The sequence below is a fragment of the Acinetobacter sp. BIGb0102 genome, assembly GCF_003815055.1.
Taxonomy (GTDB): Bacteria; Pseudomonadota; Gammaproteobacteria; order Pseudomonadales; family Moraxellaceae; genus Acinetobacter; species Acinetobacter vivianii.
On sequence record NZ_RKQE01000010.1, the window covers coordinates 519,044 to 576,714 of the forward strand.

54 protein-coding genes, 1 pseudogene and 1 riboswitch (2 of these 56 running past the window's edge) are annotated in these 57,671 nt (G+C 40.7%); of the genes and pseudogenes, 21 read left to right on the forward strand and 34 right to left on the reverse strand.

Annotation, left to right across the window (positions count from 1 at the left end):
- The 5 genes from EC846_RS05140 to rimO all read right to left on the reverse strand — a co-directional run.
- Window positions 1-334 carry the beginning of a phosphatidate cytidylyltransferase gene (locus EC846_RS05140; RefSeq protein WP_123774433.1) on the reverse strand. Its footprint begins 491 nt before the window's first position, so only the first 334 of its 825 coding nucleotides appear in the window; it begins with the start codon at window positions 332-334; the stop codon falls past the left edge of the window.
- 2 nt (window positions 335-336) lie between these two features.
- The gene (gene uppS / locus EC846_RS05145) at window positions 337-1,086 is read right to left on the reverse strand and encodes a polyprenyl diphosphate synthase (RefSeq protein WP_005257328.1); all 750 of its coding nucleotides are present in this window, start codon (window positions 1,084-1,086) and stop codon (window positions 337-339) included.
- A gap of 5 nt (window positions 1,087-1,091) precedes the next feature.
- On the reverse strand, window positions 1,092-1,646 hold the full coding sequence (frr, locus tag EC846_RS05150) for a ribosome recycling factor (RefSeq protein ID WP_004653307.1): 555 nt from the start codon (window positions 1,644-1,646) through the stop codon (window positions 1,092-1,094).
- Window positions 1,647-1,723: 77 nt separating this feature from the next.
- Complete coding sequence (pyrH, locus tag EC846_RS05155) at window positions 1,724-2,452, reverse strand: UMP kinase (protein ID WP_004772000.1); 729 nt, start codon at window positions 2,450-2,452, stop codon at window positions 1,724-1,726.
- A 52-nt stretch (window positions 2,453-2,504) separates the two neighbouring features.
- A complete protein-coding gene (gene rimO, locus EC846_RS05160; RefSeq protein ID WP_005230215.1) occupies window positions 2,505-3,848 on the reverse strand; it encodes a 30S ribosomal protein S12 methylthiotransferase RimO in 1,344 nt (447 codons plus the stop codon).
- A 328-nt stretch (window positions 3,849-4,176) separates the two neighbouring features.
- Here rimO and glnL point away from each other — a divergent pair, with 328 nt between their 5' ends.
- From glnL to EC846_RS05185, 5 genes are all read left to right on the forward strand, one after another.
- Complete coding sequence (gene glnL, locus EC846_RS05165; RefSeq protein ID WP_123774434.1) at window positions 4,177-5,286, forward strand: nitrogen regulation protein NR(II); 1,110 nt, start codon at window positions 4,177-4,179, stop codon at window positions 5,284-5,286.
- A complete protein-coding gene (glnG, locus tag EC846_RS05170; protein WP_004771997.1) occupies window positions 5,273-6,766 on the forward strand; it encodes a nitrogen regulation protein NR(I) in 1,494 nt (497 codons plus the stop codon). The genes glnL and glnG overlap by 14 nt, the downstream gene beginning before the upstream one ends.
- A 138-nt stretch (window positions 6,767-6,904) precedes the next feature.
- Window positions 6,905-7,564 (forward strand): TetR/AcrR family transcriptional regulator, encoded by a 660-nt coding sequence (locus EC846_RS05175; protein WP_123774435.1) that lies wholly within the window; start codon window positions 6,905-6,907, stop codon window positions 7,562-7,564.
- 376 nt (window positions 7,565-7,940) lie between these two features.
- A complete protein-coding gene (argF, locus tag EC846_RS05180) occupies window positions 7,941-8,861 on the forward strand; it encodes an ornithine carbamoyltransferase (protein ID WP_004771995.1) in 921 nt (306 codons plus the stop codon).
- 145 nt (window positions 8,862-9,006) lie between these two features.
- On the forward strand, window positions 9,007-9,531 hold the full coding sequence (locus EC846_RS05185; protein WP_123774436.1) for a protein tyrosine phosphatase family protein: 525 nt from the start codon (window positions 9,007-9,009) through the stop codon (window positions 9,529-9,531).
- Window positions 9,532-9,590: 59 nt separating this feature from the next.
- Here the strand turns inward: EC846_RS05185 and EC846_RS05190 are convergent, their stop codons facing one another.
- Entirely contained in the window at window positions 9,591-10,019 is a 429-nt protein-coding gene (locus tag EC846_RS05190; protein WP_123774437.1) for a hypothetical protein, read from the reverse strand.
- A 93-nt stretch (window positions 10,020-10,112) separates the two neighbouring features.
- Window positions 10,113-10,604 (reverse strand): 2-C-methyl-D-erythritol 2,4-cyclodiphosphate synthase, encoded by a 492-nt coding sequence (gene ispF / locus EC846_RS05195; RefSeq protein WP_004771991.1) that lies wholly within the window; start codon window positions 10,602-10,604, stop codon window positions 10,113-10,115.
- A 98-nt stretch (window positions 10,605-10,702) separates the two neighbouring features.
- Between ispF and EC846_RS05200 the strand changes: the two genes are divergently transcribed.
- The gene (locus tag EC846_RS05200) at window positions 10,703-11,350 is read left to right on the forward strand and encodes a hypothetical protein (protein WP_123774438.1); all 648 of its coding nucleotides are present in this window, start codon (window positions 10,703-10,705) and stop codon (window positions 11,348-11,350) included.
- A gap of 47 nt (window positions 11,351-11,397) precedes the next feature.
- On the opposite strand, the gene EC846_RS05205 is transcribed toward EC846_RS05200, so the two are convergent.
- The 4 genes from EC846_RS05205 to EC846_RS05220 all read right to left on the reverse strand — a co-directional run bounded on the left by EC846_RS05205 (window position 11,398) and on the right by EC846_RS05220 (window position 16,178).
- Window positions 11,398-12,642, reverse strand: a complete 1,245-nt coding sequence (locus EC846_RS05205) for a D-amino acid dehydrogenase (RefSeq protein WP_004771988.1) — start codon at window positions 12,640-12,642, stop codon at window positions 11,398-11,400.
- A gap of 179 nt (window positions 12,643-12,821) precedes the next feature.
- A riboswitch (glycine riboswitch) is annotated at window positions 12,822-12,911 on the reverse strand.
- A 137-nt stretch (window positions 12,912-13,048) separates the two neighbouring features.
- Window positions 13,049-13,540 carry a hypothetical protein gene (locus EC846_RS05210; protein WP_004771986.1) on the reverse strand — a complete coding sequence of 164 codons (492 nt, stop codon included), beginning with the start codon at window positions 13,538-13,540 and terminating at the stop codon, window positions 13,049-13,051.
- Window positions 13,541-13,660: 120 nt separating this feature from the next.
- The gene (fumC, locus tag EC846_RS05215) at window positions 13,661-15,055 is read right to left on the reverse strand and encodes a class II fumarate hydratase (RefSeq protein WP_123774439.1); all 1,395 of its coding nucleotides are present in this window, start codon (window positions 15,053-15,055) and stop codon (window positions 13,661-13,663) included.
- A 115-nt stretch (window positions 15,056-15,170) separates the two neighbouring features.
- A complete protein-coding gene (locus EC846_RS05220; RefSeq protein ID WP_123774440.1) occupies window positions 15,171-16,178 on the reverse strand; it encodes an NAD-dependent epimerase/dehydratase family protein in 1,008 nt (335 codons plus the stop codon).
- 67 nt (window positions 16,179-16,245) lie between these two features.
- On the opposite strand from EC846_RS05220, the gene tusD reads away from it, so the two are divergent.
- Genes tusD through EC846_RS05240 form a run of 4 tightly spaced genes read left to right on the forward strand, consistent with a single transcriptional unit; the run spans window position 16,246 to window position 17,656 of the window.
- Window positions 16,246-16,614: a sulfurtransferase complex subunit TusD gene (tusD, locus tag EC846_RS05225; protein WP_004771981.1), complete on the forward strand. Its 369-nt coding sequence runs from the start codon at window positions 16,246-16,248 to the stop codon at window positions 16,612-16,614.
- Between the two features lie 43 nt (window positions 16,615-16,657).
- Complete coding sequence (locus EC846_RS05230) at window positions 16,658-17,008, forward strand: hypothetical protein (RefSeq protein WP_123774441.1); 351 nt, start codon at window positions 16,658-16,660, stop codon at window positions 17,006-17,008.
- 11 nt (window positions 17,009-17,019) lie between these two features.
- Window positions 17,020-17,304, forward strand: coding sequence for a hypothetical protein (locus tag EC846_RS05235; protein WP_123774442.1), 285 nt, complete (start codon window positions 17,020-17,022; stop codon window positions 17,302-17,304).
- 40 nt (window positions 17,305-17,344) lie between these two features.
- Window positions 17,345-17,656 (forward strand): TusE/DsrC/DsvC family sulfur relay protein, encoded by a 312-nt coding sequence (locus EC846_RS05240; RefSeq protein WP_004771978.1) that lies wholly within the window; start codon window positions 17,345-17,347, stop codon window positions 17,654-17,656.
- A gap of 4 nt (window positions 17,657-17,660) precedes the next feature.
- On the opposite strand, the gene EC846_RS05245 is transcribed toward EC846_RS05240, so the two are convergent.
- Window positions 17,661-18,524 (reverse strand): DMT family transporter, encoded by an 864-nt coding sequence (locus tag EC846_RS05245; RefSeq protein WP_005257313.1) that lies wholly within the window; start codon window positions 18,522-18,524, stop codon window positions 17,661-17,663.
- 122 nt (window positions 18,525-18,646) lie between these two features.
- Here EC846_RS05245 and EC846_RS05250 point away from each other — a divergent pair, with 122 nt between their 5' ends.
- Window positions 18,647-20,044, forward strand: coding sequence for a PLP-dependent aminotransferase family protein (locus tag EC846_RS05250; RefSeq protein WP_123774443.1), 1,398 nt, complete (start codon window positions 18,647-18,649; stop codon window positions 20,042-20,044).
- A 78-nt stretch (window positions 20,045-20,122) separates the two neighbouring features.
- Here the strand turns inward: EC846_RS05250 and EC846_RS05255 are convergent, their stop codons facing one another.
- The 9 genes from EC846_RS05255 to EC846_RS05295 all read right to left on the reverse strand — a co-directional run bounded on the left by EC846_RS05255 (window position 20,123) and on the right by EC846_RS05295 (window position 28,926).
- Complete coding sequence (locus EC846_RS05255) at window positions 20,123-20,605, reverse strand: winged helix-turn-helix transcriptional regulator (RefSeq protein WP_004771974.1); 483 nt, start codon at window positions 20,603-20,605, stop codon at window positions 20,123-20,125.
- 180 nt (window positions 20,606-20,785) lie between these two features.
- Window positions 20,786-22,015 (reverse strand): molybdopterin molybdotransferase MoeA, encoded by a 1,230-nt coding sequence (locus EC846_RS05260; protein ID WP_123774444.1) that lies wholly within the window; start codon window positions 22,013-22,015, stop codon window positions 20,786-20,788.
- Entirely contained in the window at window positions 22,015-22,938 is a 924-nt protein-coding gene (gene moaCB, locus EC846_RS05265) for a bifunctional molybdenum cofactor biosynthesis protein MoaC/MoaB (protein WP_005257310.1), read from the reverse strand. The genes EC846_RS05260 and moaCB overlap by 1 nt, the downstream gene beginning before the upstream one ends.
- A gap of 17 nt (window positions 22,939-22,955) precedes the next feature.
- Window positions 22,956-23,471 (reverse strand): molybdenum cofactor biosynthesis protein MoaE, encoded by a 516-nt coding sequence (locus EC846_RS05270; RefSeq protein ID WP_123774445.1) that lies wholly within the window; start codon window positions 23,469-23,471, stop codon window positions 22,956-22,958.
- A gap of 2 nt (window positions 23,472-23,473) precedes the next feature.
- Window positions 23,474-23,725: a MoaD/ThiS family protein gene (locus EC846_RS05275; RefSeq protein ID WP_004771968.1), complete on the reverse strand. Its 252-nt coding sequence runs from the start codon at window positions 23,723-23,725 to the stop codon at window positions 23,474-23,476.
- Window positions 23,726-23,748: 23 nt separating this feature from the next.
- Entirely contained in the window at window positions 23,749-24,780 is a 1,032-nt protein-coding gene (gene moaA, locus EC846_RS05280; RefSeq protein ID WP_171409977.1) for a GTP 3',8-cyclase MoaA, read from the reverse strand.
- Window positions 24,781-25,067: 287 nt separating this feature from the next.
- Window positions 25,068-27,347 (reverse strand): molybdopterin-dependent oxidoreductase, encoded by a 2,280-nt coding sequence (locus tag EC846_RS05285; protein ID WP_123774446.1) that lies wholly within the window; start codon window positions 27,345-27,347, stop codon window positions 25,068-25,070.
- Window positions 27,348-27,365: 18 nt separating this feature from the next.
- Window positions 27,366-28,232, reverse strand: coding sequence for a MaoC/PaaZ C-terminal domain-containing protein (locus EC846_RS05290; RefSeq protein ID WP_123774447.1), 867 nt, complete (start codon window positions 28,230-28,232; stop codon window positions 27,366-27,368).
- Window positions 28,233-28,737: 505 nt separating this feature from the next.
- Window positions 28,738-28,926, reverse strand: a complete 189-nt coding sequence (locus tag EC846_RS05295) for a hypothetical protein (RefSeq protein WP_004771964.1) — start codon at window positions 28,924-28,926, stop codon at window positions 28,738-28,740.
- A 253-nt stretch (window positions 28,927-29,179) separates the two neighbouring features.
- Here EC846_RS05295 and otsB point away from each other — a divergent pair, with 253 nt between their 5' ends.
- A complete protein-coding gene (gene otsB / locus EC846_RS05300; protein WP_123774448.1) occupies window positions 29,180-30,031 on the forward strand; it encodes a trehalose-phosphatase in 852 nt (283 codons plus the stop codon).
- On the forward strand, window positions 30,019-31,455 hold the full coding sequence (locus EC846_RS05305; protein ID WP_123774449.1) for a trehalose-6-phosphate synthase: 1,437 nt from the start codon (window positions 30,019-30,021) through the stop codon (window positions 31,453-31,455). Before otsB ends, EC846_RS05305 begins: the two co-directional genes overlap by 13 nt.
- A gap of 61 nt (window positions 31,456-31,516) precedes the next feature.
- Here EC846_RS05305 and EC846_RS05310 read toward each other — a convergent pair whose 3' ends face one another.
- The 4 genes from EC846_RS05310 to EC846_RS05325 form a co-directional block, all read right to left on the reverse strand.
- Window positions 31,517-32,707, reverse strand: coding sequence for an MFS transporter (locus tag EC846_RS05310; protein WP_123774450.1), 1,191 nt, complete (start codon window positions 32,705-32,707; stop codon window positions 31,517-31,519).
- Window positions 32,708-33,151: 444 nt separating this feature from the next.
- The gene (locus EC846_RS05315; RefSeq protein ID WP_062847895.1) at window positions 33,152-34,606 is read right to left on the reverse strand and encodes a SulP family inorganic anion transporter; all 1,455 of its coding nucleotides are present in this window, start codon (window positions 34,604-34,606) and stop codon (window positions 33,152-33,154) included.
- A gap of 339 nt (window positions 34,607-34,945) precedes the next feature.
- The gene (locus EC846_RS05320) at window positions 34,946-35,395 is read right to left on the reverse strand and encodes a hypothetical protein (protein ID WP_004771957.1); all 450 of its coding nucleotides are present in this window, start codon (window positions 35,393-35,395) and stop codon (window positions 34,946-34,948) included.
- 168 nt (window positions 35,396-35,563) lie between these two features.
- Window positions 35,564-35,779: a hypothetical protein gene (locus EC846_RS05325; RefSeq protein WP_123774451.1), complete on the reverse strand. Its 216-nt coding sequence runs from the start codon at window positions 35,777-35,779 to the stop codon at window positions 35,564-35,566.
- Window positions 35,780-36,378: 599 nt separating this feature from the next.
- On the opposite strand from EC846_RS05325, the gene EC846_RS05330 reads away from it, so the two are divergent.
- Complete coding sequence (locus tag EC846_RS05330; RefSeq protein WP_004771956.1) at window positions 36,379-36,828, forward strand: hypothetical protein; 450 nt, start codon at window positions 36,379-36,381, stop codon at window positions 36,826-36,828.
- A gap of 127 nt (window positions 36,829-36,955) precedes the next feature.
- Here the strand turns inward: EC846_RS05330 and EC846_RS05335 are convergent.
- Window positions 36,956-37,854: pseudogene (locus EC846_RS05335) on the reverse strand (LysR family transcriptional regulator).
- A gap of 247 nt (window positions 37,855-38,101) precedes the next feature.
- Here EC846_RS05335 and EC846_RS05340 point away from each other — a divergent pair.
- Complete coding sequence (locus tag EC846_RS05340; protein ID WP_123774452.1) at window positions 38,102-39,259, forward strand: YbfB/YjiJ family MFS transporter; 1,158 nt, start codon at window positions 38,102-38,104, stop codon at window positions 39,257-39,259.
- 24 nt (window positions 39,260-39,283) lie between these two features.
- On the opposite strand, the gene mobA is transcribed toward EC846_RS05340, so the two are convergent.
- From mobA to EC846_RS05365, 5 genes are all read right to left on the reverse strand, one after another.
- A complete protein-coding gene (gene mobA / locus EC846_RS05345) occupies window positions 39,284-39,892 on the reverse strand; it encodes a molybdenum cofactor guanylyltransferase (RefSeq protein ID WP_123774453.1) in 609 nt (202 codons plus the stop codon).
- Window positions 39,889-42,669: a nitrate reductase gene (locus EC846_RS05350; protein WP_123774454.1), complete on the reverse strand. Its 2,781-nt coding sequence runs from the start codon at window positions 42,667-42,669 to the stop codon at window positions 39,889-39,891. Before EC846_RS05350 ends, mobA begins: the two co-directional genes overlap by 4 nt.
- A gap of 270 nt (window positions 42,670-42,939) precedes the next feature.
- On the reverse strand, window positions 42,940-44,574 hold the full coding sequence (nirD, locus tag EC846_RS05355) for a nitrite reductase small subunit NirD (protein WP_123774455.1): 1,635 nt from the start codon (window positions 44,572-44,574) through the stop codon (window positions 42,940-42,942).
- A gap of 11 nt (window positions 44,575-44,585) precedes the next feature.
- Window positions 44,586-47,132, reverse strand: a complete 2,547-nt coding sequence (gene nirB, locus EC846_RS05360; protein ID WP_123774456.1) for a nitrite reductase large subunit NirB — start codon at window positions 47,130-47,132, stop codon at window positions 44,586-44,588.
- 28 nt (window positions 47,133-47,160) lie between these two features.
- Window positions 47,161-48,513, reverse strand: coding sequence for an MFS transporter (locus EC846_RS05365; RefSeq protein ID WP_047427067.1), 1,353 nt, complete (start codon window positions 48,511-48,513; stop codon window positions 47,161-47,163).
- A 534-nt stretch (window positions 48,514-49,047) separates the two neighbouring features.
- Between EC846_RS05365 and EC846_RS05370 the strand changes: the two genes are divergently transcribed.
- The 5 genes from EC846_RS05370 to accC all read left to right on the forward strand — a co-directional run bounded on the left by EC846_RS05370 (window position 49,048) and on the right by accC (window position 53,668).
- Window positions 49,048-49,638, forward strand: a complete 591-nt coding sequence (locus EC846_RS05370; protein WP_004771946.1) for an ANTAR domain-containing response regulator — start codon at window positions 49,048-49,050, stop codon at window positions 49,636-49,638.
- Window positions 49,639-50,661, forward strand: coding sequence for an ABC transporter substrate-binding protein (locus EC846_RS05375; protein WP_123774457.1), 1,023 nt, complete (start codon window positions 49,639-49,641; stop codon window positions 50,659-50,661).
- Window positions 50,662-51,386: 725 nt separating this feature from the next.
- Complete coding sequence (gene aroQ, locus EC846_RS05385) at window positions 51,387-51,836, forward strand: type II 3-dehydroquinate dehydratase (protein WP_004771942.1); 450 nt, start codon at window positions 51,387-51,389, stop codon at window positions 51,834-51,836.
- Window positions 51,837-51,863: 27 nt separating this feature from the next.
- Window positions 51,864-52,286 (forward strand): acetyl-CoA carboxylase biotin carboxyl carrier protein, encoded by a 423-nt coding sequence (gene accB, locus EC846_RS05390; protein WP_004771941.1) that lies wholly within the window; start codon window positions 51,864-51,866, stop codon window positions 52,284-52,286.
- A gap of 17 nt (window positions 52,287-52,303) precedes the next feature.
- Window positions 52,304-53,668, forward strand: coding sequence for an acetyl-CoA carboxylase biotin carboxylase subunit (accC, locus tag EC846_RS05395; RefSeq protein ID WP_004771939.1), 1,365 nt, complete (start codon window positions 52,304-52,306; stop codon window positions 53,666-53,668).
- A 48-nt stretch (window positions 53,669-53,716) separates the two neighbouring features.
- On the opposite strand, the gene EC846_RS05400 is transcribed toward accC, so the two are convergent.
- Window positions 53,717-54,196, reverse strand: a complete 480-nt coding sequence (locus EC846_RS05400; protein ID WP_032864027.1) for a hypothetical protein — start codon at window positions 54,194-54,196, stop codon at window positions 53,717-53,719.
- 203 nt (window positions 54,197-54,399) lie between these two features.
- Between EC846_RS05400 and EC846_RS05405 the strand changes: the two genes are divergently transcribed.
- Window positions 54,400-55,890, forward strand: a complete 1,491-nt coding sequence (locus EC846_RS05405) for an amidase (protein WP_123774459.1) — start codon at window positions 54,400-54,402, stop codon at window positions 55,888-55,890.
- Between the two features lies 1 nt (window position 55,891).
- On the opposite strand, the gene EC846_RS05410 is transcribed toward EC846_RS05405, so the two are convergent.
- Complete coding sequence (locus EC846_RS05410) at window positions 55,892-57,061, reverse strand: MFS transporter (RefSeq protein ID WP_171409978.1); 1,170 nt, start codon at window positions 57,059-57,061, stop codon at window positions 55,892-55,894.
- A gap of 311 nt (window positions 57,062-57,372) precedes the next feature.
- On the reverse strand, window positions 57,373-57,671 hold the 3' portion of the coding sequence (locus tag EC846_RS05415) for a nucleotide triphosphate diphosphatase NUDT15 (RefSeq protein ID WP_123774460.1). The gene runs 175 nt beyond the window's last position; the window shows 299 of its 474 coding nt (coding positions 176-474); its start codon lies off the right edge, out of view; it ends in the stop codon at window positions 57,373-57,375.

Consider the following 57,671-nt stretch of genomic DNA (forward strand, 5'->3'; position numbering starts at 1 on the left):
GGGATGGATTGTACCAATTGTCCGATTCAGGATAATTCTTGACCCAATAGATGCTGCCCAACCATGTGAGAATTGATGCTGCCCAAAGTAAAAGAGCAACATCATCAAAAAATAATGCAAGTGTTGATACTGCTGCAACACAGCCACCATATACCCAAGCCTTCGGCTTTGAAACAGCGGTTACACTACGTGGCATAAGCTTAAACCATTCGTAGCCTGCAACCCCCGCAGCTAAAATCATAAGCATAAACATTGGATAATGTGATTGCGTTGCAAACATGCAACTTAAAACAACAGCAACTAACACCAATGCGGTAATAATCCGCTCTAACATTATTAATTCTCTATTTTCGCTTGTTGAATCTGTTCTGATGTCTTGCCAAAGCGTCGTTCACGTCCTGAAAAAACACGAAAGGCATGATCTAGCTCTTCTATGGTAAATTCTGGCCATAAAGTATCGGTAAAATACAATTCTGCATAGGCAGCTTGCCAGAGTAAGAAGTTAGACAAACGATAATCCCCACCTGTACGGATCAATAAATCAACAGCTGGAAGATCATTTAGACTGACATATTTATCAAATAAATCAACATTTATCTGATCTGCTTGAAGCTTTCCTGCAAGCGCATCCTGAGCAATCATTTTCGCAGCTTGGGCCATATCCCACATTCCACCATAACTAATCGCAATGGTCAGTGTCATAGAGCTGTAGGCTGCTGTTTTTTGCTCGGCATATTGCATCAAATCACGCAATTCATTAGACAACCGAGAACGGTCACCAATAAAACGTAGTGCAATATTGAACTTTTCCATACGCGGCAGTTGCTCATGAATTGTTTCTTCCAACAATTTCATTAACAAATCAACTTCGTATTGGGGACGGTTCCAGTTTTCGCTTGAAAATGCAAAAACGGTTAAAGCGCGAATGCCAACTTTCTTGCAATGCTCGACAATCGGATCCAAGACATTTTTGCCTTCACGATGCCCATCACCTTTTTGCATTTGATTTTTTTTGGCAAAACGATTGTTGCCATCCATAATGATGGCAACATGTTGAGGAAGAAGCTGTTCTTCTTGCGAGGTCATAAAAATCAGACCTTCATCAATTCTGCTTCTTTTGCTGCAAGACGTTTATCAACCTCTGCAACATATTTATCAGTGATTTTCTGAATATCATCTGATGCACGACGATCATCATCTTCAGAAATTTCTTTTTCTTTCAATAATGCTTTGAGATCACCTAATACATCACGACGAATGTTACGAATCGCAACTTTGGCATTTTCAGCTTCAGCACGCGCAACTTTTTGCATATCACGACGAGTTTCTTCTGTTAACGCAGCCATTGGTACACGGATTGCATCAGCAGTAATAGGGTTCAAGCCCAAACCTGCTTCACGAATCGCTTTATCGATCGCAGCAACCATTGAACGTTCAAATGGTTGAACCAACAGCGTACGTGAATCTTCAAGCCCGATATTTGCGACTTGATTCAACGGAACATCAGAGCCGTAGTAAGAAACCATCACACCATTTAAAATAGATGGGTGCGCACGACCTGTACGAACTTTGGCAAAGCCCAACTCTAAAGAGTCAAGCGACTTCTGCATGCGCTGTTCGCTATCTTGTTTGAGATCGTTAATCATATGATCTTCCTTACTTATTCATTAGGTATTACAGAATATTTAAACATTAGTATAAAGAGCTTTATGGCTCACGTACATTAATTCGTAACGTGAGTACCCTCTTTTTCGCCCATTACCACAGAAAGTAATGCACCAGATTTGTTCATATCAAAAACTTGTAATGGCACATTGTGATCACGACATAAACAAATTGCCGTAAGATCCATCACGCCAAGCTTTTCATCAAGTACTTGATCGAAAGTTAAATTGTCATATTTAACCGCATCATCGTATTTGCTTGGATCTTTGTTATAAACGCCATCAACTTTGGTCGCTTTCAAGATCAGGTTCGCTTCGATCTCGATACCACGCAAGCAAGCTGCGGTATCTGTAGTAAAGAATGGGTTGCCTGTACCAGCAACAAAGACACACACTTCACCTTGGCTTAAATGACGGATCGCATCGCGGCTTGAGTATGGTTCAACAACCGTACCAATCGACAATGCTGACATTAAACGTGTTTTGATATTACGGCGCACCAATGCATCACGCATTGCCAAACCGTTCATCACAGTCGCCAACATGCCCATCTGGTCGCCTGTTACACGTCCAACCAGACCGTCTTTTTGTAGCTGGCTACCGCGGTATAAGTTACCACCACCAACAACGATACCCACTTGCACACCCAAACCTACCAAGTGAGCAATTGAAAGTGACATTTGATCTAATACTTGGGCATCGATACCCATATCTTTATTACCTGCTAAAGCTTCACCAGAAAGCTTTAGCAAAATTCGTGCATAACGTGGATTTTTAGAAGCTGACATACTTTTACTCCAAACCGACCAATCTCAAAATTTTCTTAAATTTAATTCAACATCAAGCAGATTTAATCTGGATTAACTTTGCAAATAAATCGTATTCATCTGCATCGGTAATTTCGACTTCAAGCAAATCACCTGCTTTAATCACGCTCTTATCGATATCTTCCACAAAAACGTTGCCATCAATTTCTGGCGCATCTGCATAAGAACGGGCAACAGCAACTGGGAATTCATCTTCCAGACTATCAACCAGCACCGTCATTTTCTGACCAATACGCTTTTGTAGTTTTGCTGCTGAAATGGCTTGTTGCACTTCCATGAAGCGTTCATAACGCTCTTGTTTGATCTCTTCTGGCACATGATCAGGAAGATCGTTTGCAGTTGCACCTTCAACTGGTGAATAGGTAAAGCAGCCGACACGATCTAACTGCGCTTCTTTTAACCATTCCAGCAAAATTTGGAAATCTTCTTCAGTTTCACCAGGGAAACCTACCACGAATGTTGAACGAATCACCAATTCAGGGCATTTTTCACGCCACAATTTAAGGCGCTCTAAGGTATTTTCACTATGAGCTGGTCGCTTCATCAATTTTAAGATGCGCGGACTGGCATGCTGAAAAGGAATATCTAAATATGGCAGGATTTTGCCCTGCGCCATCAAATCAATCGCAGCATCAACGTGTGGATATGGATAAACGTAATGTAAACGCACCCAGATGCCTAACTGACCGAGGGCTTCACACATGTCATAGAATTTGGTTTTAACAGGCTGACCATTCCAGAAATCCAGCTTATATTTGGTATCTACACCATAAGCAGAGGTATCCTGAGAAATAACCAGAATTTCTTTTACACCGGCACGTTTTAATGCAGCAGCTTCATCCAGCACTTTTCCGACTGGACGAGACACAAGGTCGCCACGCATACTTGGGATAATGCAGAATGTACAACGGTGATTACAGCCTTCCGAGATTTTTAAATAAGCATAATGCTTCGGTGTTAAACGAACACCTTGCTCAGGGACTAAATCAATAAATGGGTTGTGTTTTGGCGGTGCTGGTACATATTCATGTACTGCTTCCATTACATCTTGATAGGCTGCTGCACCTGTAACTTTAAGAACATTTGGGTGCATCTGGCGAATTTTGTCTTCGTCTTTACCTAAACAGCCTGTAACGATGACTCGGCCATTTTCGCTCATGGCTTCGCCAATCGCGTCTAAAGACTCTTGTACTGCAGATTCAATAAAACCACAGGTATTTACAACGACCAGATCCGCACCATCATAATCTGATGCAACTTGATAACCTTCAGTCTTTAACTGAGTTAAAATTCGTTCAGAATCTACCAATGCCTTAGGACAACCTAAAGATACAAAACCGACTTTGGGGGTCTTCATGAATCTGCGCTCCACTTGAATCGGCGTATTGTATGACTTTTCTTGGCTTACGCATAGCTGCAAAGCCATCTCTTTGTGTAATGCACCAAAATACGACCAAAATTTTAAATAAAATCCAAAAGCGCACTATTTTGGAACATAATAATTTATTGAAATCACTGCATGTATGTGAAAAATACTGCATAAATTCCTTTTTTTAGAATTAAGTTGTTGAAATTTCATTAATACAAAGTTGGCTTGTATTTTGCATAAAGTACATTTTAGAAGTTAATGGCTATTCATTAAAATTTATATTTATTGCGCCATTTTAAAACAGGATGATTCACAAATGGATCAACAGAACATTATCGACTATCGGCTCTTAGTAGATAATTTGAGCACTGCCATTTTACTGGTCGATAGTCAGCTTAATATTTTTTATTTAAATTCTGCTTGTGAAGCATTATTTGATATCAGTTTGCTGCGTGCATCGGGTCAGCCTGTTCTTAACTTGTTACATGCACACGACGACACATTCAACACACATGAAGCTTTATTAAACACTTTGGAAAGTGGACAACACTACACCCGTCGCGAAGCGGTCATCAATGTTAACTTTAAAGCGATTCATGTTGACTATACCGCTTCTCAACTGAATGCGGGCAAAAGCTATCACCCTCTTTTATTGATTGAACTCAACCCGATTGACCGTATGTTGAAAATTTCAAAAGAAGAGAATCTGGTGCAACAGCACCAAGTGGCTCGTCAGTTGGTGCGTGGTGTTGCACATGAAATTAAAAACCCGTTAGCTGGTATCCGTGGTGCGACTCAATTACTGGCACGTAGTTTAAATGATGATCGTTATGGTGAATTTACCGACATTATTATTAGTGAAGTCGATCGTTTGACCAATCTGGCGGATACGATGCTCGGCTCACGTCAATTACCGAGCTATGAACATGTCAATGTACATGAACCACTGGAACGTGTTCGCTCGTTAATTGCCAACCAGACAAAAAAGAAAATCAAGATTACCCGCGATTATGACCTTTCATTACCCGATGTCATGGCAGATCGCGATCAACTGATTCAGGTCATGCTCAATATTAGCGTCAATGCCGTACAAGCCATGACCGAAAATAAAGACTTTTTTACCGACTCAGAACCAGAGCTCATGTTGAGAACCCGCATCCAGCGTCTAGTCACGATTAATGGTGTGTTGAATCGATCAACCGTGCGTATTGATATTGAAGACAATGGCCCTGGAGTTCCTGAAAGTATTCTGGAATCAGTTTTCTATCCTTTAGTCACAGGACGCGCCAAAGGTACAGGACTGGGACTCAGTATTGCTCAAAATATTATGCATCAACATAACGGAATGATTGAATGTCAATCAGTTCCAGGAAAAACCGTATTTAGCTTATATCTACCTTGGGAGTTAAACCATGTCACGAAATAAAATTTGGGTAATAGATGACGATCGTGCCATGCGTTGGGTACTGGAAAAGACCTTTAAAGAAGAAGGTTTCGATGTCACCAACTTTGAAGAAGCCCAAACTGCGCTTGAACGCTTACATGAGGATGCACCAGATGTCATTCTGACGGACATTCGTATGCCCGGGATTGATGGCTTAACTTTCCTTTCTAAAGTGAAGAATACTCATCCTGACTTACCTGTCATTATTATGACCGCACACTCAGATTTAGAGTCTGCTGTCTCAAGTTATCAAACAGGTGCATTTGAATATTTACCGAAGCCTTTTGATATTGATGAAGCATTAGCGCTGGTTAATCGTGCAATTTTGCATATTAATAAGTTACAGCAACAAGAAGCCACCAAAGCAGCTTCTCCATTACAGTCGACTGAAATCATCGGTGAATCGCCTGCCATGCAGGAAGTTTTCCGTGCCATCGGTCGCTTGTCACAATCGCATATTACCGTATTGATTAATGGTGAATCGGGTACAGGTAAAGAGTTAGTCGCTCATGCCTTACATAAGCATTCACCTCGACGCGCCAAACCGTTTATTGCGCTGAATATGGCGGCGATTCCAAAAGACTTGATCGAAACTGAACTATTTGGTCATGAAAAAGGTGCATTTACAGGTGCGAATACGCAACATCAGGGGCGTTTTGAACAAGCCAATGGCGGTACTTTATTCCTTGATGAAATCGGTGATATGCCCTTTGAAACCCAAACACGTTTACTTCGTGTTCTGGCAGATGGTGAATTCTATCGTGTGGGTGGGCATATTCCCGTTAAGGTGGATGTACGTATCGTTGCGGCAACCCATCAAGATCTTGAGAAATTAGTCAATGAAGGCCGTTTCCGTGAAGACCTTTATCATCGTTTGAATGTGATTCGAATTCACATTCCAAAACTGTCTCACCGTAGCGAAGACATCCCAATGCTGGCACAGCATTTCTTGGCACGTGCAGGTAAAGAGCTTGGTGTCAGTCCAAAAATCTTACGTACTGAAACCACTGATTATATGCAGCAACTCCCTTGGCCCGGAAATGTTCGTCAATTAGAGAATACTTGTCGTTGGTTAACAGTGATGATCACGGGACGTGAGGTTTATCCTGAAGACCTACCTGCTGAACTGAAACAAGCCTCTGTCCAAAAGACAAGTGATAGTCAAGCAGCATCAAATACCAGTCCTGCTTTAGTTGAACGTATCGCAGTTCATCATTGGGATGAGTTATTAGGTCAATGGGCAATCCAGAAACTTAAAAATGGCGAAATGAAGATTCTTGATATCGCCACTCCAATGTTTGAACGTACGCTGATTAATGCAGCCCTACAACAAACGCGCGGCCGTAAACGTCATGCAGCTGAACTTTTAGGCTGGGGCCGTAATACCCTGACTCGGAAATTGAAAGAACTGGGTATGGACTCGACAGATGACGATGAAGAGGAAGAAAGCCGCTCTGCTTAAATAACACCAAAAAGCGAGTCGAAATGACTCGCTTTTTTAACATTTTGAGATCTTTTGAAACATAGCTAAATTTCATAGTCATACAATAGATATGGTTTTTGTTATACTAGTAGCACCCCAACACCCCAAAAGTAAATAATGACCGATCTTTGTTATCCAAGCTGTAGTAAACCGCAAACCCGTCGAGGACATGAACGTCGCCTTGCCCTATTATTGTGCGCAACCGATTTATTTCTTGAGAAAGGTTATGAAGCGGTTTCTCTGGATGATATTGTCAATCATGCGGGTGGTTCAAAAACCTCTATTTATAAATATTTTGGCAATAAAGAAGGTTTGTTTACCGCGATTTGCGATTATCGTCGGGAAGTTTTCTTTCAAGGGGTATGTTTGCCTTATGTTCCAGAAAAAACTGATTTAAAAACCTACCTGACCCAGACACTGCATCGTTTTTATCAGCATATTATTCAGCCTGAAAATATTGCTTTTATGCGCATGTTTACTGAACAATCACAAAAAGATATCCAGCTCGCTCATTATTTCTATAATCAATGCGCGCTCAATATTCAAAACACCATTGCCTATGCACTTGAGCATGCACATAACAACAATGAAATTTTCTGTGCTCAACCCAAATTTTCTGCAATGATGTATTTTGGCACGCTAAGAGATGTCGAATGGCGCAATCTCATGGGGTTAGATGTGCCAGAAAATGATATCGAAATCATTGATTATATTAACTATTCTGTAGACTTGTTTTTAAAGGCTCATCAAAACCTAGGGCCTGTTGCCACTTTATAAACGAGTTGCGTTGTAGGCTAAAAATTCATCAGACAAGGCATGAAATGCAGGCAATGGCTATTCCCTTGCCAAGTTTCATAACGAAGTATGAGGGATTTTTAGCCACAACCCTTTGGGACAGGGATATTTTACTTGCGGAACGCTGTTCCTCATACTGCGTTATGTTTCTCTCATTTAGATCACTAAATTTCGCAAAACATGTCTTGTATCGTCTAAAAAATATCCGTTGTCGCAATCATAGATAAAATGGCAGCAGGCCCTTAATTCTTTTGCATTTTCTTGAACCTATAGTATAGTAGTCAATTCTTTTTTATCCACCACTCGTCAAACAACAATTAATTATTGATTTTTCTCAATAATTATTGTGGGAGTAGCTATGGCGCTTCGGCATTTCCTAACTTTACGTGACCTATCCACACTAGAACTGCAACGCATTTTAGATCGTGCACAAGAACTCAAACGCATGCAACATAGTCATACGCTGTATCAACCGTTTGCGGGTAAAGTTTTAGGAATGATTTTCGAGAAATCGAGTACACGTACACGTATTTCTTTTGAAGCGGGTATTTGCCAATTCGGTGGTAGCGCGATCTTCCTTTCTCCACGTGATACACAATTAGGACGTGGTGAGCCAATTGAAGACTCAGCTCGTGTTATTTCAAGTATGCTGGATATCGTGATGATCCGTACTTTCGGACATGACATCGTCGAACGTTTTGCATCTTATTCAAAAGTTCCAGTCATCAACGGTCTGACCGATGATCACCACCCTTGCCAGCTACTTGCTGACTTACAAACTTTTCAGGAACACCGCGGTAGCATCGAAGGCAAAACGGTTGCATGGATTGGTGATGGCAACAATATGTGTAACTCATATATTGAAGCTGCACATATGATGGGCTTTAAACTTAAAATTGCTTCACCTGAAGGCTATGAGCCAAAACCTGAATTTTTAGCTGAATTTGCAGATTGTGCAGAAGTATTCAATAAAGCAGAAGATGCCGCTGTAAATGCCGACCTGATCGTCACAGATGTATGGGCAAGCATGGGACAGGAAGAAGAACAGAAGTTACGCGAGAAAGCCTTCTCAGATTTCCAGGTCAATGAAAAACTCATGGACTTGGCACATCCTGACTGTCTGTTCATGCATTGCCTCCCTGCGCATCGTGGTGAAGAAATTTCAGAAAACATGCTTGACCATAAAAATGCTGTGGTTTGGGATGAGGCTGAAAATCGCCTGCATGCTCAGAAAGCATTGATGGAATTCTTACTCAATGAGAATCTTAAGAAAGATTAAGTGATAAAAAAACAGCATCTTTTGATGCTGTTTTTATTTGTGCGCTTTAAATTGAACACTGAAATAAAAACACTTATAGTAAGCTAAGCCCTTTAGAATAAGTTTCTCATCATATGAGAACCTCACTCAACACACAGCGGACGTTATGACTTCACTCGAACAAGCATTATCTCAAATACCAAGTTTTTCTTTGGTGCATGAGCATCTGTTTAGCTCAGCTCAACCAACAGCCGAGCAATTACAACAGATTAAGGAATATGGTTGCAGTACGGTCATTAACCTTGCGACCAGCAAATCAGAACACTATTTAGCGAATCAGGATCAAATCTGTCTGGATTTAGGTCTGAATTATATTCACATTCCAATTGATTGGGACGTACCTTGCTCTGAGCAATGTTTATTAATTCTGGACTTAATTGACCATTTGGTTCAAAACGAGATCGTTTGGCTGCATTGCACTGAAAATACACGTGTCAGTAGCTTAATGTACTTATATCGTCAGTTTTATCTCAATATGGATCTACCGACTGCACAAGAATTATTACATCAGATCTGGGAACCGAATGAAACATGGACGGGTTTAATTCATAGTATTACTCTACAGCTGCAAGGCCGTAAAGCAACACAAGAATTAGAGCAGTCACTCATCAATACCAATCATTTTGCTTGATAGAAATTATATAAACACGCATCAAGATTTAGATGTGTGTTTATATAAGATGTTAGTTACTAATTATCAACTTTAATTAGTTGTAATGCATTATTCATAGAACCAGATGATCTAATTCTAAATTTGGTAGAGCCATTAGGAACTAAATTTAACTCTTCTGTTACTCTTGCATATGGACAAAAGCCAGATGGCGAAAATTCGACTTCAATCGATGTAGATTGAGGCTTAACATAGATCATCGCCTGTTGATTTGATTTAATCTTTAGAATTTTTTTGTTATCAATAGATACAATAAAATTGCAAGCACTACCCCAAACACCCTTATCTCTTAATATCACTATACTTGCATTTCGCTCATCTGTTTTTGACTGATACTCTGGTTTAAAAAACTTATTAATTTGTACTGTTGAAGCTTTCTCTATAGTCGTTGCTGTAGTACAACCAGTAATAGAAACGATACAAACTAAACCCAGAATTAAATTTTTCATTTTTCCCTCTTTTACCACTTTTTACATCTAAAAAAATTACTTTTAAAACTTGAAAAATTCATCTTATATCAAATGAAAATTACTAATTTCACATTATTTTGCTTGATGTGAAACCAATACGGTTGCAGTTGCCAGAATTCCTTCTTGACGACCTGTAAAACCAAGCTTCTCTGTCGTTGTGGCTTTAATGCTAATTTGAGTCACATCCACATCTAATACATCCGCAATACTTTGACGCATTTCCAAATTATGCTTTGCGAGTTTTGGACGTTCGCACGCGACCGTAATATCTGCGTTATTCAGATGATAACCACGATCTAAAATCAACTGGTACACATGTTTCAGTAACACACGACTATCTGCACCTTTATATTCTGGATCTGTATCTGGAAAATGCTGTCCGATATCACCCAGTGCTAAAGCACCCAGTAATGCATCACTCAGCGCATGCAAAACCACATCGCCATCCGAATGTGCTTTTAAACCGTGTGTATGTGGAATTTTGACACCTGCTAAAGTAACAAAGTCACCTTCTTCAAATGCATGCACATCAATCCCTTGTCCAATACGAATTTGAGCAACCATATGATTTTCCTTTTACAATATACCGAACTAATCTTGTATTCAGGCTTTCTATTTCGCTATAGTACGTTGAGCAAATTAGACTGAAAGTATAAGTGATTATGCTGTTTAACACTGTAAGAAATCAATTAAAGAAATCTGGTTATATCATCACATTGGGTTGTTTTTGCTCAACATTTGCCTATGCGGAATCTATTAACTGCAACAGCTCTGCTTTGGAAGCACAAAAAATATGCACCAAGCAGTACAAAGAACAGCGTCAAAAGCTGAATAGCAAGTTTTTAACAGCATATCTGGTAACGGATGCACCTTTGCAATTGTTACATGATACGCAGACACAGTGGCTCAACCAGATACAGCAATGTAAAACCAAAAACTGTTTTCAGCAGCAATTTGAAGCGCGTCTGGATGACCTGAACTTTTACACGTCTATGAACCAGACCTTGACTCAACATTATCTAAAATATGAACAGGGCAAAATCGCATCTCAACCTGTTCATCTACAAATTCATCAGCTCGATAAAGACAAGTTAAAAATTGAAGGGATCGCTTATCGTAATCCCAACAATCGTCTAGAAACGCAAACCATGTCATTACTTGCTTACAGCACCCCTGAGCAAAAAAATCAGATCATTGATAATGAAAAAAAGTGCCAATACCAGTTTGATTTTCAGAAAGCACTTTTGATTGTCAAATCAGAGCAGAAAGGTTGTGAGCGTTTTACAGGGATTTATCGTCTGTACGATTAAAAACTTTAGTTGAATAAAGCCGATGCTCTAACATCGGCTTTATTGTTTCAGCTTGGGAATTTTTGCGCAATTTCCTGACTAATCAACACTGCCGTTGCAGCAGATAAAGTCCAGCCTAGATGTCCATGCCCCGTATTATAAAAGACTCGTGGTTGCTTACCTTGTTTTACCACAGGCAGCATATTCGGCATCATTGGACGTAATCCTGCCCACGGCACCACATGTTCAGTCGAAATATCGAAATTCTGGTTGACCCAGTTAATTAACGGTTGAATCCGGTCAGCACGAATATCCCGATTATAACCATTAAACTCAGCCGTCCCTGCAATCCTTAAACGATCTGCACCCAAGCGAGAGGTTACAATTTTTGCACTCTCATCCAGCAAACTGACCCACGGCGCATTATTTACACTACGTTCATCTTTAAGTTGAACAGTGATCGAATAACCTTTGACTGGATACACATTTACACTATCCCCCAGCATATCAGCCAATTGATAACTGCCGACTCCTCCACAAACCAGCACCACATCTGCAATAATTTCCGTAATGCCATCAGCAGTCGGATTCACATTTTCCGAGCTATTTTTGCAATGAACAATTGCTTTGTCTTGATTGAACTGAACATCAACCACATCCAAACCAAAACAATATTTTGCCCCATATTGCTGAGTTCTTTCTGCTAACCCCACAGAGTATTTATGGATATCTCCCGTTGCATCCCCAGCAGTGTAATAGCCACCAAAATATTCGCCTGTTAAGGTCGGTTCAATTGCTTTCATTTCCTCAGGCGTAATTGCATTACGCTCAAGTTTGCCTTCAACCAATACATCATTGACCTTCTTGGCAATCTCATAGTCTTCTCTGGTGTGATACATATGCAAAATGCCACGTTTTTCCAAATCGAAAGAAAGACTTTCTTTTTCAGCAACTTCAAATAGACGTTGTCGAGCCAACAATGCCAAACGCACGGTTTCAATAGTATTGGCTTTATAGTTCTTGATATGCGTTAAAAATTCAATTAACCAGCGATATTTATGCGCACTAAAGGATGGGTTGAGCAGCAATGGTGCATCTTTCTTACTCATCCACTTAATACCTTTCAGCACCGTGGCTTTCTGGTTCCAGACTTCTGCATTACAGGCAGATAATTGTCCGCCATTGGCAAACGAAGTCTCCATTGCAGGAAAAAGATGACGATCGATCACCGTCACTTCATAGCCCAGTTTAATTAATTCATAAGCAGACGTTACACCCGTAATCCCCGCACCAATTACAACAACATGTGGCATAGCAAACTCCTTGAAATGCATAACATTCCATAATGCTTAGCCCCATCTGTCATGGTACCTGAGAGTTTCGGCAGATGATTACCAATTAATCATTAAGCCTTCCCCTTCGGTGAGTGTTTATCGTAGAAGAAAAATGTCCTGTGTTCCTACAAATTGAGCACTGCTCTCCAGATTTTATGTCTATTATTACAGTCCTTCTGCCTGAGAGTTTCCGGGGTCGTTGCTCCTTCGGCGAGTTCATTGAAGAACTTCTCTCCCGCAATAATATTTATATCCTTATAAGCAATATATATGCCGTTCCAAAATACGCACACTAAAATCTTGTAAATGTTTGTAGATCAAGATTTATACGTATGTACTTATTTATCGAGTATAAAAAAGCAGACTCGAAGTCTGCTTTTAAATCTTAGAATTTACATTGCAAAATTTGCTCGGAGAATTGCCCTTTCCAAAGTTCACGCAATGTTGGCAAATAGAATTTTTCACCAATCATCACCAGTTCAGCATCAATCAAGGCATGAATCTCATGCATTAACACATAGTCCAAGGCAATCAAGGATAATTGAGGTTGTGCCTGTGCAATCTGCTTACGCTTAACTTGTGCTTTTTTTACCAGCTCGTTGGCAAAGTTCTTATCTTTATAAGTCGTAATCGCACTCAAACGAAGCTCGATCACGCCCCAGCCTTCCAGTAACTTTTTAAACACTTCAAAATCTTTTGAGGTTGCTTCCCAAGTTACATTTTCCAGATTATTGTCTTCTGGCAATACAGGTAACAGTAAATCAGCCGTACTTGGAAAAATTTTCTTTAAATTCAACAGAAACTTAACAGGATTTTCATTGGGTAAATCAGAGAACTGAATATTGGTTTTAGTATCTGTTAAATAAATCGAGAGCATAATGAAGCAACAGTTTCGTCAATCAAAAGTATATTGTACGCAGTTCACTTTATAAAAACTACTCTCATAAAAAATCCTTCTATAAGCAGAAGGATTTTTTATCTTGCTGATTAAATATTTTTATTTGCTATTTGGCGAAACCATATTTTCAGGTTTAACCACTTCATCAAATTGCTCTGCTGTCACCAAACCCAACTCCACAGCCACCTGTTTCAAGGTTTTATTTTCCTTGTAAGCTGTTTTCGCAACTTTGGCAGAGTTTTCATAGCCGATCACAGGATTCAGTGCTGTCACCAACATCAATGAATTATGCAAGAAGTGATCAATCTTGTCGCGATTCGGTTCAATACCAACTGCACAATGGTCATTAAAGCTATTACATGCATCACCAAGCAACTGGATTGACTGCAATAAATTATAAGCAATCACTGGCATAAACACATTCAGCTCAAAGTTTCCTGATGCACCCGCCACGTTAATCGTTGTGTCATTCCCTAAAACTTGAGCGACCACCATGGTCATCGCTTCACTCTGGGTTGGATTGACCTTACCCGGCATGATACTCGAACCAGGTTCATTCTCAGGAATACGGATTTCACCAAAACCACAGCGTGGCCCACTCGCCAACCAGCGAATATCATTGGCAATTTTATTTAAACTTGCAGCCAAGGTTTTCAAGGCACCCGATGCAAATACTGCTGCATCACGTCCTGCCAAAGCTTCAAACTTATTTGGCGCAGTCACAAATGGCAGGCCCGTTAATTCAGCTAATTGCTCAGCCGCTTTCACCGCATAATCAGGATGGGCATTTAAGCCCGTTCCAACCGCTGTACCACCCAAAGGCAATTCATAGAGTCCAGCCAAAGCCTGTTGTAATCGTTTTAAACCATGTTCCAGTTGTGATACATAACCACTAAATTCTTGTCCTAGAGTTAAAGGCGTTGCATCTTGTAAATGGGTACGGCCAATTTTAACAATGTCATCAAATTCTTCTGATTTACACTGTAAGGTATTTTTTAGCTTTTCAACGGCAGGAATGAGTAATTCATTAATTTGAAGGCTTGCAGCAACATGAATTGCAGTCGGGAACGAATCATTGGTTGATTGAGCGCGGTTAACATGATCATTCGGATGCACAGGTTTTTGCGCGCCTAATACCTGACCTAGTTTCTGGTTGGCAATGTTTGCAATAACTTCATTACAGTTCATGTTACTTTGCGTACCAGAACCTGTTTGCCAAACCACCAAGGGAAATTGTGAATCCCATTGTCCAGCAATCACTTCTTCAGCAGCACCAACGATATATTGACTTAAATCTTCAGGAAGTTGTTTTAATTCAGCATTGGTGATCGCAGCAGCTTTTTTTACTAAGCCCATTGCACGAATCATCGGGCGTGGTAAACGCTCCTGACCAATTTTAAAGTTCTGTAAACTTCTTTGCGTTTGCGCACCCCACAAGGCTTCATTCGGAACCTCGATTTCACCCATGGTGTCGTGTTCAATTCGCATTTGCATAAACAACCTCTGCTCTATTTGGTTAAAATTTTCACGGGCTGAAGCAAGCTAATGCTTTGGCTGGTTGTGGATATCCTAATCAAACCAGCCAAATATGTAAATAAGAATCATTATCTTAATTGCCTTTTAAGGTATTCAGATAAAAACGCCATTCATCTTCAATCATTTGTGCTAAAGGCCGTTTCGGTGTCCAGTTTAAAATACGCTGTGCTTTATCTATATTTGCACCAAGCTGAGCTAATTCCTCATGTTGATAGATTGCAGGCTGAACGCGAACTTCGGCCTGCGTCACCTTTGAAATCTCATCCAATAAACTTTGAATAGAGGTCAGTTGCTGATGGGCAATATTAAATGACTCGAGACATCCAGATTGCGTTTTTAGCCAATTCAAGGTCATTAAGATGGCATCACAAGCATCCAGAACATGCAAGAAACTACGTTCCACCGTACCATCTTTGGTCTGAGCCTGATTTTGCAGTTCAATACAATCACGTTGCATCGCTGCAACTTGCAATGCTAAAGGCACAATATTTTTAGGGAGTTGAGTAACATACTCACCTAGAACGCCATGCTCGAATGCACCAACAATATTAGACAAACGTAGATTGACTATCTTCCACTCAGGATCAACTTTATAGGTATCGGCAATAATGTCTTCTACCATTTGCTGCGAGCGAATATAAGGGTTGGCATAACCGTAGTTAAAGACCGTATCTTCAGAGAGTGCGCTATCCGACTTGCCATACACTGCCAGACTGGACAGGTTTAATAATTGTCTCACGCCCATCCGTTGCATGGCACGTAACAAGCTCATAATGCTACTGACATTATCATTATAATATTCGAGCGGTTTTAAGGCCGATTCTTCAAGCGACTTAAAGCTTGCTGTATGAATAACGGTATCAATTGAATATTGTTCAAATACTTTATTTAAAGCAGGCGTATTACGTACATCTAGTTTTGCAAAAGGAATATACATGCCTGAAATATATTCCAAACGTTCCAAAGTTTGTAAAGTTGAGTTAGCCAGGTTATCAACAATGACAATCTCTTGCCCATGAGCCAATAAACTCAAAGCAATATGTGAACCGATAAAGCCTAAACCACCTGTCACCAAAATCATTGTATACTTACCTTCTTTTTAATCTGTCCATCAGCATTTTGCCTACTATGACCATAGTGAATGTTCAATGAGTACACTACTGTTAATTACTTCCTCACCAACTTCTGTGATCGCATGGCATGCATTGGGTTTAGCGCAAGCATTACAAAATAAGCATGAAGAATTTCGTGTTTTCTTTTACCAAGACGGTGTTCATGTTGCGAACGATTTACAGTGGTTTCCTGATGATCAACGCAACCTGAAACAAGAATGGCAAAAGCTGGGCATTCGACTCCCTGTCTGTGTCAGTGCTGCCCTTGCTCGGGGAATCACTGATGCAAGCAATGCACAACGTCATTCGCTTCAACATCACAACTTGGCACAAGGTTTTGAGCTGGTTGGGCTTGGAGAGCTTGCTGATGCAGTGCAAAGCTGTTCTCGTTTAATTCAATTTTAATTTAAGTTCTTTAATAGAGTGTTGCTTTAAAAAGGTAAATTGTGTGAAATCTGTACTTGTCATCCTAACGCAGCCTAATTTAACGAATTTGCAGACCAATGAAAGTCTGTCTGCCACTATGGTTTTAGCAACCTTTGGTATTTCTGTCAAAGTATTATTAAGAGGCGCTGCCTTGAGTTTATTGGACAATAAAATAGAATTCGACCAGCTAAAACATGCCTTTAAAATTGCAGCCAATATGGTGGACAGTTTTGAGTTCTATGATTTGACTCCAATCTTGGTTGAGACTAAAAATCAACAACTTAACATCATAAAGAATACCGATCAGGAAATTGAATTTATCGAGATTACCCCTGAACTCATCCGCTCATTTGATCATGTCTTGTATTGGTAAGGTATTTCACAATGAAAAATAGTGTTTTATTTTTAATCCAATCGCCTTATAACAATCTCGATAAAATCTGGCAACAGTTGGCACAAATGGCACAATCTGATGATCATATCGTTATTATGGGTGATGCGATGTTGTCTATTCCATCTTCAGTTTTTAGCCCCTACCCTCATCTTTACTGCTTAGCGAATGAACAGGAGATGCTGAGTAAGGAAGATCTGGAACAGGTTAAATCCATTGATTACGCAGCATTTGCAGATTTAGTTTTACAATTTGAACGTTGTATCACGTTAAAATAATGCTTTGATTCGATTTATTTAAAATTTACTTAGGCTATTTATGCAATTAGAGTTAGATCAAGACGGTCATCTGGTCGATTACACCATCTGGAATCCTGAGGTTGCTCAAGAACTGGCGAAGACGCTGGACTTAGAACTTACCGATTGGCATTTTGATGTACTTCATGCAGTACGCCAGTTTTATCAGCAGTTTGGACATTCGCCAGCAACCCGACCATTGATTAAGTTTTTAATGAAGACCGTCAGTCCTGAGATTAATAATGCCGAGTTACAGCAACGATTTAATACAGGTCTGGTCGCTCGTCATTTAAGTCGCTTAGCGGGCGTGCCCAAACCTGCAAACTGTTTATAAGAGTTCACGCAAATTTCTTTGCACACGCCACACATGCAATGACTGCAACCGTTACCGCAAACATTGCGATACTGACCTGCTCATGCAGAAGTACCGCTGCAATGATCAGTCCAAATATCGGTTGCAGGAGTTGTAATTGGCCTACAGTGGCTATTCCACCTTGCGCCAAGCCCTTGTACCAGAAAAAGAAACCGATCAGCATACTGAATAATGAAACATAAGCTAAACCCAGCTTGGCAGAAATCGAGATTTGGTCAAAGCTCACTGGCATATAGAGATACGAAACCAGAAGCATAATCGGCAAGGTTAAAATCAGTGCCCAGCAAATCACTTGCCAACCACCCAAATGTTTCGAAAGCTGCCCGCCTTCTGCGTAGCCAAAACCACAAAGCAATATCGCCAATAACATGAACAGGTCGCCATAATTAAATGACCATGTGCCTGTCTGGATCAACATAAAACCAAAAACCAGTGCGCCTCCTAATATCGCAAATAACCAAAACACCAGATTAGGCCGTTCACCCCCTCGTAATACCCCAAAAATCGCAGTCGCCAATGGCAATAGCCCAACAAACACAATGGTATGTGCAGCACTCACATATTGAAGCGCCAAGGCAGTAAAAAGCGGAAATCCAATTACAACCCCGATGGCAACATAGAATAAGGACAACCAGTCTTTTTTCTGGGGTAACTTCTGACGTGATAATAAGACCAATGCCAAGCCTAAAAGTCCTGCTATTGCTGCTCTTGCTGCGGTTAAAAAAGTCGGACTAAAATCCATCACCGCAACACGGGTGGCTGGTAAAGAACCCGCAAAAATAACCACGCCAATGAATCCATTTATCCAGCCACTGCTTAAAGACTTCATTTAAATTCTCCAGATCTATATACAGAATTTAAACTGTGCTATGGTGAATGCACCATACACAATGCAGTACAATTTTAAATAACTGTACTGGTATAAAGTCCAATACAGTCAGGCATAAACACATGAAAAGTACAAAAATCGATTTTGTGATACAGCATATTCATGAACAGATTAAAAACCGCTCTTTAGTGCCTGGCTCTCGGCTTCCTTCCGTTCGTGCATTGGCAGGTCTTTTAAATCTGTCTATTTCCACTATTGTAGAAGCGTATGAACGTCTGGCAGCACAAGGCCTGATCGAAGCAAAAACAGGTTCAGGCTTCTTTGTCGCAGGCCCGATTGCGCCATTATCCATCTCGGAAATTCATCCTAAAATTGACCGCAATATTGATCCTCTTTGGATTTCGAGACAAGCACTGGAAGCAAAACAAGGGGTATTAAAACCCGGATGTGGCTGGTTACCAGATGACTGGATGCCTCATGAAAATATACGTAAAGCAATTCGCAAAGTCTCCAAAGCCAATTCAAGTATTCTCACCGATTATTCAACGCCGCTCGGTTTAGCACCCTTACGTGAATTACTTTCTCGTAAAATCTTAGCAAAAGGCATTGAAGCGATCCCGAATCAGATCTTATTGACGGATTCTGGAACCCAAGCCATTGATTTAATTTGCCGCTATTTTCTGAAACCGAATGATGTCGTGTTGGTCGATGATCCGTGTTATTTTAATTTTCACGCCTTACTCAAAGTTCACCAAATTCAAATTATTGGTGTGCCTTACACACAAACTGGGCCAGATATTGAGGCATTTGCGGAGGCGATTCACAAGCATAATCCCCGCTTATACATTACCAATTCAGGAATCCATAATCCGACTGGCGCAGTATTAATCGCATCCAAAGCCTATCAGGTATTAAAACTGGTTGAACAGTCAAACCTGATTGTGATTGAAGATGATATTTTTGCAGATCTGGAACTTCATACGGCGCCACGACTTGCAGCACTAGATGGCCTGTCTCGCGTTATTCATATTGGTAGTTTCTCTAAAACCTTATCGGGTGCAGTCCGGACAGGTTATATCGCAACCAAACCAGAATGGATTGAGGATTTAACTGATATCAAAATTGCAACCAGTTTCGGTGGTAATAATCTTTCCTCGGAAATTTTATTTTCAGCCTTAACCGATGGCAGTTATCGTAAATATCTCGATGAACTCAAAATAGATTTGGCAAAAGCCATGGACGCCACGGTTAAAAAATTAGAAAAAATGGGGATTACACTGTGGGTGAAACCTCAGGCAGGTTTATTTTTATGGTCTGAGTTAGCAGAACATTTTGATACGGCACGAATCGCTCAATATTGTCTGGAACAAGGCGTTATTCTGGCTCCAGGCAATGCCTTTAGCCAAAGTCAGAATTTTAAAAATTTTATTCGTTTTAATGTAGCGCAATGCCAAGATCCAAAAGTGTTCGAGGTGCTATCGCATGCAATTCAACAGGAAATAGCACATCAAAATCTTTAAAACCTAATAAGGAAATGAACATTTCATGGCCATTTAGCCGATAAAATAATACATGAGTGGAATTTTACTCACTCCACATCAAGCACTTTTTTGTTTTTGCTCGATAAATGCAAAATAACCGGGCCCCGCAGCAACACGTACATCTTTAACATGGATAGGTTCATTACAATCTGAGCAAATCACTTTAGGACTGATTTTCTTGCCACAGGTTTTATGCGTAAATTCGATTGGCTTGCCCAATCCCATATCCATCCATTTATCCGCCCATTGCACCATCGCCAAAAGGATTGGATACAGATCTAAACCTTTTTCAGTCAATTGATACTCAAAACGTTCCTGACGGTCGACATAAGGCACTTTCATTAAAATCTCGTGCTCGACCAAACGCTTTAAACGTTCTGAAAGGACATGACGGGTTAAGCCAAGACTACGTTGAAAGTCATCAAAACGGCGTACACCCATAAATGCGTTGCGTAAGATGAGCATTGTCCAACGATCACCTAATACTGAAAGCGTCCGAGCCACTGAACATGGCTGATCGCCAATTTCTTCCCATTTCATTATTATCACCTAATCATTTTTTTAAAGTTTTTGCAGACATGGAATCTATGTCTTGAACCGTCATGTTTAGAAACTAAACAATATAAAATATACACTAAACCACCTTGTCCATCAGATGCAATATTGGCACTTGGCTAAAAGTGACAAAATTCACAAATTTTATTCATTTCTGCTGAACGTTTAATTCCGAATGAATACACCGTTCACTTCCATTCCTACTTCTGGCTGAATATGGGCAGGAATACGCACCAGACAGTTGGCTTGCATCAAATTACTCAACATATGCGATTGTTGCTTAGCAAGGCTTTTCAGCTTGAGCTGACCTTGTTCAAAATAGGCATGCATCCTTAAGAATCGTTCACGTGCATCGGACTTCAAATCATGGGTCAGTATTGCACTAAACCATTCCAGAGATTGAGTCTGGTTTTGTAAGGCATCGAATAGTGATTTACCATACATCTGCATACACACATAAACGGCTGCTGGATTGCCTGGCAAACCAAGTATGTAACAGTGATGATTTTGTGCTGTATATTCGGCAAAAAATAAAGGTTTACCCGGTTTTTGTTTCACCTTCCAGAAAACCTGCTCAAAGCCTGCTTCAAAGGCACAAGGACGCACAAAATCATAATCGCCCACAGAAACACCGCCTGTGGTAATAATGACATCATAATGCGGTTTGAGCTGTTCGAAGCATTGCGTCACCTGTTCAGCTTCATCGGCAATATGGCGTATTTCTACCGCTAATCCATAATCTTGCAACCAAGCTTTTAACAGTGGACCATTAGCATCAAACACTTTTCCAGCCTGTAAATCGTCAGGTGTTTCAGCAACTTCATCACCTGTAATTACGACGGCAACTTTGGGTTGTTTAAACACTTCAAGAGTTTTTACTCCAGCCATGCTCAGTGCAGCTAAAGCCCCTATATTCATGCGCTGACCAAGCTCTGCCAGTTGCTGCCCACACTGAATTTCTTCACCTGTAAAGCGGATATCTGCCTGAGCCTTGATATGTTCAGTCAACCGAATTAGCTTATCGCTTTCAATATTTACGATTTCCTGTCGAGCGACATGAGTGGTTCCTTCAGGGATTTTCCCCCCAGTAAAAATACGAACGGCTTGTCCATCCCTAAGCTGTACATCAGACTCACTGCCCGCCTTAATTTCTCCAATCACCGAGAAAGTAGCATCTTGCAAGTTTTCATGAGCGCTATGGATTGCGTAGCCATCGACTGCACTTTGTGAGAAGCTCGGTAAATTCACCTGAGAAACGATGGCTTGAGCCAGATAGCGATTGAGACACTCACCTAAAGGCAAGGTCTCGGTGGCTAAGGTCTTGGCTTGGCTTTGGATCAGTGCGAATGCCTCATCAATACTGATCAATCCTTTTTCAGCACCACATCCTGACATTATTCATAACCTCCCGGATGAGGTAAGTCTCGACATACATCAAAAATATGCACCAACGCTGGTAAAATCGCAGCCATAGATTCACTGGCGCCGCCACGGCTACCCGGTAACGTCACAACCAATGAGCGATCAATAAACCCTGCAACACCACGTGACATTGCAGCATAAGGCGTCCGTTTCTGTCCAAATGAACGTGCCGCTTCCATCAAACCATCCAGCTTTCGTTCTAATAGCGGCTCAAGCGTATCCACCGTAATATCACGTTTGCCAATCCCTGTACCACCAACCGTCATGATGCAAGCATAAGATTTGGTTAACTCTAGAACCAGATCTTTTAATTGATCAGCTTCATCAGGCAGGATCTGATAATGAATCGGATCAAAGCCCGCTTCGGTCAAGGTCTCGACCACAGACTTACCTGCTGTATCAGGTTTACGCCCTGCAGCCACGGTATCCGAAAGTACGATCACAGCCGCAGAAACAGGTTGACGTAAAGTCCGTTTAAAGTGGGATTTACCACCTTTTTTCTTCAGCAATTTGCATTGATCCAGACACAACTCTTCCGGTTCACAATGCGGTTTCAGCATGTCATACAGCGTTAAGCCAGCCAGACTTGCAGCTGTCAAAGCCTCCATCTCGACACCTGTTGGCCCAATCGTTTCAACTGTGGTTAAGATCACCACATGATCATCTTGCAAGTCATACTCGACATCAGCACGATAAATCGGTAATGGATGGCATAATGGAATCAGTTCATCTGTTCGTTTTGCTGCCAGAATGCCTGCAATACGTGCTGTTTTTAAAGCATCGCCTTTTTCGGTATTTCCATCACGCAGTAACTGAATACAATGTGCGGGTGCATGTAAAATTGCTTGTGCTTCTGCTACACGGTAACTCTCGGGTTTCATCCCAACATTTTTCATTTTAACTTCCTAACGCTTTATTCGTGTGTATGCGCATGTGTGCAATTTTCTGGATGATGAGCATGTTGATGCCTTTCAGTGTGAGACGTTGATTCAGCAGTATCTTTGCGGATACAACAACCTTCAACATAGTGACTGGTACCATCCATGAAAAATTCTTCTTTCCAGATCGGTACTTCATGTTTTACCCGTTCTACGGCTTCTTCGCAGGCTTGAAAAGCTTCACGGCGATGAGCAGCGTAAGCAATGGCAATAATCGCAGTTTCACTGACCTCTAAATAACCAATACGATGCATAACCCGAACATAAGAGACTTGATGCTTCTCTTTGACTTGCTGCTCGATTTCCCGAATCATCTTTTCAGCAACTGGCGTATAAGATGTATATTTCAATGCCTTGACTGCTTTACCTTCATGATGGTTACGCACTGTTCCAACAAAGATATCAACGCCACCACATTCAGGAAATGCCTGTATTGGGTCGAAACTGTCGAGGCTTAAAGCCTGATCTTGAACTCTGGCAAATTCACGCATATTTATCCCCCTGCCACTGGCGACAACAGTACTAAAGTACAAGATTGATCTAATTCCATTTGACGTGTCACAATATCTTCTCCTATTGCACAGGCACATTTTTCCATTGCCTGATGTGCTTCTGGATAAAGCGTTACAATATGGGTTAATACATCTTTAACACTTCGATTTTCTGCAAACTCAAATGCAAGCGCCTTTGGCAACAACCTTTCAATTGCGCCAAAAGCTTCAATTTTGATCTCAATGGTTTGCATATTTTCTCCAGATCACTTGCTCTTTAACCACCCAGCATGTGCATACTGATTTTACGGGCTTGTTGATGTTGTATCGCATGATAGCCTTTGGCTTTATGCCAGATATAAGGCTTCACCTGTTGGTCGAGTTGCAGCAATGCACGCTGTTTTGACTCATTATTTTGCTGAATTAAATCGTGTAAATAGGGTTTAATATTTAAGCCTTGATGAGCAAATAGACAGTTATACAATTCGCCTTGAGCCGTTAAACGGATTCGATCGCAGTCCCCACAAAATGAATGGGTAATCGTCGAAATAATGCCAAGTGGATAATGTCCATCAAGCTGATAAATACGTGCAGGCTCATGCTGCTGTTGTAAGACTTGGACATCATAATGAGGCTGGAGCCGCGCTAAAATTTCTGCTTCACTTACCACAGCACCATCTGTCCAATGCTGATCTCCATCCAACGGCATAAATTCAATAAAGCGCAATGGAATGTTCTGTTGTTTTGCCCACTGTACCATCGGCAAAATCTGGTCATCATTATGACCTTTCATCAACACACAATTGAGTTTAAAGGGTAGCCCTGCCTTTTTTGCAGCCTCTATGCCATTCAGTACGGGTGCAAGTTCTTTTTTGGTCAGTTGCTTAAACTGGGTCGGATTCAGGCTATCCAGACTAATATTGAGATCATCTAAACCCGCCTGTTTCAATGCTTCGGCATATTTTGCCAAATAATGGGCATTGGTCGTGATTGAAATCCGTTTTAAGCCGAGTCCTCTTAACTGTTGTAAATCAGCAATAAAATGAACCACACCCTGACGCATTAATGGTTCACCGCCCGTGATACGAATATTTTCGATTCCTTGTCCAACCATATACTGGCAAAAAGCAAATAAGGCTTCGAAACTGAGCAAATCCTGTTTCTTCATCCATTCAGGATGCTCAGGCATACAATAAATGCATTTGAAATTGCAGCGATCTGTCACGGAAATCCGTAACTTACGCTTAATACGACCATACTGATCCTGAAGAATCGGTAAAGTCGTTTCAAGTTTCTCATGCTTCATCATACGCACTCATTTGTAGATCTTTTTACTGGCTAAGCACAAGTTCTGTGCAAGCTTGTTCATGTATCAAACTAAAGTTTTTTATTACAGCAATAATTATTCCAATCACATCCTCTGTTCAGGCTTGCTGTTGCTTATTCAAACAAATAAGCAACACTTTCAATTTACGCATAAAAATATCTGATGTCTTGCATATTTTTGTTCAGAACCCCTTGCACTATTTTCAGGCAACTTTCCTTGTATTGATAATATTTGGTGCATGATGCTCATAAAATCAATACGCTGATCGTCTAAACCGTCAAATGCTGTAAACGCACAGGTACATATTTATGATATGGCGTTTTGGACAACGGATCACAATGCCCTGTTGAAGTCAGGCGGTTCAATTGTGGCCCAGCTGGCTCAGCGCCAGCATAACTTAATCCATAACCATGCGGTAATGACACTACACCTTTTCGCATCCCTTCATCAAGCTCAACCGTAACCTGAATACGACCATGCTCTGAAATACATTGCAGCATTTGTCCTGTTTCAACACCTAACGCCAAGGCATCATCAGGATTCATTCTTAAACGTCCTTCTGCATCCACTTTACGCCATGCTGGATCTCGATAGATCTGATTCGCATTGTAGCTACGTCGTTCACCTGCCAGTAAAATAAAAGGATAATCTGCTGTGGCTGCAAATTTCTGATGCTTTAATTCAGCCAGCTCGATAAACATTTCTGGAATTGCCAAACGAATTTTTTTGTCCTTATAGGCAATCAGCTCCCAGACATCAGCGTAATCATGGGCAGACAATACGACGCCTGAACGTAGTTTCAAAATGTCCTGAAAAAGCGTTACACCAAGATTAAAACGATTGCCTTCATAGCCCGCCCGCTTCACCGCTTTAAAATGCTGTGCCGCGTATTGCATGCATAAAGGCAATAACAAAGCTGTCGAGGCAGCATCATCGGGTAATGTTTTGCCCAAAGTGCGATATACAATGGATGCCGCATAAGGAATCAGCTTCTTATTTTTTACAAAAGAGGCGCCAAGCGCTGCGAAATAGGCAAGATAAGCCGTTTTTGCACGATCTTTTTCCGCAATTTTGCTCAGGATTGGAAACTGTCGGGGAATAACCTGCATGGCTTCCAGTAATCGCGTATAAATTTCCGCTTCAGGTAAAGTATTACCTTGTGCTTTAAAAAGTGGATGCCGTAAATGAAAGCCATTTTTAGGAAATTCTAAGTTGAATCCCGTAAATTCCCATTTTTCGAATTGGGTATGCGCTGGTAAAACATAATGTGCCAGACGCGCAGTTTCTGTCATTGCAACATCAACCACAACCAAAAGTTCCAGTGACTGAAAGGCTTGCTCATAAGCGCTAGTATCAGGATAAGTCAGTAAAGGATTGCAACTATCCACGAATACGGCACGAACTCGTTTTTCCCCAGCCTTTAAAATTTCATCAGGCAAAATATTCGGGGGAAAGAAACCAGAAATGGGGAACATTTTATGATGAACTGTACGGCGATACTTTGGATTCCGCTCATCGGTATTACTCAGGATTGGAATAAACATGGTATGCAGGTTATTGGTTCCCTGCTGACCAAAATGTCCTGTAAGTAAATACAAAAGTTTTTCCAAATAACCATTCAAGGTCGTGTTTAAAGTGTGTTGAATACCTAAATCAATACGTACACAGCCACGTTTGGCTTTGGCAAAGTCACGCACGATCTGATAAATCAATTCAACTGAAACATCCGCTTTCTGGATATATTCCGCTATCGGAATCGCTTCAAACGCCTGTTTAACTTCGTCAAAACCATGTGTATGTTGCTGAATAAATTGCTGATCATACAATTCCTCTTTGAGCAGGATTGCGATCATGGCAGACATCAGATAAGCGTCTGTTCCAGGTTTCAGTTGTACATGAATATCGGCTTGTTTAGCCGTTTCAGTAACACGCGGGTCAAACACCACCATCGTCCGATTCGGATCTTTCTTAATATGTTTCAAGGTATCACGGGCATTGGGAATGCCATGTGCCTGAAATGGATTGGTTCCAATAAACAGGACATAGTCCGCATGCTCGACATCCTCCGTGGTATGACAGGCTTGACTACCGAACAAACGTCCATTGACCCAGAAATCTCCGGTTTTTTCTTGGGCTAAGGAGTTATAAGAATAAAAGCTTTTCATGGCATATAACAGTTGACGGCCATAGGCAGCTCCCAAATGGTTCCCCTGGCCGCCACCACCGACAGAAGCGAATGCCGTTCCCCCATGCGTATCCCGAATCTGTACAAGCTGATCAGCAATCTCCTGAATTGCCTGATCCCAACTGATCTCCTTGAATGAACCATCGACTTGACGTTTTAATGGCGCGGTCAAACGATCTGCATGCTGCTGGTAATGCTGCAAACGTGCTGCTTTTTGGCAAATATAACCTTGAGAAAAAGGATGCTGAGTATCACCTTTTATCTTTTTAAACTGATTATCTGCAATTTCAACACTCAGCCCACAGTTGCGTGAACATAAAATACAAGCCGTTACATCCTGTCTTGGTGCTGTTCCAGTCGTCATTGTTCTCACCTTATTGTTTTATGAATATTGGCCCATTAAACAGATTTGCCCTTCTGAACCCACAACACGAATATGTTGCTCAGTGCTGATTTCTACTTGGTTATGTTTTGAGGGTAATTTAACAGGTTTTAAAAAACGAACATCAATTTGCTGAATTGGCTCGGGAAGAAACTCAAAGCTGCGTGCAAATACGCCAAAACCATGTAGGACTTTTTGCCTAAAGCTCGATCGTTTTGCTAACGGCCCAACCCAATGAATTGGATTAAAATCACCCGTCAATAATGCAAACTTAAAACCATCATCGGCTGTCGCAGACCATTCGCCTAAACTATGCCAGCTTTCATTATCTGTTGTTTCAGTACGCTTGGTTTTCTCAAAATTGGGCAAAATAAATGCCATATGCAACACCGCTTCGACCAACGTTGGCTGAGTGATCGTACCCGTGATAATTTGCACTGAAACACGTGCCAAGCCATTACGCTCATCCACAGATGCGATCTTGGCCTGAATCAATAGCTTTTCATTTCTGGGAATATCACCATAAATCTTTAGGCTCACACCTTGATTGATGACCTGACTAAGCGGGTAATTTGTTTGTAAAAGCAGACGGGTTGCAAATGAAAGTCCCCATTGCGAAACCATATGTGCGGGGATGGAGTCTGGATATTTACGGGTTGATGCTCCACTCCATTCAATATAGTGCTTCACCAACTCATCGCTTGGTGGTTGAATAATTTCTTTAATTGGTGCCAACGCTTGCCAATCACCTTGCTGAACTTTAGCTTTTGAGAAGCTTCGTAATACAATTTTCCCAAGCCCAGCCAAGGTTGCCTGATGCTCAAATAAAAACTGCAATGGAATCTGCTGATAACGAACTGCCCTCATCTCTTACTCCTTCTTCCTTTTATTTTTCTATTACGATGTTCACTGCACGTATACAAGCATTGGCTTAGTTGCATCGAGCCTAACATGTTTGAAATTTAATCGAGTTCTAAAATAGAACTCAACAAGAGAAAGGTCAAGACCTTCTGTCTGAATCAGGAAATAATGACAGACGCATGCAAACGACCATTTTTATTTATATCTTATAGAAATAATAAATAACGATATAAAAATTTAATTAGTGATTAATAGCTAATGTCTTTTATTTAGGCATGATATTTTCACAAAGAATTAGAATGCATACCTAAAACATCATAATTTAATAAACAAAAAATTAGTCAAAATATTTCTTTTATATCTCAAACAATTACCTAAATATCAAGATTAGAGCAGGCTAAAATACTGATAATAAAAAAAGGACTTTTGCATATTAATACAAAAGCCCTTTCATATGAGACATATTACAACAAACTGATCCAAGAATGATTAATCAATCACATAATACTCATCAATATATTAACTTCTTATGTTTTAACATTAGATCTTTCTTTTCACTAGATAATTGCTCATTCATATCTTTTGATTGATACATCTTGTTTCTTTTAAACATAAATTCGGGCTTATAATTTCCTTCCTGATCATAATTAGCAGGATTAAACTCAGGAAAATCATCATAATAATCAGATACTTTTTGCATATTCATCTCCTATGACTCAATACAGATTATTAAAAACTAATATATTAAAGTATGTACCACAACAGAGCCATGCACTATATAAATAGTAAACGCTAAAAGATTCTATATGAGAAATGTAAGGAAAATTTACGATGTATTACAAGCATTACTAATGTAAATTACGTTCTGCTTGTGTTTACTTATTGACAAATCAACTATTATAAAAATTTTATCGCCCTATAATAAAATAAAATGGCAATAAGAGAGATTAAAATTGAACAACAGAATAGATAAAACAAGTTCAAAATTAGATTATTTACAGATTTTGAGAGATAAGCTTAGCTCAAATTATAATAAGCCATGTCTATTCCTAGATATAGATGGAACTTTAGCTGATTTTCAGCTCGATCCCAATGACTGTTATATTCCAGCTAAGACTTTAAATGTTATAGAAAAAATTATTTCAAATAAAATCCCTGTGGTTGCCGTAACAGGACGGGATATTGATTCTGCACGTAAATTATTTGAATCTCTTGATCTTCCAATTGCTGCATTGCATGGATTAAATATATATCTTGGAAAAGAAAAAGAATTACATACATCCAAGAATTTCCTAGAAATTTCTTATATTTATAATATGTTAACTAAGGCATGTATCCCATATCCAGATTTACTGATTGAAAATAAGAAATCTTCAATTGCACTACATTATAGAAAAGCACCAGCGCTGGAATCTATAGCAAAAAAAATAATATTGGAAAGTCAGCTGGTATTCCCCAACCTAAAACTAATTCAAGGAAAATTCGTTTATGAATTAATCCCTGCTCAAGCGAATAAAGGCTTGGCAATCGAGGAAGTTTTAGCGCATTTCAACCAGCATGATCTTTATATTCCCGTTTTCATTGGTGACGACGTCACGGATGAAGATGGTTTTTATTTTGTCAATCAAGTCGAAGATGGTATCTCAATCAAGGTCGGTCAAGGGCTTACCCATGCCAGATACCACCTTCAAGACACAAAACAAGTGCATGATTTTTTAGAATTATTTTTAGAACACATTCAGAACTATGACAACAAGGTTAAGGGTAACAACAACTTAGGTGGAGAGAAAATATGTCTAAATTAATTATTTTATCCAATCGTGTCAGTATTCCAAATGGACAAAAACCTACCGCAGGCGGACTTGCTGTCGCCATACAAGATGCATTAGATGATATTGGCGGTGTATGGTTGGGATGGAATGGCGAAAAAGTCGATACACAAGAAGAAGTTCATTTTAATATACTTCGTAAAGACAATGTTGAATATATCACCTGCCCTTTAACACATACTCAATATTCAGATTATTATGCTGGATTTGCCAATAATACGCTTTGGCCTGCCATGCATTATCGTTCAGACCTGATTGAATATAAGTCATCAGAATATGAGGGATATCAGCAAGTCAATTATTTATTCGCTCAAAAACTTGCTGAAATTGCACAACCAGACGATACCATTTGGGTGCATGATTATCATTTTTTAAGTGTGGCAAAATATTGTCGTGAACTGGGTATGCAAAATAAGATCGGATTTTTCCTGCATATTCCTTTTGCACCTTTATTTATTTGGCAAAGAATTCCGTGTGCCCAACAATTAATTGAGGATTTATGCCAATACGACGTGGTGGGTCTACAAACGGATAAAGATCAAAAAGTGTGTATGCAAGTATGCACCTCTTTATTGAAAGCACAGAAGATTCAACAGACTTTAGTCAGCTATCATCAGCGTTTGACCATGATTAAATGCTACCCGATTGGGGTAAATCCAGCAGCGATTCAAAAAGCGGCCCAACAGTTTATTGATGTACAAGATTTCCTTACCCGCCCAGTTGAGCTGAATGCTGCGAAAACCATTATTGGCGTAGACCGGATTGATTATTCAAAAGGTTTGCTGGAACGTTTTCTGTCCTATGCAGAGTTCTTGGAGAAATATCCTGAGTATCAGCAGCATATTCAACATTTACAGATTGCCTGCCCATGCCGTTTGGAAGTTCCAGCTTATCAGCGTTTATTTGAGCGTTTCAAGATTAAGATCGAGATGATTAATCAGGAATTTGCACAGGAAGACTGGCAACCAGTGGAATGTATTTATGATGCGATGAAACATCATCATTTGATGCAAATCTATCGTCAAGCGGATGTGTGCTGGATCAGTTCAATACGAGATGGGATGAATCTGGTCGCGAAAGAATATATTGCCGCACAAAACCCATCAAATCCTGGTGTACTGATCCTATCCAAATATGCAGGTGCTGCGGAGCATATGTCAGAAGCACTACTGGTTGATCCGACCGACAAAACGGCAATGGTCGATGCTTTAAAAACAGCACTGGAAATGCCACGACAAGAACGTATTTCACGCTACAAACAACTGATGAAAGGTTTAAAAGATTTTGATATTAATGACTGGCGCAATGCATTTCTTAATGACTTACAGTACAAAACTGCTTTGCAGGATTTCAGATTTATGGGCATGCGTAACGTTAACCCTATTTATCAAAATTTATAGTACTTCAATTTGCAAGGAACTGGCAGTATCCAGATATTGCCAGTTCAGTTCACTCTGATGCTTATTTCACGTAAGTAAAACGATTTAAAGCCACAATCAATAATAATAGAACGGATAACGCCATAAACACTGTACTTAGACCAATCAGCTCACCAATCATTCCAATGAAAGCAGGCCCAACCAAAATACCGGTATAAGCCAAAGTCGAAACACAAGACAAAGCAACTGCGCTTGCCATCACCGTCTGACGTCCAGCACGGGAAAACATGATCGGAACGATATTAGAACAACCTGCGCCAACCAGTGTATATCCCACTAAAACCAGCCACCAATGCGGTGCGATACTGACCAAAACCAAACCTAAAGTTGCACAAATCGCGCTATAGGTTAAAAGCTTTTTCTCACCAAAATAACGGATCAGGTAATGCCCTGTAAAACGACCTGTGGTCATGGCAATCGCGAAGAAGGTATACGCCAATCCTGCAAAAGCGGCATTAACGCCATATTCATGAGTTAAATAAATACCACTCCAATCCATTGCCGCACCTTCTGTCATGAAAATGATGAAGCAGGCAATACCAATTAACACAATCAAAGGCTGTGGCAAACGCTGACGTATCGACTTTTTCACTGTCGATTCTGCTTCTGAATCCGTATTTTCCACAGCTTTTATGCTGAATGGCACTGATAGAAAAGCAATAACCGCCAACAGTAAACTCACAGCAAGTGCACTGACTACAGGCGAAATATTTAAAGCAAGCAATGCAGTAATAGTCAGCACCCCTGCTAATCCACCGAGACTTGCCATACCATGAAAGCCAGACATTAGTGATTTTAAGCTATTCTTCTCAACCACTACGGCCTGAATATTGAGTGCAACGCCCAGACTTCCTGCTGCTGTACCAAATAAGAATAAGGTGATCGCCATCATTAACGGCGTATTCCATAAGCTGAGGCTCGGCAATAAAACGGCAAGCAAGAGTAAAGCGAAGCCGATCGGCGCACGACAGCCAATACGCTGAACAATTTTACCCGTTGCAGGCATAGTCAGCATTGCACCTAAGCCACTGCATAAAAGTAATAAGCCAAAATCGGCATGATTAAAATGCAAACGCTGCTGGGCAAAAGGAATCAACGGCGCCCATGCAGCCGTGGCAAAACCAAGACCGAAAAAACTAAAACGAGTTGAAAGACGTTGAGCACTTAATTGAATTTCAGGATCAATAAGAGCAGTTCTGGAAAAAAGGATCATTTAATACCATCCACACAAATTAACTCAGATCTTCCATCTCAGATAAATCTCCATAGAAAAACCCCTGCTAATCTATAGAGAAGTTCTATAAATCCACAGAGGCTTTTATGGCGAAATTATACACAAAATTACGGTAAAAACACTATTTTTTACAAATATAAAGTTATTATATTTCAATAACTTAATTTCAAATTTACAATAAAATTAAAGTATTTATTTCTAAGGATTTTTTAATTTACATCAACATAATAAAGAATAAATTGATGCATATTCACCACTTAGTGTTTTTTAATCTAAAAATCTGAAAGTTTTCTTGTCTTAAAATATTTGCATATTAAAAAAATGATCAACTTGAGTTTCTTTAGCAAATAAAAAGTTCAATGTGCAACAAAAAAGCCTCTGCCCGTGCAGAGGCTTAATCATTGTTATGTTATATAAACAGATTTAGATTTTGGCATGTGTACCATACTTATCAATCATGATGGAACTGGCTTCATTCAAACCACGTACGGTGACATGTATCCCATTTTTCTGGAATTTGCTGATGACCGAATCCAGCATTGCCACGGAAGTGACATCCCAAATATGAGAATGGGTTAAGTCGATAATCACCGCTTTCACGCCTTCTTTAAAGTCAAAACTCTGTAAGAACTTTTCTGACGAACTAAAAAAGATTTGCCCATGCAGTTCATACAAACGTGTAGCGCCTTCAAATGAAGTTTTCACATGAATATCATTTTCCAGTTTATTGGCAAGGAATAATGCGGATAACAGTACGCCTGTTAATACACCTAAGGCCAGATTATGCGTAGCGACCACAACAGCAACTGTCGCGATCATCACCACATTACTGCTCTTTGGATTAGCGGTGAACTGGGTAATCGATTTCCATTCAAAGGTGCTGATTGAAACCATGATCATCACGGCGACCAAAGCAGCCATCGGAATGACTTTGAGCCAATCACTCAGAAAAACCACCAGAATGAGTAAAAATATACCCGCACAAAAGGTCGATAATCTGGTCAAACCACCTGATTTCACATTAATCATCGATTGACCAATCATGGCACAACCAGCCATCCCGCCCATGAATCCAGAAGCAATATTGGCAATGCCCTGACCTTTACATTCCTGAAACTTGTCACTTGGTGTATCAGTCATTTCATCCACAATGGTTGCCGTCATCATCGATTCCAGCAGACCCACGACAGCCATCGGAATCGAATAAGGCAAAATAATCATGAGTGTTTCGAGGTTTAAAGGAATATCAGGTAATAAAAATATAGGAAGCGTATTGGGTAACTCGCCCATATCACCTACCGTTCTAAGGTCAATTCCCATCGACATGGCGATCAGGGTAATGATGATAATGCAGACCAACGGCGATGGCAGAAGCTTTCCTAGTTTTGGAATTAGAGGAAATAAATAGATAATGGCTAGACCCAGAGCGACAAAAACATATACATGCCACGTCACGTTCATCAGCTCAGGTAACTGCGCCATAAAAATCAGAATCGCTAAAGCATTCACGAAACCAATGACCACTGACTTCGATACAAAACGCATCAACTTGGCCAGCTTCAGATAACCCGCAATAATCTGGAAGATACCGGTCAGAATAGTGGCTGCAAGTAAATATTGAAGTCCATGCTCTTTAACTAACGTGACCATGAGCAAAGCCATAGCCCCTGTTGCTGCAGAAATCATGGCTGGACGACCACCAACGAAGGAAATCACGACCGCAATACAGAAAGAGGCATATAAACCAATTTTAGGATCGACACCAGCAATAATAGAGAAAGCAATCGCTTCTGGAATAAGTGCTAGACCGACCACAAGTCCAGATAAAATATCCCCGCGAATATTGGAGAACCATTGTTCCCGAACATTGGATAACATAGAAATAGCCTATTTGTATAATTTTAAATCAAGGCTAGTGATGTGATATATACATGCACACGACTACACCACATCACTAGTCAAAGTGATGAGTTAATTTTCAAGCAAGAGAAATCAACTAGGGTGGCGTAAGCTGCATAAGATGAATGAAGAGATCAGAATGAATTGTGGCGCTAGACTAACATGGGTTCAAAATGATGTCATCTGATCATCTCCTTATATTTCGCTCTGACTCTTTCTTTGAATAAAAAATACCGCCTTTAATGGCGGTACGCTGCAGTCCAGCGATTGCAGAAGTATGAGGGGTTCGGAGCCTCATACTTCTTTAGCACAACTTGTTTAACTCATTGAATGTTCTTTGAATTCTTCACTTTTAAAATAGGATACCAACTCGTCATAGCAGTTCTCTTGCTGAGGACGAACCAGTTTTTCAAGCTGATAATGAACTGTAAATTCAGGTGGAATATTCTCAAGAATTGGGGGAAGTTTTTTCTTACCTCCAATGGTAATTCTCTCAATAAACCCTGCCAGCCATAAAATGAATTCGTCCCGATGTTGATGATGTGGCACCAAGCTCACATCAATATTCAAGGCATCTTCGCGTAAAGGCTTTTGGAAACCTTCCTGAAAATCAATATACTGGTACAGCAATTTCATTTCTGTGCCCTTGATTTCCTTTCTCACCTCTTTAATTAAAAAATTTAGATACTCAACAGGCTTTTGCGTAAATTTTTTTTCATCTTTAAACTTGTTATATACTTTTTCCGCTATACGCAAATATTGTGGCATTTCTTATATCCTCCATTTATCTATACAGGATAAATTATGGAGATATCCTAGTTATCATTTGTAATGATTGTTTAGTTTTATTTTTACTATGTAACTGTAATGTTTAAAGAAAATTCTGAGTAGCGCAGTCAGGATTCACCATTAGATCAAGTAAAAAGAGTGATATTTTTAACATTTTTGAATCTTAATGATATCGGTTAGATGCTTTCCTGTTTCCCGCTCTGTATGTTGATATACAATTTGTAATATTTGCTTCGTCTCCAAATTTTTTAGGAAAAGAAGAATATTTTGTATCTCCTCAATATCATAGCCATATCCTATAAATAAGAACTCACCGACACCTAGCTCGGTAATATTTTCTTCAAGCTTAAGCATTTTATTCATAGCTTTACCATATTATTTTCGAACTACTATTTTATAATAAGCCAAAACCTTTGATTAGACTTGATTCTATACACTCTAACAACAACCAATATTCAATTATTATTTATCTAGCTTAAAACTTTACAATAAAATATTTTCAAACAATTCTATTTAATAAAAATCTCACTATTAATTTCAATAAAAATACTTCTTAATTAAAATTAATCACAAGAACAAATGTTACTATTTTTTTAAAACAAGAAAATATAACTTACACTTTACTCTACAAAATTTTCTTAATCATTCTAATGCTGATTCAGTATTCATACTCCATAAGAGGAGAGTTAATTCAAGTTAAAATTAAGATGACAATACATAAAAGTGATTCTCTTAAAAGCAAGACCAGAACAATACATGAGCTTAAATAAAAGCTAAAGATGAGATGGATAAGTACACAAGAAATCACTGCTCTGTGCATATCACTAATCGAGTCAATCCTACTGAATCTCAAGGTTACACGTGATAATAGTATTAACAATTTAATAAATAAATTTAGTTAAATCTTACATTTAATCAGGTTTTACTAGAGATAATACTTATCACTTGAAGAATGAGAGCAAATGACGTACCAAAATGAAATACAGACTTTAACCAATCTTGCAACCACTTTTCGGGAAGCTTTGGATCACGTGACGAATGGCTTTATTACAGGAGCATTTAGTAAATTTCCAAAGGAATGTGGTTCTGATGCCTGTGACCTATTGCAGTATTATTTACTCAATGTCCATTATATTAAGTCTGATTATCGGGTCGGAAAAGTTCAGATTTCTTCACGCACACCAGAAATCGCGCACTGTTATCTGGTCGTAAATGGCGTTATTCTTGATCTTACAGCCGATCAATTTCATAAAGAATGGTTTCCTAAAGTCATTGTTTGTGAAAGTGCCCAGTATCCTTTGACACCCTATTTTAAATATGTGCGTAGTAAATCTGGACAAGACCTTATTCCTTTAAATCCTTATTTACAGTCTATTTATGATCAAGTGTTAAAATATTTACAAAGAAAATAAGTTTATCTTTCAAGTGAAATATTCGAGTATAAAATACAGTCTTATTATTTTATACTCGAACAAAAAAGAGTAAAGTCTAGCGATATTCTAAAAATAAAAAGGTGCTGTATTTTCTAATCTCTTTCTACTACCCGCATACTGCTTCTGTATTCGCATTTGAATGTGACATCGTCTGTAAATGCTCAAAAAAATGATGCATATTGGTTGCCCATTTGCTCATATCTTTATCTGCGATCAAATATGTGTTGATGTCTCCAACAAAATCCATGTCATGTATCTGCACCCGATCAGCAAAATGTGATTGCTGTACATAACTCACAGGCAAAATCGCAAGCCCAACGTCTAGGCTGACGCAACTGACGATGCCATCTAGACTGCCCATTTCTATGATATTCGCTGCCGGAAGTTGAAATGATGAAAGAAAGGAATCAATTGCTTTGCGATAACTACAGCCTTGCTTGAAGGCAATAAATTTCTGTTGAACCAGATATTCCTTTGAAAGTTGTTGTGGTGCTTTTTTTGAAGAAATTAAGACCAGTTTCTCTGTCCAAACATGGAAATTAAACATACCTTCGATCGGGGCATGATTGGCAACAAATGCACAATCCAGCTTGGAGGTTTTTACCAAATCGATCAGCTCCCGACTCGGGGCAGTCGATAAGGCAAAAGGAAAATCGGGCGCAGATTCTTGTAAATCACGAAATAAGGCTGGAAGCCTCACCGCCGCTGTTGTTTCCATACTGCCAATTTCTAAAGGACAACGGGCTGCCAATTGGGTATTACAGAAGGTATCCAGCAGCTCTTGTGTAGATCGAGCATTTTTTCTGCATAACCATATAACTGTATACCTGCCCGAGTCGGCTGAATTGGATTCTGCCGATGCAACAGTTCAACTTTAAGTTCGGTTTCTAGTTTTTTGATATGACTGGTGACATTGGACTGCACCGTATGTAATCGCTTTGCGGCTTCGGAAAAACTGCCTAACTTCACCACTGCCATGAACATTTCTAAAGACTTAATCTGCATCTCTATCACTATTAAAGATAGTTAGTATCAATTCAAATCATTTTACATGATTATTGACTCTTGTTTAAATTTTATTAAATTTCTCAAGATGTCATGCTGATTCAAAATGAACGTGTCTAAACTTATATTTCTCATCTGTATTCTAAGTTGTTTTAGCTATGGGCTTTTTTTGGTCGATAGCAAAATCTTTGGCAAAGCACAACCTTTAGATCACATCAACTATAGCGATTAAATTTTGGTGCTGAACATGATCAAGACTAAAGGAATAAACGCTCATAAGCAGCAAACACTGCAATCCGCATTCTGTGCAGCGCTGATTATGGCGATTGGGATGGGATTTGGCCGCTTTGCATTCACGGCGGTCTATCCACATATGATTGAGGAAGGCATTTTAAATTTGCATAGTGCCAGTGTCGCAGCATCCGCTAACTATGCAGGCTATTTGTTTGGGGCTTTATTCGCAATTAAGATCCAGTCAAAACATAGTTATTTCACTTGTGTATTCTCAACGGTAGGTACAGCACTTTGTCTCACCCTTCTTGCTTATATAGATTCAGCTTCGGTCATTATTTTTATTCGTGGTCTTGCAGGTGTATTGAGTGCTTTCGCTATGATTTCAGCCTCGTTATGGCTGTTAGAACAACAGAAACAAGTGAATCAAGCCCCTATTTTATATGCAGGCGTTGGTCTTGGGATTGCCTTGTCCGCTGAACTTTTGGTTTTTGGCACACAACTTGGGTGGCAGAGTAAAAGCTTATGGTTATTGCTTGGGCTGTCCAGTTTTGTCCTTGGCTTCGCTGCTATTGTGGGTTTATCTCGAGCTCAGCCCAGACAGGTGTTAAAGTCGCATCTCTCTCATGGCAATACTCAACTGCCCAAAGCTGTCTCACTGATTCTGATTTATGCCTTGGCAGGTTTTGGCTACATTATCACGGCGACCTATTTACCCTTGCTGGTCAAACAAGCCTTACCGAATATCAATGCGGCACATATCTGGGCGATCTTTGGTTTGGGTGCGATTCCTTCCTGTTTTTTTTGGCATTATCTCCATGACAAACTTGGGACACGAATCGCACTATCTTCTAATCTGGGAGTACAGGCTGTCGGCGTTGTATTACCCATCATGCTGCCAACCGCTTTGGGTTATCTATTGAGCGCATTACTGGTGGGGGGAACCTTTATGGGAACTGTGACCATTGCCATGCCTGTCGCACAGCGAATCGCACGTCAAAGCAAAAATAATTTAATTGCTATCATGACCGTCGTTTATGGCCTCGGTCAGATTATAGGGCCAATCACAGCAAATGCCCTATTTACAATCTATCATACGCTCAACAGTTCACTGATAACCGCAGCGACTGCATTATTGATTGCAACACTGATTAGCCTTAAATCAGTTAAATAAATCTATTAACCTGAAATAGATGGCTTAAAAAACCTTCATCTGCTTGTATTGTTGCAACTCATCTAAGGAGTTAATGCTATGACAAAACAGGCTTTGTTTTTGAAATGTGACCGTCTGTGCATTCAATTGTTTAAAACAATCTCGCAAGCTGAGTTTGTTCTCAGCGATTGCTTGTTCCAGTACCGACAAACTTTCTCGCTTTAGCAAACAAAATGGATATAAAGCATCTCCATTCATTGTGACGTACGCCACCTGTGCTTGGGGAGTATTGTGTAAAGCTCGATGAAGTTTGACTAAAACCTGATTGGGAATATAAGTCACATCACATGGAATAAATAAAACATAGTCAGCATTAACATGCGACCATGCGCTTTTCATACCCATTAATGGGCCTAGAAAACCCTGCTGATCATCGGCATAGCATTGAATATCTGGTTCAATCTGTTGGTAAATCGAACGATCACGATGGCTATTCACCCAAATCTGTTGTACTTGGGTCTTAAAATGCTCACAAATTTTTAACAGTTGAATCTGATCATCGAACTGTTGCAGTAGCTTGTTCACGCCATTCATACGACGCGCTTGCCCTCCCGCCAAGATCACCAGATCCGTAGCAGGATATTCGGTATTCATGCTTCTGCCTCCAGTTGACAGGTTTTGATCAAGCCACGAATTTCAGGTAAGCAGGAACCACAATTTCCGCCTGCTTTTAAACATGCAGTGACTTGTTTTTCATGCGTGATATTTTGCGTTTTAATGGCTTCAATAATCTTATTTTTACCCACTTTAAAGCAACTACAGACCAATGGTCCATCATTATTTGCAGCAGACATTGGCATACCAGCCAGCAGTGCCTTACGATGCAGAGCACTTAATCGTTCACGTTTAAATAGGCTCGCCACCCAATCCCGATCAGGCAATAGATCGGCAGGTGCGATATATAAACTGGCAACCAGAATACCTTCTTTTAAAATCACACTATGACTGAGTTGCGATGAAATATCTTCAAGGCTTAACCATTCATAAGTTTCATCGACAAAAGGCAGGAAGCTTTTTAAATTCTTTTGGGTTTGATCAATACTCTGACGATCGGCAATTTCATAACGAATGGCTTTTGCAGTTTTGATCTTGGTCCACCATGCACAATTTTGCAATGAAGCTTTGATATGATGTTCAAAGCCTTCACGTACATAGAGCACGCCTTGCCAAGTGGTATGAAATGGCTGAATCGCGACAGGGGTATGTTTAAATTCAGGTTCACCTGAAATCGCATCCACCACAGGATTGACCACTTTACCAATCCGCGCATCAGAAGCGACTTGCTCAGTCCAGTGAATCGGTGCAAAGATTTGACCACGGCGAACCCCTTGCGCCAAGGTCACCCGCAGCACGCAACGGCCCCATTCCGAGCGAACTTCGACCAAAGCTTTATCACGAATACCAAATTTTAACGCATCATTCGGGTGAATCTCACAAAATGGTTCAGCGCGGTGTGTGGTGAGGTTTGCCGATAAACCCGTGCGAGTCATGGTATGCCACTGATCACGAATACGCCCCGTATTCAACACCAAAGGATAATCTTCAGAGACCGCATGCACCGGATCTATGGCAACGGTTGGAATCAATTTGGCTTTTTGGTTTTTATGGCTAAAACGACCTCGATCAAATAGCTGCTCCACCGCAACACTTTGACCTTTCTCCCATACAGGCCATTGGATTGGGCGTAGATGATCATATTCATCCAGACTTAAATTCATGAGGCCCTTTAAATTGAAATAACGAAAATTTTCAACTTGGTCACGTTGGTCAACACTGGCATTTTGATAAGCCGATAAAGCTGCATGTTCATTAAAAATGTCACAGGCATGATTAAAATCAAAACCAGTAAAACCGAGTTTTTTCGCGACCTGAGCCACCGCCCACCAATCAGCTTTGGCTTGTTTTGGCGGCGTTAAAAATGCACGTTGACGTGAGATACGGCGTTCAGAATTGGTGACTGTGCCATCTTTTTCCCCCCAACCCAGCGCAGGTAACAATACATCTGCATAAGCCGTGGTATCGGTATCTGCACAAATATCAGAGACCACGACAAACTCACATTTTTCCAATGCACGTTTGACTTGATCAGCATCAGGCAAACTCACTACAGGATTGGTTGCCATAATCCAGATCGCTTTGATTTTGCCGCTTTCCACGGCTTGGAATAAATCAACTGCTTTTAAGCCTGCTTGCTTGGCAATCACAGGACTGTTCCAGAAATCTTGTACCAGTTTTTGATGTGACGGGTTATCCAAATCCAGATGCGCAGCCAACATATTGGCGAGTCCACCCACCTCACGACCGCCCATGGCATTGGGTTGACCCGTCATAGAAAATGGCGCTGCACCTAATTTGCCAATTTTCCCAGTCAGTAAATGACAGTTGATAATGCTATTGGCTTTGTTCACCCCTTGAGAGGATTGATTCACGCCCATTGAAAATAGCGTAATCACTTTCTCCGTCTTGGCAAATTTATCAAAAAACAGTTGTAATTTTTCTGCGGAGATTCCTGTCCGTTTCACTAATCCATCAAAATCTTGTTCGCTGGCACTCGCTACTAAAAGTGCCGCTAAACCTTCGGTATGGGTCTCTACAAAATGCTGATCGATGTAATCATTGTGATATAAATACTGAAACAAGCCGTTAAATAAAGCCACATCCTGACCAGGTAAGATTGGCAAATGTAAATCCGCTTGCTCACAGGTACTGGTAAAACGAGGATCAACCACCACCACAAATAAATCTGGATTCTTACTCTTGGCCTGCATGATGCGTTGATACAAAACAGGATGACACCATGCAGTATTGGAGCCGACTAAAACCACCATGTCAGTATGTTCAAAATCTTCATAACTGGCTGGAACAATATCTTCGCCAAAAGCACGTTTATGTGCCGCAACCGCAGATGACATACATAGGCGTGAATTGGTATCAATATTGGCTGTGCCTAAATAGCCTTTTACAAACTTATTTACCACATAATAATCTTCTGCCAGCAACTGACCTGAGACATAAAATGCAACACTGTCTGCGCCATATTGATCAATACAGGCTTGAAACTGATCTGAAATTTTCTCAATAGCTTGATCCCATGTGGTGACTTGACGATGGTTTTTACGACCAAACATCGGATGCAAGACACGGGTTTCCAAGCCCAATGTATCTGCAAGATTGCTGCCCTTGATACAGAGTCGTCCAAAGTTTGAAGGATGATCCAAATCACCAGCGACTTGTACCGTTGTACCATGCGTTTTATGTTGGACACTGACATCCACACCACAGCCCACGCCACAATAGGGACATGTTGTTTTTGTAATAATTGTTTCTGCTTGATCGGAGCGACTGTGTTCTAAATTTTGAATACTGTTCATGACTGCCCCTTTTACCTAGTTAATCTTTTTAAAGATGCATACTCTCGGGAGTCTTACCGAGTTTTCATCTTATTTTCAGGCTAAGCCTTCGGCTCGACCTACTTTTCTTTCGGGAAAAGTAGGCAAAACCATTGTCATCTGCAAAACCTGTTCTCTTCTGTCACCGACTTAGGTTCATCGCAGAAACATTCCTTACAAAAACCATGCAGGTTGCAGATGACTTTTCCGAGTATCAAACTACTTACATAAGAATTTAATTTCTTAGAAATATTACCCTGCCTTTTTCATTGCAAAATCCTTACCAAATAACAGCTTGTTTCTAAATGTAGAAACGGGTGTTTGATCTGCAATCAACTCGGCATACCACATGCCATCTTCCGTATCACCAAACAGAACCGCACCAATCACTTTGTCTTTCTGGATAATGATACGCTTATAAATTTGACGTTTATCATCATTGAGGATGATGTCTTCATAATCTTCCTTCGGTTCGCTATTTTCTAAATCAATTCGCCCAGCCGAGAATACGTCGACACCACTCACCTTTAACTGCGTTGGTACGGTTGGTGATTTAAAGGTTAAGCTGCCATGTTCAGCCAAATGCGTTGCACAAATAAAGGCTTGTCCCCAGAGTGGTTCAACCAGACCAAAAGTTTGATTACGATGCTCAATGCATTCACCTACCGCGTAAATACTTGGATCAAAAGTTTGCATGGTGTCATTCACCAAGATGCCACGATTACAACGTAGTCCTGCGCTTTGAGCCAAAGCAATATTCGGACGAATCCCGACCGCAAAAATCACTAAATCTGCATCTAACACAGTTCCATCTTTGAGGCGGACTTGACTGACATGCCCCTCTTCACCAATCAATGCTTCAGTATTGGCCTCAGTAATAATATTGATACCCTTTTGCTCAATACTATGGCGCAACATACGGCTAGCACGACCATCCAACTGACGTTCCATAATTCGATCCATCAGGTGTAGAACGGTCACATTCATGCCACGTTGTTTCAGTCCATACGCCGCTTCCAGACCCAGCAAACCACCACCAATCACTACAGCATTCTTCTTGGTTTCGCAATATTTGATCATGGTGTTGACATCGTAAATATCACGGAAGCTGATCACGCCTTTTAAATCCACACCTTGCACAGGTGGAATAAATGGCGATGAACCAGTCGCAATAATCAAACGATCATAATCAACGCTTTCGCCTTTCTCGGTATGTACCACTTTGCGAGTACGATCAATTTTTACCGCAGGATCATCAGCGATAAATTGAATCCCTTTGTCGCGATACCATGCATGTGGATGCAGCATGATGTCATCAATGGTTTTTTCACCTGAAAGCACTGGTGACAGCATAATCCGGTTGTAATTGCCCCAAGGTTCCTCACCAATCACCGTCACCTCATAGCGATCTGGTGCCATGTCTAGTAAGTCCTCTAAGCAACGCATCCCCGCCAGTCCATTGCCAATCAGCACCAGTTTCAGCTTTTCTTGCGCAGCGCCATTATTGGTAATATAGGTTTTTTGCGGAACAGACCCAACCCAAACACGACTATTTTCAATTTTGGTTGGATAAACCAATAACTTTTGGTCTTTATCTTCCAGACAACGACCCGTCGCTAAGCTGAAATGTTGCTTATAAATCGGCGATGCAATGACACGTTCACCTTGTAAATCGCCAATAATGCCACGACACATCACGTTGGCTTGGCTGAACGGATCCTTATTGCTTAAAGCATAAATGCGTTTTTCATGCCCAACACGAAACAGTGCCACTGATTGACCTTCAATCAATGCGCCGACACCTGTATTTGGTGTGATGTCATCCAGCGCACATACCTCAACCCATTGATTTTCTGGCAGCATATTCATGTTCTTTAAACTGGTCATTTGAATTCTCCTTATGCTTCAACCATTGGGATACGATCGACTGAACGTTCAGCGTCATTTAATGGGCGAATCTGATCACGCACTTGAGTAAATTGAATATGTGGATCAGCTTGCTCTTCTGCACTGGCGTTGATATAGGTTTGGAAGCGTTTACGGATTTCAGGGTCTTCAACCGCGGTACGCCATTCATCTTGATAAGTGCCAATCACATGGCTCATACGGCTTTCGAGTTCTTCGGCAAGCCCTAGCGAATCATCAACAATCACTGATTTAAGATAATCCAAACCACCTTCCATATTGTCACGCCATACACTGGTGCGTTGTAAACGATCTGCGGTTTGGATATAGAACATAAAGAAACGGTCGATATAACGAATCAAGGTTTCAGTATCAAGATCTGATGCCAGTAGCTCTGCATGACGCGGTTTCATGCCACCATTGCCACAGACATACAGGTTCCAACCTTTCTCGGTGGCAATTACCCCAACATCTTTACCTTGTGCCTCTGCACATTCACGGGTACAACCTGACACCGCCATTTTCAGTTTATGCGGTGAACGTAAGCCTTTATAACGATTCTCAAGTTCAATCGCCAAGCCCACAGAATCATCGACGCCATAACGGCACCACGTACTACCGACACATGATTTCACGGTACGTAATGATTTACCGTAAGCATGACCTGATTCAAAACCTGCTGCGTTGAGCTCTTCCCAAATAAACGGGAGTTGATGGATTTGCGCACCAAATAAGTCGACCCGTTGTCCACCTGTGATTTTGGTATAGAGGTTATATTTCTTGGCAATTTGACCTACAGCGATTAGACCATCTGGCGTAACTTCACCGCCTGCCATACGTGGCACAACCGAGTAAGAACCATCTTTTTGAATATTGCCCAAGTAGTAATCGTTACTGTCCTGTAGACCCGCATGGCTTGGCTCAAGTACAAAATCATTCCAGCACGATGCCAAAATATTGGCCGCCATCGGCTTACAAATATCACAGCCTAGTCCATGACCATGTTGCTGAATCAAATCATCAAAGGTCTTGATTTCATTGACACGAACCAAGTGATAAATTTCTTGGCGTGAGTATGGGAAGTGTTCACAGACATGGTTATTGACCGTTACACCTTGACGCTGTAACTCCGATTTCAACACTTGCGTCACTAAAGGTGCACAACCACCACAGGCCGTCGCTGCTTTGGTACATTTTTTCAACGCACCTAAAGAAGTTGAACCGTCACAAATCGCTTGGCAAATATCGGCTTTAGAAACGTTATTACATGAACAAATGGTTGCACTATCAGGCAATAAATCGACACCACTGCCACCTGCTTTAGCACCTGAATCGGCAAATCCTGGCATGATCAAACTTTCAGGCGTTTCGGGAAGCGTCAAACCATTCAACATCATTTGCAGAAGATCATTGTATTCTTTGGCATCACCCACCAATACAGCACCAAGCAATTTGGTCTTGTCTGCGTCAACCACAATTTTTTTATAAACCAATGCATCCTCATCAGCATAGAAATAGCTGAGTGAGTTTGGCGTCATTCCATGCGCGTCACCGACGGAGGCAACATCAACACCCATCAATTTCAATTTGGTGCTCATATCTGCACCTGCAAAACAATGCGTATCTTCGGCTAAGATATGTTTTGCCGCGATTCGTGCCATGTCATAGCCAGGTGCAACTAAGCCATAGATTTTGTTATCCCACAGTGCACATTCACCAATCGCATAAATATTGTCATCTGAGGTTTGGCAATAATCATTAATTTTAATCCCCCCACGCTCACCCAATGCTAAGCCACTGACACGCGCTAATTCATCACGCGGACGAATCCCTGCCGAGAATAAAATGATATCGGTTTCCAGTTCACTGCCATCCGCAAATTTCATCACATGTGTGGCACTTTCGCCCGCTTCAATACATTGCGTGGCTTTTTGGGTGTGAACTTTAACGCCAAGATTTTCAATTTTACGGCGTAGAACTTTGCCACCAAGATCATCAATCTGTACCGCCATCAAACGCGGCGCAAATTCCACCACATGGGTTTCCAAATTTAAATCACGTAGTGCTTTGGCTGCTTCCAACCCCAATAAGCCACCACCAATCACCACACCTGTCTTCGCATTCAAACTTGCTGCACGAATCGCATCCAAGTCTTCGATGGTACGATAGACAAAACAGTTTTCACGGTCATTGCCTGAGATTGGAGGAACAAAGGCATAAGAACCTGTTGCCAATACCAATTTGTCATAATGAATCACATCACCGAAATTGGTGGTCACCGTTTGCTCGGTAGGATTGATCTCAACCGCTTTGGTGTTTAATCGGAGGTCAATACCATGTGCGTCGGCAAAGTCAAAACGTGCCAGCGATAAGTCTTTTGCTGTCTTGCCAGAGAAATATTCAGTCAAATGTACGCGGTCATAAGCAATACGAGGTTCTTCCGCAAGAATGGTAATTTCTAATTCATCATCCGCTTTCTCCAAGATGGCTTCGATGAATTTATGTCCCACCATACCGTGACCAATCATCACTAATTTCATTGTGTTTCTCCTAAAATCTGACGAATGATTAAGCTATGCTGCTTTGTTCTGAGCCACGTTCTAAAACGGCCTGTTCAAACAGACGTTGTTCTTTTTCTTTATGTTCGACTGAGAAGCGGATCAACATGACTGAACCTGCTGCAAAGACGACTAGGCCACCTAAAACCATTAAACAGGTTTGAATATCGACCATACCTTTTAATAGGAAGCCTGCTGCAACTGCACCCACATTACCGCCTGCCCCAATAATGCCTGCCACACCGCCTAAAGCATCACGATCAATGAATGGCACTAAAGCGTAAGTTGCACCACAAGCCATATGGGTAAATAGTGCAAATACCGTCATACTCATCATGGCAAGTGCAACACTATTCATTTGTGAAAACAGCATCAGGAATAAACCTTCACCCAAGATCAGGATAAACAGCACTTTGGTACGACCATCCAGTCCTTTTTTCATTGCGACTTTGTCTGAAACCAGTCCACCTAAGGCACGAGCAAATAGAGCCAATAAACCAAAGATTCCCGCAGCTAGACCTGCTTCTTTTAATCCGAAATTGAAGTGCTCGACGTAATACATCGCGATGATGTTGTGCATGAAAATTTCGATACCAAAACACGCAGCATAAGAGGCAAACAATATCCAGACACGATAGTTGCGTGCTGCGTGCATCAAGATTGCAACACCACCTTTTTTGTCACTTCCAACCACGACACCTTGCTCGCGCAATGCTTTAAAGTCGCCTTGAGGACAATCTTGGGTAAGCTTCCAGTAAAGAATACCGACGATCACCATCATCACACCCGGGACGATCAGCGCAATTCTCCAACCCATCGCTTGTTCAACACCAAACATCACCAATGCAGCCAATAGCAATGGCATCAAAGCTTGTGTAGCACCACCACCCGCATTACCCCAACCCGCTGAAGTGGCATTTGCGGTTCCCACCACATTTGGCGCAAACATAATGCTGGTATGGTATTGCGTGATCACGAAGCTGGCACCGATGGCACCAATCAGCAAACGGAAGAATAGGAAGGATTCGTAACTGTTGGCAGCGGCTACACCAAATACAGGAATACTGCCGATGAGTAACAAAGCGGTATAGGTTTTACGTGGGCCATACTTATCACACAGTGGCCCGACAATGAGGCGGACTACAATCGTGATTGCAACAGCAGCAATATTGATATTTGCGATTTGGTCTTTGGTTAAATGGAATTCACCTGCGATCACTGGCATTAAAGGCGCACAGGCAAACCAAGCAAAGAAGCAAACAAAGAAAGCCAGCCAGCTCATGTGGAATGCCCGCATTGCTGGTGCAGAAAAGTTAAATAACTTGATTGAAGTTGCTTTTTTAGCAGATAAATCTAAAGACATAGCCATCTCCCATACTGAACGTAATTTGCTTTGTTGACACATCAGGTTGTGTAAACAAATCGATCAGATCGGACATCGTTGGCCGTCTTATAACTTTACAAGTCATCTTTGACTCATGAGATATTTAGCAATTGCTATGCCAACTTTTTAAAACACATCTTTAAAAACATCATAAGTAATTGTTTTATATTAATTATAATTAAATACATACTCCTAAAAATGCATTCTATTTTATTGCTATATTCATAAAAATAAGAAATGAACTGTTTTACAGCAGCATTGAAACCGCCTCAAAAAAACTCTTTTTCCGCACCAAAAATGCGCATGTTTATTTTGTGTTGGCTGGTCACATCTTTTTCATTTTTCTTTCTATCAATCGCAGTACACTAATCTCTATGAAGCATCTGGCCATGAATGCAGTTCGAGATTTACCTCTCATTGACTGGCATTAAATTTGCTTCAAAACAATCATCTCTATCCTATACCGCACATGACCTTAGATGTGCCTTGACTTAGCGTTTGACCTTTATACTTATGCCGAAACTCAAGATCGCTCTTATTGATGACGACCAGGCTCGGGCTGAATACCTAAAAGCATGCTTGATTGAACATGACTTTGATGTGGTGGCTTGTTTTACGCTGGATCACTTCAATCTATTTAAACTCGAACACCTCCAAGCAGATGTGATTCTGCTGGATATGGATCATCCACATCGTGATGTAATCGAGAGTTGTGTCAGCAACTTTGATCTACCGACGGTCCTATTCACCAAAAATGCAGATAAGGACACCATTAAACAAACTATTGACGCGGGCATTACCGCTTATATCGTCGATGGTATTGACCCAAGCCGCTTACATACCATTCTCGATATTTCCATTGAGCAATATAAGAAACATAAAAAGCTGGAAGGTGATCTCAAAGATGCCAAGACCAAACTGGCAGATCGTAAAGATATTGAAAAAGCCAAAGTGTTGCTGATGCAATTACATGGGTTGACCGAAGATACCGCCTTTCAACTGCTCAGAAAAAATGCAATGAGCCATCGTATGACCATTGGAGAAATGGCGCGGCGCCTACTCGATGCCCAACAACTGTTAAATAATCAATTAAAGGATGAGTAAATGGTTCATTCTATCGTATTAGAAAAAACGGACTTACAACTGGGCTATATTCCTTTACTCGACTGTGTTGCACTGCTTTGGGCCAAACAGCGTGGTTTTTTTGCCGAAAATGGATTAAATGTTCAACTGATCAAAGAGGCGTCTTGGGCAAGTTTACGAGACCGTTTGGCTTTTGGCCTGCTAGATGCTGCCCATTGCTTATCCGCGATGCTTCCAGCTGCAGCTATAGGCGCTGATCAGATTGGTATTCCGCTGCAAACCCCCTTAGTGCTAAGTGAAAATCGTGCCTTTATTAGCATCAGTCAAAAATTATGCTATCAACTGAATATTGATTCGCAAGATTCGGCTGAGTCTTCTGCCCATAAAGTCGTTGAATATATCCAGAATAACCATCCTTTGTCTCTTGCTCATGTATTTCAGTATTCAATTCATCATTATTGCTTAAGAGAATGGCTGGCCTTGGCCAGTCCTAAATTGGCACAATCCATTCAGTTAAAAACATTACCTCCACCCTATATGGTTGAAGCCATCAGCAATCACCTGATTGATGGATTTTGTGTAGGCGAACCGTGGAATACACAAGCTGAAATTCAGGGCCTGAGCCATATCGTCTGCTCCAGCCAACAGATCATTCCCAATGTTGCAGATAAAGTGCTTGCCGTAACACAAGACTGGGCTAAACAACACCCCCATACACTCATTGCACTGAGTCGTGCGATTCTGAAAGCACAACAGGAATTACGAGAATTGCAAGACTTTACGCAGGTGTGGCAAATGCTGATGGACTTTGATGTGATTCAATTTCCATGTTCAGCAGAGATTCACGTCGAGAAATATTTTAGTATTCAGAAGATTATTCGGAACTTCGTACAAAATAGTGCTGAACCGAAAGCAGAAGATTTTGAATGGCTATTTCAGCAAATGTATAAATGGAATGATGGGGCGTCAGAAAAAACCACCTATCTTGAGCAAGCACAGCACTGTATCTTGGGCTCGATTTATCAAGCTGCCAAAGAAAGTTAAATCTTGGACAAAAAAAAGCTGTCTTGAAGTACCAAGACAGCATTGAAAGACCCATAAAAGATTACGCCAATCAGATGTAATCCTTTAAGTGATTGTTATCATATTGAAGTCATGCATATCTTTTTCGGACATTTTTATGTCATTAACTGCCATCCAGAATCAGGGTTTTCATCATTTTTGCCAATGGCAACAACAAGCAGAGTGTTCAATCCATAAGCAGCACAATAGGTCTCTATATAGTATCTACCCACGAAATGAGAAGACTCAGATGAAGGGAGAAGAATTTAAGCCTGATCATTTGCTACAGCCGATTGAAAGGAGAATAAAAACAAAGATTAAAAAACATAAAATCAATAATTTACAATAAAAATATAGATTCCATGATTTAGATTTTCAAACACAGGTTTCCACGATATAGTGAGCTACAAGTCATGTAAAAACAAACAGGCTTAGGCAAGATTGACTGCTGAGTTACACAAATCCCATGAACGAATTGGGGCAATTCAGTTTAAAATATAAAAAAACGAAAATACGCTGAAATTTGTCATATTTTAACATTGCCAATTCCTTGCAAAGTTTTCATTATATGCACCATGCTTGGTATGCAACTTTCTTCATCAATTAAAAGAATTTATAAAAAAATTGCAGAAATTTATGCCATAATAAGCAAACTTTGCAGACATCTTGCAAAAAATATTTGCAGTTTTAGAATTGGAGCAGGCTGAATGAGCTCAACCATTTTGGTGATTCACGGACCGAATTTGAACTTGCTAGGAAAGCGCGAACCAGAAGTTTATGGTTATCTCACTTTAGATGATATTAACCAGCAACTCACCGCTCAGGCTAAACACGCATCACTTACACTAGATACTTTTCAAAGCAATTGGGAAGGTGCGATTGTCGATCGCATTCATCAGGCACAAGCGGAAGGGGTAAAATTTATCATTATCAACCCTGCTGCCCTGACTCATACATCAGTTGCTTTACGCGATGCCCTTCTCGGCGTTGCCATTCCATTTATTGAGGTTCATTTGTCAAATGTTCACGCCCGTGAAGCATTTCGTCATCACTCATATTTATCAGATAAGGCCATTGGCGTGATTTGTGGCTTAGGTGCGAAGGGTTATTCCTTTGCACTCGATTACGCTATCGAAAAAATTCAATCTTCTAACTAATTTTAAACACATTAGGAATGCTCACTCATGGATATCCGTAAAATCAAGAAGCTCATCGACTTGATGATTGAATCTGACTTACAAGCGATTGAAGTTAAGGAAGGTGACCAGTCCATCTCATTAACTCGTCCTACTCCTGTTTATGCAGCAGCACCTGTTGCGGCAGCGCCAGCAGCCTCTGCTCCAGCGGCTCCAGCAGCTAAAACACCACGTGGTGCAGTTGAAACTTCTCCAATGGTTGGTGTGTTCTATGCAGCACAAAGCCCGGGTGAAGCACCATTTGTAAATGTAGGTCAAACAGTTTCTGCGGGTGAAACACTTGGTATCATCGAAGCGATGAAAATCATGAACCCGATCGAAGCAACAAAGAGCGGTGTTATTGAAGAAATCTTAGTGAAAAATGGTGAAGTGATCCAATTCGGTCAACCACTTTTCCGCTACCGTGCTTAATTTGTTTGGGGATTCCGATGTTGCAAAAAGTATTAATTGCAAACCGTGGTGAAATCGCTTTACGAATTACTCGGGCTTGTAAAACTCTTGGCATTAAAACAGTTGGTATCTACTCAGATGCTGACAAAGACTTGATGCATTTACGCTTCGTTGATGAAGCTGTATGTATTGGGCCAGGTACCACAAGTGAAAGCTATTTAAATATTCCTGCGATTATTACTGCTGCAGAAATTACAGGTGCAGATGCAATCCATCCTGGTTATGGCTTCTTGTCTGAAAATGCTGAATTTGCTGAAATTGTAGAAAGCTCAGGTTTCATTTTCATTGGCCCTCGCCCTGAACATATCCGCCTCATGGGAAATAAGGTTTCTGCCATTATTGCCATGAAAAAGTCAGGTGTTCCAACTGTACCAGGTTGTGACCATGCAGTTACGATTCACAATGCACTTGCTGAAGCCAAAGAAATTGGTTTCCCGTTGATCGTAAAAGCTGCCGCAGGTGGTGGTGGTCGTGGTATGCGTATTGTAGAACGTGTCGACACCCTACTTGAATCTGTTCAGGCGGCACAGCGTGATGCTGAAATGTGGTTCGGTGATGATACCGTCTATATGGAACGTTTCTTACAGAAACCTCGCCATGTCGAAGTTCAGGTTCTTGGTGATGGTAACGGCCATGCGATTCACTTATATGATCGTGACTGTTCTTTACAACGTCGCCATCAAAAAGTGTTAGAAGAAGCACCTGCACCAAACTTACCAGAACAAGCGCGTGCTGATATTCTGGAAGCATGTGTCAATGCATGTAAATTGATGCAATATCGTGGCGCGGGAACATTTGAGTTCTTGTTTGAAGATGGTGAATTCTTCTTTATTGAAATGAATACACGTGTTCAGGTTGAACATCCTGTGACTGAAATGGTGACAGGCGTCGACATTATTGAACAGCAGCTTCGTATTGCCGCTGGTTTAGGCCTAGAGCTTGAACAGGAGCAAATCGAAGTTAAAGGTCATGCGATTGAATGTCGTATCAATGCCGAAGACCCAACTACATTCCTGCCTTCACCAGGCAAGATTGAAAGTTTCTATGCACCAGGCGGTGCGGGTATTCGTCTAGACTCACATATTTATCAAGGTTATAGCATTCCGCCTTACTATGATTCAATGATTGCAAAATTGATTGCTCATGGTAAAGATCGTGAAACATCTCTGGCTCGTATGCGCCAAGCCTTAGATGAAATGATTTTGACTGGGATTAAAACCAATATTCCATTGCATAAAGATCTTATCCTGCAAGATAAGAACTTCTGTGAACAGGCAATGGATATTCATTACCTAGAAAAGCATTTGCTTAAACAGCTTGAACCGCAAGCTGAAAAAGCCTAAATAAAAAAGCCTCTTCAATAAGAGGCTTTTTTTATATCTACCGATTCATTAAGGTAAAACACGACGCAAGGTAGCAAAACATTTATCGCCCTTCTCACTGGCACAGAAATCAATGGTGTGATCGTTTGACCATTTCACAAAATACTGAGAAACCTCGCCTGTTTGATCCTGAGCTTGGCCAGAACAGTCTTTTTCATTATTGTCATACTTAATCTGTAAGATCAGCGCAGGTAAACGCTCTTTATGATCTTCAGAAGGTTGGTAATCATATAAACCGTAAGACCATTCCTGTCCGCTTTTAATCACCACATCGCTGGAACCACGAAAATTATAGTACTCAACACATTTTTTATTATTTGGAATTTCCATTCCCCATAACCCCATAATTTCAGGGCGTGTTGTTACACGAATCGCATTCGCTTTAGCCACTTGCTGAGGCGTTGGCGCTGCCTTGTTATTTACGACCGTCTCTGCCATAGTCCATGTTGAGCAAGCCCATAATAATCCAATAATATAAATATTTTTCATAGATTTAATTAAGTCGTCATCTAAAACGGTGCATGCGCTTAAATTAGCATATTTTTTGATAAAAACACGCATTCATAACCATATAAACACAATATTTTTAGCAGGTAATTTAATTGATTGTTCTGTTATTTTTTTCGGGTATTCTATTTCGCAACTTAGATTTATTTTTACTTTATAACAATTTAGCTTTAGGGATAAAAGCCATGAAATTTTCAGAATATGTGCAATACGATGGTCTTGGATTAGCTCACTTAGTTAACACAAAACAAATCCATCCTTCTGAATTACTAGAAATTGCATTACAACGTACTCAACAGGTCAATCCCAAGCTCAATGCGATCATTATTCCCATGTATGAACAGGCAAAACAGCGCGCAAGCCAACAACGTTCTGGGGCATTTGCAGGTGTTCCCTTCTTGGTAAAGGATCTGTTTCAGGAATACCAAGGCATCCCCACCTCCTATGGTAGCCATGCACTTAAAAATCGCAATTACATCCCTGATTTTAATGCTGAAATTGTCAATCGCTGGGAAAATACCGGTATTGTCACTTTTGGCCGTACCAACACGCCAGAGTTTGGCATTAAAGGTATTACCGAACCTGAGGCATGGGGTTCATGCCATAACCCGTGGAATTTAAAACATAATAGTGGTGGTTCTTCAGGCGGTTCAGCATCTGCGGTAGCTGCAGGCCTTGTCCCGATTGCCGGTGCAGGCGATGGCGGCGGTTCCATCCGTATCCCCGCTTCTTATTGTGGTTTATTTGGCTTAAAGCCTAGTCGCGGACGCACGCCGTGGGGGCCACAATTTAGTGAAGCCATGCACGGCGCAGCAATGCAGCATGTTTTAAGCAAAACTGTGCGTGATAGTGCAGCCATGCTTGATGCTGAGCAAGGCCCAGAACAAACTTCACTATTTAGAATTGAAGCACCAGCACAAAAATACAGTGACATTATTCAACAAGCACCTAAAAAGCTCAGAGTCGCGTTTAATACCCAATCCCCGATTGGCACCAAAGTGTCTAAAGATGCGATTCAAGCAGTGCAACACACTGCAAAACTGCTGGAATCATTGGGTCATATTGTGGTGGAAGATCACCCAAAAATTGATGGTTTGGCATTGGCAAAAGATTTCGTAACCACATGGTTTAGCCAGTTCTCTTATATGCAGGCACAAATCAAACAACAATATGGGGCAACCGATCAGGACTTTGAACTGGATTCCATTGCATTAGCGGCTTTTGGAGCAAAAACTACGGCAACAGAATATATTCACACTCTAGATAATTGGGGCGTGTATAGCACCCAGATGAACATCTTCTTTAAACAATATGACCTGTATCTCACTCCAAGCACAGCATCAGTTGCACCCAAGAATGGTGAAGTTGCCACGCCAACGTGGCAGAAACCCATCTTAAAAGGCTTGTTAAAACTTGGCAAAGCGCATTATCTCGCACAAGGTAAACTGGTCGAAAAAATGGTACAAGATAACTTGAGATGGGTTCCTTTTACCCAGTTGGCCAATGTCACTGGCTTACCTGCCATGTCGGTGCCGCTGTACTGGAGTAAACAAGGCCTGCCGCTTGGCAGTCAGTTTATCGCGCCGTTTGGACGTGAAGATCGCTTACTTCAACTGGCAGCCCAGCTCGAACAGGCGCAACCGTGGATGCCTCAATATCAAAACATTCAACTCTAATTTAGCTTTTGGCTGCTGTTTCAATGTGATTCGGCAGCCAAAACACCAGTAATAGTCCCAGCAACACCACTACACTTGCACAGAAAAAGATGGTCATACCTGAAAACATCTGCCAGTAATGCCCAGCCAACAAACTTCCAGAAGCAACGCCTAAGCCCCACATGGTGCTATACAGCGCCTGTCCACGTCCCTGTTGCTCTGCCGAGAAGTTCTGAAAAATCACTTTCATGGCAATAAGATGGAACAACCCAAAACTAAATGCATGCAGACATTGGGTCAGCAACTGTCCGATATAATTTGTCTCTAATATTCCCACCAGCCACCAGCGAAGACTGGTCAGCAGTAGGCAAATCACCACCAGTGTCCGCCAAGAAAAACGAGTGAAAAATACTTTTTGGGCGACCGCAAACATCACAATCTCGGCGATAACACCCATCGCCCACAAACTGCCAATTTGCGTGGTGCTAAAACCGATCTCTTTGAGGAAATTACTATAGAAGCTATAAAATGGCGCCAGTGAAAACAATAAAATAAATTCAATGCTAAAGAATGCAGCAACCGTAGGTTTTTTCAGAACAGGCCATAGCGGTTGTAATTTTTTTTGTGAGCTTGGTGCATGCTCAGGCTCTTTAATGCTAAATGACCATAGAAAAGCGAGAAATGAAATCGCCAAAAGTAAAACTGGCAACATCGCAATGGGGATAATCTCCAATAATGCGCCAATCACAAACACTCCGACAATAAAACCGACCGAACCCCACTTACGCACTTTGCCATACAGTTCAGCCCGTTTTTCACCCAGCCAAAATAATGTCACCCCTTCAAATTGAGCCAGAATGGCATTCTGGAAGAAGCTAAAAATCAGCATCAGCAAAGCAACCGATTGAAAGCTGTTTGGAATCACAAATATTGCAAACCAGATACAGGCTTCCATCCATGTGGCAATGCGTACCAGCAGCATGCGTTTGCCAGACTTATCGGCGATCCAGCCCCAGATGAGTGGCGCAAAGAAACGGGTAATAATGGCAATTGAAGAAAGAATGCCAATCTCTTGATAGTTGAAACCCTGATCTTGCAGATACAGGTTCCAATACGGCATGAATGTACCAACGATGGCATAGTAAAAGAAGTAGAAACCTGCGAGTCTGGTATTTATCGTAAGTGATGGCATTGATTCGTTTTTTCAGCTAGAACTCAGAATAGTGACTTAGATATTGCACTAGAACTTTCGCCACTCAGCAAAAATAGAAATTCTTAGTATTTCTATAGTCTGAGAGTTCTAACATCATACCTTTAAATTATCGCAAACAACGTATTCAATTAAAATAAAATTGGATATCGCAGCTATAGTATTCTTTAAACGAAACGAGAGTCATTCATTACCAATAAAAACACCCTTATCAGGGTGTCTAAGATTGAAAATATTCTTATTAAAAGATTTCAAAACAAATAAGTTATATCAAAAAATATAGGGAGCAAAATTTATTCTCCCGATGTTATTGAATATGCAGCCCATGAATCATCAAGCTTTTCTTGTTTCCAAATATTTAACATTACTTTAGATGCAGGAAATAAATTTGTAGGTAAATCTGACAAACGAAACCAATCCCATTTTTCAAAAATATCAGGTTCTGTTACAACGATTTTTTCTTTCATCTGTTTATTTTGTAATTTAAAAGATAACCCTATGGTATTATTTACATGTGCCAAAGATTGGTTAATAAATACAGCAAATGGTTGAATATTATCTATTTCTAGCTTCAATCCTGTTTCTTCAAAAA

Coding starts and splice junctions, on each gene's coding strand:
- EC846_RS05350 (WP_123774454.1), bottom strand. CDS start 42,669: ATGAACAGTATTCAAAATTTAGAACACAGTCGCTCCGATCAAGCAGAA.
- nirB (WP_123774456.1), bottom strand. CDS start 47,132: ATGAAATTAGTGATGATTGGTCACGGTATGGTGGGACATAAATTCATC.
- mobA (WP_123774453.1), bottom strand. CDS start 39,892: ATGAATACCGAATATCCTGCTACGGATCTGGTGATCTTGGCGGGAGGG.
- EC846_RS05220 (WP_123774440.1), bottom strand. CDS start 16,178: ATGATTTTGGTGACAGGTGGTTTAGGCTTTATCGGTTCACATATTGCT.
- accC (WP_004771939.1), top strand. CDS start 52,304: ATGTTGCAAAAAGTATTAATTGCAAACCGTGGTGAAATCGCTTTACGA.
- EC846_RS05370 (WP_004771946.1), top strand. CDS start 49,048: ATGCCGAAACTCAAGATCGCTCTTATTGATGACGACCAGGCTCGGGCT.
- EC846_RS05275 (WP_004771968.1), bottom strand. CDS start 23,725: ATGCAAACCATTGAGATCAAAATTGAAGCTTTTGGCGCAATTGAAAGG.
- rimO (WP_005230215.1), bottom strand. CDS start 3,848: ATGAAGACCCCCAAAGTCGGTTTTGTATCTTTAGGTTGTCCTAAGGCA.
- EC846_RS05190 (WP_123774437.1), bottom strand. CDS start 10,019: ATGAAAAATTTAATTCTGGGTTTAGTTTGTATCGTTTCTATTACTGGT.
- EC846_RS05375 (WP_123774457.1), top strand. CDS start 49,639: ATGGTTCATTCTATCGTATTAGAAAAAACGGACTTACAACTGGGCTAT.
- fumC (WP_123774439.1), bottom strand. CDS start 15,055: ATGCAAATGCGAATTGAACACGACACCATGGGTGAAATCGAGGTTCCG.
- EC846_RS05305 (WP_123774449.1), top strand. CDS start 30,019: ATGTCTAAATTAATTATTTTATCCAATCGTGTCAGTATTCCAAATGGA.
- accB (WP_004771941.1), top strand. CDS start 51,864: ATGGATATCCGTAAAATCAAGAAGCTCATCGACTTGATGATTGAATCT.
- frr (WP_004653307.1), bottom strand. CDS start 1,646: ATGATTAACGATCTCAAACAAGATAGCGAACAGCGCATGCAGAAGTCG.
- EC846_RS05175 (WP_123774435.1), top strand. CDS start 6,905: ATGACCGATCTTTGTTATCCAAGCTGTAGTAAACCGCAAACCCGTCGA.
- ispF (WP_004771991.1), bottom strand. CDS start 10,604: ATGGTTGCTCAAATTCGTATTGGACAAGGGATTGATGTGCATGCATTT.
- EC846_RS05205 (WP_004771988.1), bottom strand. CDS start 12,642: ATGCCACATGTTGTTGTAATTGGTGCGGGGATTACGGGTGTAACGTCT.
- EC846_RS05200 (WP_123774438.1), top strand. CDS start 10,703: ATGCTGTTTAACACTGTAAGAAATCAATTAAAGAAATCTGGTTATATC.
- tusD (WP_004771981.1), top strand. CDS start 16,246: ATGAGTACACTACTGTTAATTACTTCCTCACCAACTTCTGTGATCGCA.
- EC846_RS05365 (WP_047427067.1), bottom strand. CDS start 48,513: ATGTCTTTAGATTTATCTGCTAAAAAAGCAACTTCAATCAAGTTATTT.
- EC846_RS05310 (WP_123774450.1), bottom strand. CDS start 32,707: ATGATCCTTTTTTCCAGAACTGCTCTTATTGATCCTGAAATTCAATTA.
- EC846_RS05400 (WP_032864027.1), bottom strand. CDS start 54,196: ATGAAAAATATTTATATTATTGGATTATTATGGGCTTGCTCAACATGG.
- EC846_RS05315 (WP_062847895.1), bottom strand. CDS start 34,606: ATGTTATCCAATGTTCGGGAACAATGGTTCTCCAATATTCGCGGGGAT.
- uppS (WP_005257328.1), bottom strand. CDS start 1,086: ATGACCTCGCAAGAAGAACAGCTTCTTCCTCAACATGTTGCCATCATT.
- EC846_RS05235 (WP_123774442.1), top strand. CDS start 17,020: ATGAAAAATAGTGTTTTATTTTTAATCCAATCGCCTTATAACAATCTC.
- EC846_RS05260 (WP_123774444.1), bottom strand. CDS start 22,015: ATGTCAGGATGTGGTGCTGAAAAAGGATTGATCAGTATTGATGAGGCA.
- EC846_RS05290 (WP_123774447.1), bottom strand. CDS start 28,232: ATGAGGGCAGTTCGTTATCAGCAGATTCCATTGCAGTTTTTATTTGAG.
- EC846_RS05270 (WP_123774445.1), bottom strand. CDS start 23,471: ATGCGTGAATTTGCCAGAGTTCAAGATCAGGCTTTAAGCCTCGACAGT.
- EC846_RS05245 (WP_005257313.1), bottom strand. CDS start 18,524: ATGAAGTCTTTAAGCAGTGGCTGGATAAATGGATTCATTGGCGTGGTT.
- EC846_RS05320 (WP_004771957.1), bottom strand. CDS start 35,395: ATGCCACAATATTTGCGTATAGCGGAAAAAGTATATAACAAGTTTAAA.
- glnG (WP_004771997.1), top strand. CDS start 5,273: ATGTCACGAAATAAAATTTGGGTAATAGATGACGATCGTGCCATGCGT.
- EC846_RS05410 (WP_171409978.1), bottom strand. CDS start 57,061: ATGCCATCACTTACGATAAATACCAGACTCGCAGGTTTCTACTTCTTT.
- nirD (WP_123774455.1), bottom strand. CDS start 44,574: ATGACCAGTTTAAAGAACATGAATATGCTGCCAGAAAATCAATGGGTT.
- pyrH (WP_004772000.1), bottom strand. CDS start 2,452: ATGTCAGCTTCTAAAAATCCACGTTATGCACGAATTTTGCTAAAGCTT.
- argF (WP_004771995.1), top strand. CDS start 7,941: ATGGCGCTTCGGCATTTCCTAACTTTACGTGACCTATCCACACTAGAA.
- moaA (WP_171409977.1), bottom strand. CDS start 24,780: ATGATGAAGCATGAGAAACTTGAAACGACTTTACCGATTCTTCAGGAT.
- EC846_RS05255 (WP_004771974.1), bottom strand. CDS start 20,605: ATGAAATGGGAAGAAATTGGCGATCAGCCATGTTCAGTGGCTCGGACG.
- glnL (WP_123774434.1), top strand. CDS start 4,177: ATGGATCAACAGAACATTATCGACTATCGGCTCTTAGTAGATAATTTG.
- EC846_RS05340 (WP_123774452.1), top strand. CDS start 38,102: ATGATCAAGACTAAAGGAATAAACGCTCATAAGCAGCAAACACTGCAA.
- EC846_RS05240 (WP_004771978.1), top strand. CDS start 17,345: ATGCAATTAGAGTTAGATCAAGACGGTCATCTGGTCGATTACACCATC.
- EC846_RS05185 (WP_123774436.1), top strand. CDS start 9,007: ATGACTTCACTCGAACAAGCATTATCTCAAATACCAAGTTTTTCTTTG.
- moaCB (WP_005257310.1), bottom strand. CDS start 22,938: ATGAAAAATGTTGGGATGAAACCCGAGAGTTACCGTGTAGCAGAAGCA.
- EC846_RS05325 (WP_123774451.1), bottom strand. CDS start 35,779: ATGAATAAAATGCTTAAGCTTGAAGAAAATATTACCGAGCTAGGTGTC.
- aroQ (WP_004771942.1), top strand. CDS start 51,387: ATGAGCTCAACCATTTTGGTGATTCACGGACCGAATTTGAACTTGCTA.
- EC846_RS05295 (WP_004771964.1), bottom strand. CDS start 28,926: ATGCAAAAAGTATCTGATTATTATGATGATTTTCCTGAGTTTAATCCT.
- EC846_RS05250 (WP_123774443.1), top strand. CDS start 18,647: ATGAAAAGTACAAAAATCGATTTTGTGATACAGCATATTCATGAACAG.
- EC846_RS05285 (WP_123774446.1), bottom strand. CDS start 27,347: ATGACGACTGGAACAGCACCAAGACAGGATGTAACGGCTTGTATTTTA.
- EC846_RS05210 (WP_004771986.1), bottom strand. CDS start 13,540: ATGCTCTCGATTTATTTAACAGATACTAAAACCAATATTCAGTTCTCT.
- EC846_RS05405 (WP_123774459.1), top strand. CDS start 54,400: ATGAAATTTTCAGAATATGTGCAATACGATGGTCTTGGATTAGCTCAC.
- EC846_RS05330 (WP_004771956.1), top strand. CDS start 36,379: ATGACGTACCAAAATGAAATACAGACTTTAACCAATCTTGCAACCACT.